The sequence below is a fragment of the Microvirga sp. 3-52 genome, assembly GCF_018383585.1.
In the GTDB taxonomy this organism is placed as follows: domain Bacteria; phylum Pseudomonadota; class Alphaproteobacteria; order Rhizobiales; family Beijerinckiaceae; genus Microvirga.
In genome coordinates, this window is the sequence record NZ_JAHAMK010000003.1 from 112,435 (window position 1) to 170,105 (window position 57,671).

Annotated in this window: 50 protein-coding genes and 3 pseudogenes (1 of these 53 running past the window's edge); 29 read left to right on the plus strand and 24 right to left on the minus strand. The window is 58.6% G+C overall.

What is annotated here, in order from left to right:
- The first annotated feature begins 16 nt into the window (after window positions 1–16).
- Both KHP60_RS03965 and KHP60_RS03970 read left to right on the plus strand, forming a co-directional pair.
- Window positions 17–370: a DUF1236 domain-containing protein gene (locus KHP60_RS03965; RefSeq protein WP_213562276.1), complete on the plus strand. Its 354-nt coding sequence runs from the start codon at window positions 17–19 to the stop codon at window positions 368–370.
- A gap of 60 nt (window positions 371–430) precedes the next feature.
- Complete coding sequence (locus KHP60_RS03970) at window positions 431–1,162, plus strand: response regulator transcription factor (RefSeq protein WP_213562277.1); 732 nt, start codon at window positions 431–433, stop codon at window positions 1,160–1,162.
- A gap of 66 nt (window positions 1,163–1,228) precedes the next feature.
- On the opposite strand, the gene KHP60_RS03975 is transcribed toward KHP60_RS03970, so the two are convergent.
- Window positions 1,229–1,951: a GntR family transcriptional regulator gene (locus KHP60_RS03975; protein ID WP_213562278.1), complete on the minus strand. Its 723-nt coding sequence runs from the start codon at window positions 1,949–1,951 to the stop codon at window positions 1,229–1,231.
- A 157-nt stretch (window positions 1,952–2,108) separates the two neighbouring features.
- Here KHP60_RS03975 and KHP60_RS03980 point away from each other — a divergent pair.
- The 4 genes and pseudogenes from KHP60_RS03980 to KHP60_RS03995 all read left to right on the plus strand — a co-directional run.
- Window positions 2,109–2,390, plus strand: a pseudogene (locus tag KHP60_RS03980) (ABC transporter substrate-binding protein); the annotation flags it as partial.
- Window positions 2,388–2,807: pseudogene (locus KHP60_RS03985) on the plus strand (dihydroxy-acid dehydratase); the annotation flags it as partial. The pseudogenes KHP60_RS03980 and KHP60_RS03985, both read left to right, overlap by 3 nt.
- Window positions 2,808–2,822: 15 nt before the next feature.
- On the plus strand, window positions 2,823–3,542 hold the full coding sequence (locus KHP60_RS03990; protein WP_213562279.1) for a ribonuclease activity regulator RraA: 720 nt from the start codon (window positions 2,823–2,825) through the stop codon (window positions 3,540–3,542).
- 103 nt (window positions 3,543–3,645) lie between these two features.
- The gene (locus tag KHP60_RS03995; protein WP_213562280.1) at window positions 3,646–4,425 is read left to right on the plus strand and encodes an HpcH/HpaI aldolase/citrate lyase family protein; all 780 of its coding nucleotides are present in this window, start codon (window positions 3,646–3,648) and stop codon (window positions 4,423–4,425) included.
- A gap of 35 nt (window positions 4,426–4,460) precedes the next feature.
- Here the strand turns inward: KHP60_RS03995 and KHP60_RS04000 are convergent, their stop codons facing one another.
- The 3 genes from KHP60_RS04000 to KHP60_RS04010 form a co-directional block, all read right to left on the minus strand.
- Window positions 4,461–6,347: a bifunctional sugar phosphate isomerase/epimerase/4-hydroxyphenylpyruvate dioxygenase family protein gene (locus tag KHP60_RS04000; RefSeq protein WP_213562281.1), complete on the minus strand. Its 1,887-nt coding sequence runs from the start codon at window positions 6,345–6,347 to the stop codon at window positions 4,461–4,463.
- A gap of 67 nt (window positions 6,348–6,414) precedes the next feature.
- Entirely contained in the window at window positions 6,415–7,077 is a 663-nt protein-coding gene (locus KHP60_RS04005; protein ID WP_311924607.1) for a GntR family transcriptional regulator, read from the minus strand.
- Window positions 7,078–7,091: 14 nt separating this feature from the next.
- On the minus strand, window positions 7,092–7,760 hold the full coding sequence (locus KHP60_RS04010; RefSeq protein ID WP_213562283.1) for a GntR family transcriptional regulator: 669 nt from the start codon (window positions 7,758–7,760) through the stop codon (window positions 7,092–7,094).
- 195 nt (window positions 7,761–7,955) lie between these two features.
- Between KHP60_RS04010 and dctP the strand changes: the two genes are divergently transcribed.
- The 5 genes from dctP (at window position 7,956) to KHP60_RS04035 (ending at window position 12,237) form a co-directional block, all read left to right on the plus strand.
- Window positions 7,956–8,948, plus strand: a complete 993-nt coding sequence (dctP, locus tag KHP60_RS04015) for a TRAP transporter substrate-binding protein DctP (RefSeq protein WP_213562284.1) — start codon at window positions 7,956–7,958, stop codon at window positions 8,946–8,948.
- Window positions 8,949–9,112: 164 nt separating this feature from the next.
- On the plus strand, window positions 9,113–9,553 hold the full coding sequence (locus KHP60_RS04020) for a TRAP transporter small permease subunit (protein ID WP_311924637.1): 441 nt from the start codon (window positions 9,113–9,115) through the stop codon (window positions 9,551–9,553).
- On the plus strand, window positions 9,550–10,851 hold the full coding sequence (locus tag KHP60_RS04025) for a TRAP transporter large permease (RefSeq protein WP_213562364.1): 1,302 nt from the start codon (window positions 9,550–9,552) through the stop codon (window positions 10,849–10,851). The genes KHP60_RS04020 and KHP60_RS04025 overlap by 4 nt, the downstream gene beginning before the upstream one ends.
- A gap of 28 nt (window positions 10,852–10,879) precedes the next feature.
- A complete protein-coding gene (locus KHP60_RS04030) occupies window positions 10,880–11,329 on the plus strand; it encodes a type II 3-dehydroquinate dehydratase (RefSeq protein ID WP_213562286.1) in 450 nt (149 codons plus the stop codon).
- A 5-nt stretch (window positions 11,330–11,334) separates the two neighbouring features.
- Window positions 11,335–12,237: a shikimate dehydrogenase gene (locus KHP60_RS04035; protein WP_213562287.1), complete on the plus strand. Its 903-nt coding sequence runs from the start codon at window positions 11,335–11,337 to the stop codon at window positions 12,235–12,237.
- A 63-nt stretch (window positions 12,238–12,300) separates the two neighbouring features.
- Here the strand turns inward: KHP60_RS04035 and KHP60_RS04040 are convergent, their stop codons facing one another.
- The 3 genes from KHP60_RS04040 to KHP60_RS04050 form a co-directional block, all read right to left on the minus strand.
- A complete protein-coding gene (locus KHP60_RS04040) occupies window positions 12,301–12,966 on the minus strand; it encodes a response regulator transcription factor (protein ID WP_213562288.1) in 666 nt (221 codons plus the stop codon).
- Window positions 12,967–13,332: 366 nt separating this feature from the next.
- Window positions 13,333–14,001 (minus strand): response regulator transcription factor, encoded by a 669-nt coding sequence (locus KHP60_RS04045; RefSeq protein WP_213562289.1) that lies wholly within the window; start codon window positions 13,999–14,001, stop codon window positions 13,333–13,335.
- Window positions 13,991–15,436 carry a sensor histidine kinase gene (locus tag KHP60_RS04050; RefSeq protein ID WP_213562290.1) on the minus strand — a complete coding sequence of 482 codons (1,446 nt, stop codon included), beginning with the start codon at window positions 15,434–15,436 and terminating at the stop codon, window positions 13,991–13,993. The genes KHP60_RS04045 and KHP60_RS04050 overlap by 11 nt, the downstream gene beginning before the upstream one ends.
- Window positions 15,437–15,517: 81 nt before the next feature.
- Here KHP60_RS04050 and KHP60_RS04055 point away from each other — a divergent pair.
- A pseudogene (locus KHP60_RS04055) lies at window positions 15,518–15,991 on the plus strand (HlyD family efflux transporter periplasmic adaptor subunit); the annotation flags it as partial.
- Between the two features lie 137 nt (window positions 15,992–16,128).
- On the opposite strand, the gene KHP60_RS04060 reads toward KHP60_RS04055, so the two are convergent.
- On the minus strand, window positions 16,129–16,839 hold the full coding sequence (locus tag KHP60_RS04060) for a GntR family transcriptional regulator (protein ID WP_213562291.1): 711 nt from the start codon (window positions 16,837–16,839) through the stop codon (window positions 16,129–16,131).
- Between the two features lie 127 nt (window positions 16,840–16,966).
- Here KHP60_RS04060 and KHP60_RS04065 point away from each other — a divergent pair, with 127 nt between their 5' ends.
- The 3 genes from KHP60_RS04065 (at window position 16,967) to KHP60_RS04075 (ending at window position 20,280) form a co-directional block, all read left to right on the plus strand.
- The gene (locus KHP60_RS04065) at window positions 16,967–17,893 is read left to right on the plus strand and encodes a dihydrodipicolinate synthase family protein (RefSeq protein WP_213562365.1); all 927 of its coding nucleotides are present in this window, start codon (window positions 16,967–16,969) and stop codon (window positions 17,891–17,893) included.
- Window positions 17,894–17,971: 78 nt separating this feature from the next.
- On the plus strand, window positions 17,972–18,994 hold the full coding sequence (locus tag KHP60_RS04070) for a 4-hydroxyproline epimerase (protein WP_213562292.1): 1,023 nt from the start codon (window positions 17,972–17,974) through the stop codon (window positions 18,992–18,994).
- Between the two features lie 50 nt (window positions 18,995–19,044).
- Window positions 19,045–20,280: an FAD-binding oxidoreductase gene (locus KHP60_RS04075; protein WP_213562293.1), complete on the plus strand. Its 1,236-nt coding sequence runs from the start codon at window positions 19,045–19,047 to the stop codon at window positions 20,278–20,280.
- 711 nt (window positions 20,281–20,991) lie between these two features.
- Here the strand turns inward: KHP60_RS04075 and KHP60_RS04080 are convergent.
- Both KHP60_RS04080 and KHP60_RS04085 read right to left on the minus strand, forming a co-directional pair.
- On the minus strand, window positions 20,992–21,876 hold the full coding sequence (locus tag KHP60_RS04080; protein WP_213562294.1) for a 2-dehydro-3-deoxygalactonokinase: 885 nt from the start codon (window positions 21,874–21,876) through the stop codon (window positions 20,992–20,994).
- Window positions 21,877–21,888: 12 nt separating this feature from the next.
- Window positions 21,889–23,040, minus strand: coding sequence for a mandelate racemase/muconate lactonizing enzyme family protein (locus KHP60_RS04085; protein WP_213562295.1), 1,152 nt, complete (start codon window positions 23,038–23,040; stop codon window positions 21,889–21,891).
- 113 nt (window positions 23,041–23,153) lie between these two features.
- Between KHP60_RS04085 and KHP60_RS04090 the strand changes: the two genes are divergently transcribed.
- The 8 genes from KHP60_RS04090 (at window position 23,154) to KHP60_RS04125 (ending at window position 32,134) form a co-directional block, all read left to right on the plus strand.
- On the plus strand, window positions 23,154–24,884 hold the full coding sequence (locus tag KHP60_RS04090; RefSeq protein ID WP_213562296.1) for an SMP-30/gluconolactonase/LRE family protein: 1,731 nt from the start codon (window positions 23,154–23,156) through the stop codon (window positions 24,882–24,884).
- A gap of 27 nt (window positions 24,885–24,911) precedes the next feature.
- On the plus strand, window positions 24,912–26,009 hold the full coding sequence (locus KHP60_RS04095) for an ABC transporter ATP-binding protein (RefSeq protein WP_213562297.1): 1,098 nt from the start codon (window positions 24,912–24,914) through the stop codon (window positions 26,007–26,009).
- On the plus strand, window positions 26,006–26,812 hold the full coding sequence (locus tag KHP60_RS04100; RefSeq protein WP_213562298.1) for an SDR family NAD(P)-dependent oxidoreductase: 807 nt from the start codon (window positions 26,006–26,008) through the stop codon (window positions 26,810–26,812). The genes KHP60_RS04095 and KHP60_RS04100 overlap by 4 nt, the downstream gene beginning before the upstream one ends.
- Before the next feature lie 72 nt (window positions 26,813–26,884).
- Window positions 26,885–28,171 (plus strand): ABC transporter substrate-binding protein, encoded by a 1,287-nt coding sequence (locus KHP60_RS04105; RefSeq protein ID WP_213562299.1) that lies wholly within the window; start codon window positions 26,885–26,887, stop codon window positions 28,169–28,171.
- 72 nt (window positions 28,172–28,243) lie between these two features.
- Window positions 28,244–29,185 (plus strand): carbohydrate ABC transporter permease, encoded by a 942-nt coding sequence (locus tag KHP60_RS04110; protein WP_213562300.1) that lies wholly within the window; start codon window positions 28,244–28,246, stop codon window positions 29,183–29,185.
- 1 nt (window position 29,186) lies between these two features.
- Window positions 29,187–30,023 (plus strand): carbohydrate ABC transporter permease, encoded by an 837-nt coding sequence (locus KHP60_RS04115; protein WP_213562301.1) that lies wholly within the window; start codon window positions 29,187–29,189, stop codon window positions 30,021–30,023.
- Window positions 30,020–30,931 carry a dihydrodipicolinate synthase family protein gene (locus tag KHP60_RS04120; RefSeq protein ID WP_213562302.1) on the plus strand — a complete coding sequence of 304 codons (912 nt, stop codon included), beginning with the start codon at window positions 30,020–30,022 and terminating at the stop codon, window positions 30,929–30,931. Before KHP60_RS04115 ends, KHP60_RS04120 begins: the two co-directional genes overlap by 4 nt.
- Window positions 30,932–30,937: 6 nt before the next feature.
- Window positions 30,938–32,134: a mandelate racemase/muconate lactonizing enzyme family protein gene (locus KHP60_RS04125; RefSeq protein ID WP_213562303.1), complete on the plus strand. Its 1,197-nt coding sequence runs from the start codon at window positions 30,938–30,940 to the stop codon at window positions 32,132–32,134.
- A 78-nt stretch (window positions 32,135–32,212) separates the two neighbouring features.
- Here KHP60_RS04125 and KHP60_RS04130 read toward each other — a convergent pair whose 3' ends face one another.
- The 13 genes from KHP60_RS04130 to KHP60_RS04190 form a co-directional block, all read right to left on the minus strand.
- Window positions 32,213–33,397 carry a hypothetical protein gene (locus KHP60_RS04130; protein ID WP_213562304.1) on the minus strand — a complete coding sequence of 395 codons (1,185 nt, stop codon included), beginning with the start codon at window positions 33,395–33,397 and terminating at the stop codon, window positions 32,213–32,215.
- Window positions 33,398–33,498: 101 nt separating this feature from the next.
- Window positions 33,499–34,725 carry a polysaccharide pyruvyl transferase family protein gene (locus KHP60_RS04135; protein WP_213562305.1) on the minus strand — a complete coding sequence of 409 codons (1,227 nt, stop codon included), beginning with the start codon at window positions 34,723–34,725 and terminating at the stop codon, window positions 33,499–33,501.
- Between the two features lie 151 nt (window positions 34,726–34,876).
- Window positions 34,877–35,872, minus strand: coding sequence for a UDP-glucose 4-epimerase GalE (galE, locus tag KHP60_RS04140; RefSeq protein WP_213562366.1), 996 nt, complete (start codon window positions 35,870–35,872; stop codon window positions 34,877–34,879).
- Between the two features lie 79 nt (window positions 35,873–35,951).
- Entirely contained in the window at window positions 35,952–37,139 is a 1,188-nt protein-coding gene (locus KHP60_RS04145; protein WP_213562306.1) for a polysaccharide pyruvyl transferase family protein, read from the minus strand.
- Between the two features lie 34 nt (window positions 37,140–37,173).
- Entirely contained in the window at window positions 37,174–38,481 is a 1,308-nt protein-coding gene (locus KHP60_RS04150; RefSeq protein ID WP_213562307.1) for a glycosyltransferase family 4 protein, read from the minus strand.
- Window positions 38,482–38,488: 7 nt separating this feature from the next.
- A complete protein-coding gene (locus tag KHP60_RS04155; RefSeq protein ID WP_213562308.1) occupies window positions 38,489–40,678 on the minus strand; it encodes a hypothetical protein in 2,190 nt (729 codons plus the stop codon).
- Between the two features lie 53 nt (window positions 40,679–40,731).
- Window positions 40,732–41,502 carry a hypothetical protein gene (locus KHP60_RS04160; protein WP_213562309.1) on the minus strand — a complete coding sequence of 257 codons (771 nt, stop codon included), beginning with the start codon at window positions 41,500–41,502 and terminating at the stop codon, window positions 40,732–40,734.
- Window positions 41,499–42,785, minus strand: coding sequence for a glycosyltransferase family 4 protein (locus tag KHP60_RS04165; protein ID WP_213562310.1), 1,287 nt, complete (start codon window positions 42,783–42,785; stop codon window positions 41,499–41,501). Before KHP60_RS04165 ends, KHP60_RS04160 begins: the two co-directional genes overlap by 4 nt.
- Before the next feature lie 5 nt (window positions 42,786–42,790).
- Complete coding sequence (locus KHP60_RS04170) at window positions 42,791–43,618, minus strand: class I SAM-dependent methyltransferase (protein WP_213562311.1); 828 nt, start codon at window positions 43,616–43,618, stop codon at window positions 42,791–42,793.
- On the minus strand, window positions 43,615–45,849 hold the full coding sequence (locus KHP60_RS04175; RefSeq protein WP_213562312.1) for a glycosyltransferase family 2 protein: 2,235 nt from the start codon (window positions 45,847–45,849) through the stop codon (window positions 43,615–43,617). The genes KHP60_RS04170 and KHP60_RS04175 overlap by 4 nt, the downstream gene beginning before the upstream one ends.
- 76 nt (window positions 45,850–45,925) lie before the next feature.
- Window positions 45,926–46,666 carry a calcium-binding protein gene (locus KHP60_RS04180; protein ID WP_213562313.1) on the minus strand — a complete coding sequence of 247 codons (741 nt, stop codon included), beginning with the start codon at window positions 46,664–46,666 and terminating at the stop codon, window positions 45,926–45,928.
- A 346-nt stretch (window positions 46,667–47,012) separates the two neighbouring features.
- On the minus strand, window positions 47,013–48,401 hold the full coding sequence (locus tag KHP60_RS04185) for an HlyD family type I secretion periplasmic adaptor subunit (protein WP_213562314.1): 1,389 nt from the start codon (window positions 48,399–48,401) through the stop codon (window positions 47,013–47,015).
- A complete protein-coding gene (locus tag KHP60_RS04190; protein WP_213562315.1) occupies window positions 48,398–50,119 on the minus strand; it encodes a type I secretion system permease/ATPase in 1,722 nt (573 codons plus the stop codon). Before KHP60_RS04190 ends, KHP60_RS04185 begins: the two co-directional genes overlap by 4 nt.
- A 372-nt stretch (window positions 50,120–50,491) precedes the next feature.
- On the opposite strand from KHP60_RS04190, the gene KHP60_RS25425 reads away from it, so the two are divergent.
- Both KHP60_RS25425 and KHP60_RS04200 read left to right on the plus strand, forming a co-directional pair.
- A complete protein-coding gene (locus KHP60_RS25425) occupies window positions 50,492–51,001 on the plus strand; it encodes a winged helix DNA-binding protein (RefSeq protein ID WP_311924622.1) in 510 nt (169 codons plus the stop codon).
- Window positions 51,002–51,247: 246 nt separating this feature from the next.
- The gene (locus tag KHP60_RS04200) at window positions 51,248–51,937 is read left to right on the plus strand and encodes a hypothetical protein (RefSeq protein ID WP_213562317.1); all 690 of its coding nucleotides are present in this window, start codon (window positions 51,248–51,250) and stop codon (window positions 51,935–51,937) included.
- 188 nt (window positions 51,938–52,125) lie between these two features.
- On the opposite strand, the gene KHP60_RS04205 is transcribed toward KHP60_RS04200, so the two are convergent.
- Window positions 52,126–52,560: a MarR family winged helix-turn-helix transcriptional regulator gene (locus tag KHP60_RS04205; RefSeq protein WP_213562318.1), complete on the minus strand. Its 435-nt coding sequence runs from the start codon at window positions 52,558–52,560 to the stop codon at window positions 52,126–52,128.
- Window positions 52,561–52,619: 59 nt separating this feature from the next.
- Here KHP60_RS04205 and hmgA point away from each other — a divergent pair, with 59 nt between their 5' ends.
- The 4 genes from hmgA to KHP60_RS04225 form a co-directional block, all read left to right on the plus strand.
- Complete coding sequence (gene hmgA, locus KHP60_RS04210; RefSeq protein WP_213562319.1) at window positions 52,620–53,978, plus strand: homogentisate 1,2-dioxygenase; 1,359 nt, start codon at window positions 52,620–52,622, stop codon at window positions 53,976–53,978.
- Window positions 53,979–53,993: 15 nt separating this feature from the next.
- A complete protein-coding gene (gene fahA, locus KHP60_RS04215; RefSeq protein WP_213562320.1) occupies window positions 53,994–55,295 on the plus strand; it encodes a fumarylacetoacetase in 1,302 nt (433 codons plus the stop codon).
- 100 nt (window positions 55,296–55,395) lie between these two features.
- Complete coding sequence (locus tag KHP60_RS24980) at window positions 55,396–55,677, plus strand: glutathione S-transferase N-terminal domain-containing protein (RefSeq protein ID WP_311924638.1); 282 nt, start codon at window positions 55,396–55,398, stop codon at window positions 55,675–55,677.
- 798 nt (window positions 55,678–56,475) lie between these two features.
- Window positions 56,476–57,671, plus strand: the 5' portion of a protein-coding gene (locus tag KHP60_RS04225; protein ID WP_213562321.1) for an ABC transporter substrate-binding protein. The gene runs 1 nt beyond the window's last position; only the first 1,196 of its 1,197 coding nucleotides appear in the window; it begins with the start codon at window positions 56,476–56,478; its stop codon straddles the right edge of the window (only 2 of its three bases are visible, at window positions 57,670–57,671).

The window sequence follows — 57,671 nt, forward strand, 5'->3', positions numbered from 1 at the left end:
GTGATAGAGGATGAGCATGAGAGCCGCGTATCATCTGGCTTTTGCCGTGTTCTCTGTAGGCACTGTTGCGACGCCCACATCGGCGCCGAATGCGACTGATCCGATCGCGACGACATCGACAATCCAACCGCATGTGATTCCCGATACTGTTCGTAACATCGCTGCGGATCTTTCTGCGAGGCTGAATGGGAAGCAGGAGAGTTTCCCGGCGACCCACCTCAACCAAGAGATTTCTGTTGGAGAGAGCCTCTCCGAGATGGTCGAACTGCACCCGATCCCGAAGCATGAAACCTATCGCTATGCCATCATGGACGGTCATCGTGTGATCGTCGATGCGGGGTCGCGGAAGATTGTCTACGTCATACAATGAGAGCCTGGAGCCTGCGTAATAAGGAAGAATAATTCTGCTCGAAGGAAAGGCGGAAAAATCATGTCATTGCATAGCGCAAATGGGTCACATCCAGAGTTTGACAGCAGAGGCGGCTCCTCGGCCGTCGTCTTTCCCGTCTGCACCAATCCGTTGCTTCGCCTTGGACTGGAAAGTATCCTTTCCGAGACAGTTTTTGTCGTGTGGCACGACATCATTGATGGATTCTCAAGCCCACCGGCTATCGAAAACGGATTGTCCGCTCTCTTCATTATTGATGCAAGCAGCTTCCCCAGCGGAGCCATCGATCTGGTCCGACGGTTGAAAAATCATGCTCCTGCTGCAAGGATCGTCATGTTGGCAGATGCCTTCGATCCAGACATTGTGCCTTCCGCCTGGGATGCAGGAGTTCACGGTTTCTGTCTATCGACGCAGAAACAGGATGTGCTCGTCAAATCACTCGAATTGGTGATGTTGGGGGAGATTATTCTTCCCGCAACAATTGTCCTTCCGATTGCAGGGGCGGGTGCACACAGCGCTCGCCATAGGCCCGAAGAGGGCCTGTTTGACCAGAAAATCAATGGCCATCAAAGCCGAAAGCTATCCAGCCGGGAAGCGCAAATCTTGACCTGTCTGAGGGATGGGGCACCCAACAAGGTCATTGCACGCAAGCTCAATTTGTCCGAGGCCACAGTGAAGGTCCACGTCAAAGCCATTCTGAAGAAGATCGGGGCTAGCAACCGCACCCAGGCTGCGCTCTGGGCGACGCGATACGTCTCGACAGCCGCAACGTGATTGTAGTCTGGAGGGCCTGTATTCGTCGACTTCCGCTGATGGGCTGAAGAAGCGGCTCTCCACACTCTAGCCTCTCACATAGCCAGGATACTTCGCTTTGATCTCATCCACATGAGACAAGGTGCCGGAGAGGTGCTGCCGCAGGTGCTTCTGCGCTTCTTCCGGATCCCCATCCGCAATCGCCTGCACGATCAGCCTGTGATGCTTCACGATGTCCTGAGCCTTGCCCGGGGTCGGAAGGTGAAGACGGCGGAGGCGGTCGATATGTCCGCTGCGGCTGCGCACGAGAATCCAGAGGTCGTTCATTCGGGCGGCTTCGTAGAGGTGCTGATGGAAGGCCTGATCGGCTGCGGCAAATGCTTCGAAGTCTTCCGCTTCCATGAGGGCCTGCTGCTGCGCGAGAAATCCCTGAAGCCTGGCGATCAGCCGAGGGTCTGGAGTGAGCGCCAGGCTCCGGACGATCTCGAGCTCCAGGGAACGCCGTAGGAAATGCGCCTGATGCGCAAGCGTAAGATCGATGGGGCTCACGACAGTCGCATGCTGCGGGAAAATATCGACCAGTCCATCTTCCTGAAGCCTTAGGAGGGCATCACGGATCGGGGTCGAGCTGAGACCGAATTCCTGCTGGAGGGTGAGCCGGTTCAGGACGGTTCCGGGGGCCAAGCTGAGGGAAATGATCATTTCCCTCAGCCGCTCGAATACTTGAGGCGCGGCTTGGCGACCGCGCTCGAGACGGTCTGTCGCTATGGTTGATATATGTTGGCTGAGGGCAGGGCGAGGGGGTGCCATTCGGAAGAACCTGAACTTTCGTCGACCTTTTCTATACCACACTTGTGCCGAATGCACTAATGCATTAGTGTATAAGGCGTCGACCGGACGGCCGATCCTTGGCCATGAAGGCTCCCGTCAAGAGGAGCCATTTCGAGGAAGCACCATGAAGAAGCAGATGAGGCGCCTCTGCGCCGGCGTGGCGGCTGCCGTCGGGTTATTTGACATCGCAAGCAATGCCTCGGCGCAGCAGAAGAACGAAGTTTCCATCACCCGCCAGCCCGGCATTATCTATTTGCCGACCCACATCATCGAAAAGCAGCAGCTTATCGAGAAGCATGCTGCCTGGCTCGGCTTGCCCGAGGTGGAGATCAAATGGGTCACTTTCAGTGGCGGCGGAGCACAGACGAATGCGCTCCTTTCCGGTGGTGTCGACATGGTGAATACCGGCGTCGGCAATGCGGGGCCTCAGGGTGGTCCCAGCATGCCGGAATGGGGCATGCTGCCGATCCCGAAGAAGTTGGTGAAATAGGGTGTGCGTGACATGCTGCGCCTGTCGGATGCCCGTATGAGCGGCACGAGCTATGGCGCCTGCATCCTGCATGTTTCGCTGGAGGCCTATATCGGAGGGCCTCTTGCATTGGTGAGGACCGGCGACATGATCTCGGTGGATGTGGCGGAGCGCACCATCAGCCTCCATGTCTCCGACGAGGAGCCCGAGCGCCGCCGCGCCGCCTGGGCCAGTCCCGAGCCCCGATTCGAGCGCGGTTATGGCTGGATGTTTACGCGGCACATCAAGCAGGCTCACGAGGGCTGCGACTTCGACTTTTTGGAAACGAGCTTCGGTGCGCCCACCGGCGAGCCCGCCATCTACTGACATCTGGAGAGGATCATGACCACACTGAAACCGGAAACCCGCGAGAAGCTCAAGACCGTCAGCACGGCGACGTTGTGCACCGCTCTTTATAAGCGCGGCCTGCGCAACCAGTTCATCCAGGATGTTCGCCCGCTCAATCCCAGCCTTGGTAATATGGTGGGAGAGGCTTTCACCCTCCGTTATATTCCGGCGCGTGAGGATCTAAACCCGATCAGCGTGTTCCAGGATCGTGCCCATCCCCAGCGCAAGGCCGTCGAAGAATGCCCGCCGGGCGCCGTCATGGTGATCGACAGCCGCAAGGATGCCCGCTCGGCCTCGGCCGGCGGCATTCTGGTGTCTCGCCTGATGAAGCGCGGCGTCGCCGGCGTCGTGACCGACGGCGGCTTTCGGGATTCGCCCGAGATCGCGCTGCTCGATATGCCCGCCTATCACAACCGCCCGTCGGCGCCGACCAACCTCACACATCACCAGGCGCTCGACATCAATGTTCCCATCGGCTGTGGCGACGTGCCGGTATGGCCTGGTGACGTTGTCGTCGGCGATGGCGAAGGTGTGGTGGTCATTCCGGCGCATCTGGCGGATGAGATCGCCAGCGAGGCCGTCGAGATGACTGCGTTCGAGGATTTCGTCCAGGAGGAGGTGCTGAAGGGCCGCTCCATCCTGGGCCTCTACCCGCCGACGGATGAGCAGAGCAACATCGACTTCGCTGCCTGGCGTAAAGCAAAAGGCCGCTGATATGTGAGGAGAGCCGGCGCGCCGCACGTTGTGCCGTTTCCCTTTTGACGAAAACCGGTCCTGCAAGCTACAACATCAAGCCAGTGATTTCCCAGGAGGCGAGATGAAGCCGAACAAGATCAAGTCGCTCTGGGCGGACGGCAAGCCTGTTCTGAATGGCTGGCTGTCGATCGCAAATGCCTTCACGGCCGAAATCCTGGCGGAGCAGGGTTATGATTCCATCACAATCGACCTGCAGCATGGGGTCATCGACTACCAGGCTGCGGTCGGCATGCTGCAGGCCATGCGTGCCAGTGATGTCATGCCCCTCGTGCGTGTCCCCTGGCTCGATCCTGCCGCCATCATGAAGGTTCTCGATGCCGGAGCCTATGGCGTGATCTGTCCCATGATCAACAATCGCGCCGAAGCCGCAGAACTCGTCTCGTATGTCCGCTATCCGCCAAGCGGAACCCGCAGTCTCGGACCGACCCGCGCCAATTTCTCGGCAGGATCGAACTATGCGGCCGAAGCCGACGACAACATCCTGTGCTTTGCGATGATCGAGACGGCGGAAGCATTTCGGAACGTCGAGGAAATCGTTTCGACGCCGGGATTGGATGGGGTCTATATCGGCCCCGCTGATTTGACCCTCGGACTGACGGGCAGGCGCTACCCCGTTGGTTTCGACCGGGAAGAGCCGGAGATGGTCGATGCCATTCAGAGCATTCTGGCCAAGGCCCACAAAGCCGGTATCCGTGCCGCACTTCACTGCGGAACGCCGAGCTATGCGGCAAAGGCGGCAGGGTGGGGCTTCGACCTTGTGACGCTGCCTAACGACGTCCGCCTCCTCGCCAGCGCGGCCAGCGCAAGCGTCGCGGAAGCCCGAAAACTCATCAAGAGCTAGAGGGCTTGGGGCCAACTCTCAGTCGATGGTCGGCGTTAAAGCTCCGGCGGTGCAGTCACGGATGTGAGGTGTGTCTGCGAGGCGAGCCGGATAGGTGCGTTTACCGCGCCATAGCCCTGGTAGCTGCGTCTTTCCACGATCTCGAAGAAGAACCCGCCTTCCATGGTTCTGGTGTAGGCCTGGAAGTACTCGGCGGCGCCTTCCTTGTCATATAGAATGTTGCTCGCCCGTAGCCGTTCTACATCCTCCACGGACAAATCCGTTCTCACCTCGAGGTCATCGTAATAGTTCTCTGGGATCGGCAGGAGATCGACTCCATTCGCCCTGAGGCGTTCGACCGTCGCAAGAATGCTGCCGGTCGCGAGTGCGATATGCTGGACTCCCGACCCGAAGAGATCGCTGAGGAACCGGGACGACAATGTGCGCTGGCTCTGGGATGCATTGAGGATCAGCCGCAGCGAGCCGTCCTGTGTTTCGATGGCTTGGCTCTGAACCACGCCGCCTGGATCGATCACTGTTTGAACCGGCGTCTTCCGGACGTCGAGGAGAGACGTGTAGAACAAAAGCCATGTCAGCATTTCCTCATAATGCATCGATTGGGAAACGTGATCGACCGAACTCAGCCCCGCTCCGGTGAAGTCATCGACCTCGGTGGACTGAAAATCCACATCCCAAAGTCGGTCCAGGCCGCTCTTGTGATCAACGAAATACAGGAGACTTCCGCCAAGCCCGCGAACTGCCGGGATGTTCATCTCGCCCGGCCCCACCGGCTGCTGGAAGGGCTGATCCAGCAGCGTGACCGCCCGCTCCACGGTTCCCGGAGCATCGTCGACACGCAGAGCGAGGGCACAGACGGATGTGCCATGTGTGATGTTGAAGGAATGGGCGAAGCCCTCCTTGTCCGCATTGACAACGATGTTGATGTCGCCCTGCCGCCAATGGGTTACAGCCTTGGAACGGTGAATGCCTGCCTTCCGGAAACCGAGCCCGCTCAACGTCCGCTCCAAGTCCACGACGCCCCGCTCGTCGACGGCGAACTCGACGAACTCGACGCCGGAACAAGCAGCCTTGGGCCGCAGGGCTGGAAGATCGGGAGAAGCCGCTCCTGTCCGCCGACGCAACTCATCGAGCGTGACGATCAAGGACCGGTGTCCATCAACGGCGACGCTGCGCGCCGAGCCCGCCCGGAAACGGTCGTTGAAGATCTCCAGAGACAGGAGCCCATCGAATCCGGTCGCGTTCAGCGCAAGCATGAAATCGTCGATAGGAAGATCGCCTTGCCCCGGGAAACAGCGATAGTGCCGACTCCAGGACAGGTAATCCATGTCAAGCTTCGGGGCATCGGCCATCTGCACGAGAAAGATCCGGTCCGGTGGGATAGAGCGGATTGCCGACAGATCCGTTCCGCGTGCAAGCACATGGAAGGAATCGAGCACCAGGCCGATCGCCGGATGATTCGCGCGCCGCACGACCTCCCAGGCGTCACGGTAATCGTGGATGTGCCATCCCCACGAGAGAGCTTCGAAGGCGACGCGCATGCCTCGTTTTGCGGCACGCTCGCCGAGTTCATGAAAATCGGCCGCCGCCCGCTCGATGCCGCCGAGGGAATCCGGAGAGACGTTGCTGCATACCATCAGGAGATCGCAGCCGAGTTCTTCCATGACGTCGAACTTGCGTTCGGCGCGGGCGAACACCTTGGAACGCTGCGGTTCGGGCATGCCTTCGAAGTCGCGGAACGGCTGGAACGTGATGGTCTCGAGCCCGAGGCCCTCGATCATGCGCCGTGCTTCAGCGGGTGTGCCGTTGAAGGACAGGAGATCGTTCTCGAAGATCTCCACGCCCTTGAATTGCGCTGCCGCGATGGCCTCGATCTTTTCGCTGAGGGTCCCGCTCAGGCAAACGGTGGCAATAGCTGTGCGCATGCTCCTCACTCATTTCCTCTCGAGGTCTTGGGAGTAGTGCTCATCCAGCCTGCTCCTTCCATCATCATCAGCTGATGGTCCCGGTGGCGAGCGCATGTTCGACGCCACCGGCAACGTGGCTGCTCAGCACTTCGCAGGCGCGCTTCGCGTCTCGCTCCAGAGCACACTCCATCAGAAGGGCGTGCTCCTGTGCCGCGATCTCGCCGCGGTAGCTCAAGGCGATCATCTGGTAGCGGAGATACTTGTCGAAGACGGCAGCATGGTTGTCGATCAGCATCTTCGATCCGCAGGCCGAGATCAGTGCCTGATGGAACTGCCAGTCGTATCGCTTCCATTCCTCGGAATGTGCCCTGTCGCCTCGGGCCATCCGCTCCTCCATCCGGGCGAGCCGGTGGTGGGCGGCGACGACCCGCCCCTCCCATTCCATGTCACCGGCCCGGAACGACTGTTCCAGCGCCCTGCATTCGAGGAGTTGGCGCAGAGCTGCGATTTCCCTCAGATTCGCAATCGACACGGGAGCGACCTCGAACCCTTTTTGACCCTCCGCGACCACCAGTCGTTCAGACTGGAGGCGGTTCAGGATTTCACGCAGCGTACTGACGCTGGCTCCGTAATCGGCTTTCAACCGGTCGAGCTTCAGCTTCTTTCCGGGCGGCAGGCGACCGAACACGATATCGGACCTGATCTTTTGATAGGCGCTTTCCCGGACTGTCGTTGGCTGTGGAACCACCTGCCCATCATCTATCATTTCAACGCTCCGCCCCTGAGGGTATAGGTGACGCATCCGTTTACATGCTGGGTCAGCACCTCGCAGGCTTTGTCGGCATTGCGCGCGAGGGCGCAGTCCAGCAGGGTTTCGTGCTCCTTGGCGGCAATCTCGCCCCGGAACACGACTGCCACCATCTGATATCGCAGATACTGGTCGAAGACGCCGCCATAGAGATCGAGCAGGGTCTGAGAGCCGCAGGCCTCAATGAGGGACTGGTGAAACTCCCGGTCATAGCGCTTCCAGAGTTCCGCCCCCTCCTGGCCGCCAGCCAGCATCCGGCGCTCCATGAAGGCGAGCTTGTGATGGGCCGCGACGACGCGGCTCTCCCATTCCAGATCACCGGCAGCAAAGGATAAAGGCAGCGCATAGGTTTCCAGGAGCAGCCGCATCGCCGCGACATCCTCGAAGCCGGCAGGCGAGACCGGGGCAACGCGGAAGCCGCGTTGCCCTTCTGCGATAACCAGCCCTTCCGAGGAGAGGCGGCTCAGGATTTCTCGCAGGGTACTGACGCCGGCTCCATACTCGGCCGCGAGCCGATCCAGCCGTAGCCTTGCTCCAGGGGGGAGGCGGCCGAAGACGATATCGGCCCGAATCCGGCCATAAGCTCGGTCGGCGATGGAGGTCGCCAGCAGTTCAACACTCATTTGCCGCCACTAACCCACGCTTAAGCACGAACAATCTCCCAGGTCGCAATTCTAGGTGAAGCAGGGCCATAAAATACCTGTCGAAATGGAAAATACCATATATTTAACTAAATACCTATTGATTGTAGAATTATCAGAGTTGATAGTGCCAACCAAGACGCAGATCAATGCGCGGCAATTTAAGGAGAGGAAATCATGGCATTTGGTATCAACCGTCGCTTCCTGGTGACTGCGGGCGCAGCTCTTCTGGCGTGGAGCGTGGGTGGGTCAGCCAGCGCTCAGGCACCCACAAATTTGCGATTCTCAGCCGTCTTCTCGGAGCAGGACATCCGGGCCGAGATGATGAAACGATTCGGAGAAGAGGTTAAGGCTCAAGGCTTTGCTCTCCAGCCCTATTACGGCGGCACCCTGTTCAAGCAGGGGACTGAACTCGTCGCGATGCAACGCGGCAATCTCGAGATGGGCAATATCGCGCCGCAGGATATCTCCAACCAGATCCCGGCTTGGTCCATCGTCACGTCCGCCTATCTCTTCCGCGATGCCGATCATCTGAAAAAGGTGTTTGCGAGCGATGTTGGCCAGCAGCTCAGGAAGATGGCCTCGGACCAGCTCGGCATTCATATTCTCGGGCCGACCTATTTCGGCGCTCGGCATGTGGGCCTGAAGCCTAACAAGAAGATCAACAAGCCGGAGGATCTCGCCGGCATCAAGTTGCGCATGCCCGGCGGCGATGCCTGGCAGTTTCTGGGCCAATCCCTCGGCGCGAATCCTACGCCCATGGCCTATGCGGAGGTTTATACCGGGCTGCAGACCGGCGCCATCGACGGCCAGGACAACCCATTGCCAAACGTTCAAAACATGAAGTTCTATGAGGTCATGTCGCAGGTAGCCCTGACCTCGCATCTCGTGGGCTTCGACGTTCTGGCAGTATCCAACAAGGTCTGGAACACCATGTCGCCGGAGAAGCAGGCGGCATTCCTGGCTGCGGCTGACAAAGCCATCGAATGGAGCACCCAGGAGCATCTGAAGAAAGAGACGGAACTCGCGGCCTTCTTCAAGGAGAAAGGCTTGGATGTTTATACGCCTGACCTGAAAGCCTTCCGCGAATTCGCTCAGAAGAAGTACTTGGCCTCCGATCTGGCCAAGGGCTGGCAGCCTGGCATGCTCGACAAGATCAACGCGATGTAAGGTGAACCTGCAGTCGCCCGAATGCGATGATCCGGCGACTGCCCTTCAGTTGCACTCAGCGCCTTCTCAAGAAGGGAATGGCTCTCATGACTTCATCCTTGCGGGCGATTGGCTCCTGGCTCGCGCGTCGGGCCGAGAATGTGGCTTCCGCTATGTTGGGCGCGATGTTCCTGGCATTTCTTTTGCAAATCGCCTTCCGATACTTGCTGGACCTTCCCATCGGATGGACTCATGAACTGAGCGTGATGCTTTGGATCTGGCTGGTTCTGTGGGGCGCCTCGTTCGTCATCACCGAACGGGAGGAGATCCGGTTCGATATCATCTACGGTGCCGTCGGCCCCGGTGCCCGCCGAGTCATGTGCATCATCACCGCGCTGGCGCTCATCGCGCTATACCTCATCTCCCTCCCGGCGGTTCTGGATTACGTTACCTTCATGAAGGTGGAAAAGACCGGCTATCTCAAGATCCGGTTTGATTGGCTGTTCTCGATCTACATCGTCTTCGTCATTGCAACGGTCATTCGCTACATCTGGCTTGCATGGCAGGCGATGCGCGGCGTTGCACCCGTCGACTTCGATCCTACCAAGGCGAGCTCCGGCGTATGAACCTGACTAGTCCCTTCTCGCTCTCACTCGTCGCGATCACAGCGCTTGCCTTTCTCGGGCTGCCTATCGGCCATTCGATGATTGCAGGATCAATCCTGTATCTGCTCCTGGCCGGGCAGGACATGGGAACTGCTGCCGAACAGCTCCTCAACGGGATGTACTCCAACTACGTCATCCTGTCGGTGCCGCTGTTCATTCTGGCGGCCGAGTTCATGAACATCGGCAGCATGACCGACCGCCTCATGTCATTCTGCAATGCACTGGTGGGCCGGTTTCGCGGAGGGCTCGCACAGGTTAACATTCTGCAGAGCATCATCTTCGCCGGGATGTCCGGTTCGGCCATTGCGGACGCCGCCGGAACCGGACGCATGATGCAGGTCATGATGACCCGTGACGGACGCTACACGCCAAGTTATGCAGCTGCCGTGACCGCAGTTTCCTCCGTCATCGGGCCGATTATCCCGCCATCGATCCCAATGGTGCTCTATGCCTTGGTCTCGGATGCGTCCATCGGGTTCCTGTTCCTCGGCGGAGTCATTCCTGGGTTGCTCATGGCGTTGAGCCAGATGATCATCGTCGCCATCACGGCCCGTCGCAAGAACTTCCCGGTCGAGAAGCCTGTTCCCCTGCGCAAGATCCCGCGCATCACCTGGGATGCACTTCCGTCACTGATGATGCCGATCGTTCTGCTCGGCGGCATTTACAGCGGGGTAATGACGCCGACCGAAGCGGCGGCGGTCGCGGCGGCCTATGCTCTTCTTATCTCAGCGGGGCTTTACCGAAGCGTAAGCTGGCGCGACTTCTACCATTCGCTCGCGGTGAGTGCTCGGACGACATCATCCATTGGCATGCTGATCGCAGGCGCACTCGTGTTCAACTATGTCATTACCGTCGAGAACATCCCGGAGGGAGTGAAGGCGCTGCTGGCCGGGTGGGATCTCTCCCCTGTCGGATTTCTGATCTTCGTCAACGTGCTTCTACTATTGCTGGGCTGTGTGCTGGAAGGAACGGCAATCCTGCTCATCGTAGTTCCTGTCTTCATCCCAACCGCTCAGGCACTGGGCATCGATTTGGTGCACTTTGGGGTGGTAGTCGTTGTCAACATCATGATCGGATTAATTACACCCCCTTACGGGTTGCTGTTGTTCATCATGGCGAACATCTCGGGTGAGCCCCTGCGAGACATCGTACGGGACACGCTGCCTTTCCTCCTCGCCATGATCGTTGCCCTTGCAATTCTGACCTTCGTGCCCGAAGCCGTGCTCTGGCTGCCGCGCCTGTTCGGCTACCAGGGATGAGCCTGCTCCAATTCAGAGAAGCGTGCCAATGAGCAAACCGATCTACATTCTCAATGGACCTAATCTCAACCGTCTGGGAACCCGCGAGCCGGAGATCTACGGCCGTACTACGCTGGCGGAGGTCGAGAACCTGTGCCAGGAGGCCGCAATCGGCCATACCATCGTGTTCCGACAGTCGAACCGGGAGTACGAGATCATCGAGTGGGTCCACGAGGCGATCGACGAAGGTAGCGGGATCATCATCAACCCGGCGGCCTTCACCTTCACGTCCATGGCAATCATGGATGCCCTGAAGATGTTTTCGGGCCCGATCATCGAGCTTCATATCTCGAACATTCATCGACGCGAGCCGATCTATCACAGGTCCTATGTTTCTCCGGTTGCGACGGCTGTCATTGCAGGATTAGGCACCAACGGCTACCCGGTTGCCGTTCGTTCAATGCTCGACATGGTCTCAAAATCGTCGACCGGTATCTGAAACCTATGACGAACGAAGGTTCATCGAGCGCCAAGCCTCAGGTCGGTGATGCTTCAGGCCTGTGGACCTATCCTTCCGTCCTTGTCGGGCTGGTAGGTTCCGGCATCAAGGCATCCAGAACGCCCAGTCTTCACGAGCGGGAAGGTGCTCGGCAGGGTTTGCGTTACATTTATAAACTCATTGACCTTGAACTGCTCGGACTTGATCCACACTCTCTTCCGGATATCCTGACAGCCGCCGAACGGTTCGGCTTTTCCGGCCTCAACATCACTCATCCCTGCAAGCAGGCGGTAATCCCTCTGCTTGATGAACTCTCGTCCGACGCGGCTGCACTCGGCGCTGTTAACACCATCGTTCTGAAGGACGGCCGCCGCATCGGGCACAACACCGATTGGTGGGGCTTCGCAGAGAGCTTCCAACGAGAGTTGCCCGATGTACGCCGCGATTGCGTGGTTCAGTTCGGGGCCGGCGGAGCCGGCGCCGCGGTGGCTCACGCCATTCTGACTTTGGGAGCTCGCGAAGTCATCGTTATTGATATTGATGGAGCTCGCGCCGAGAATCTCGCCGGTGCCTTGTGTACCCGGTTCGGCCAAGGCCGCGCTTCCTCAAATTCCTCGCCTGCAGATGCACTGGCTGCAGCCGATGGGATGGTTAACACCACCCCACTGGGAATGGAAAAATATCCCGGCATGGCAGTTCCCGTCGAACTGCTGCGTCGTGACTTATGGGTCGCCGACATCGTCTACTTCCCCCTGGAGACGGAGCTACTGCGCCAAGCCCGCTTGCGCGGCTGCCGCACAATGTCTGGTGGCGGAATGGCAGTCTTTCAGGCTGTAGGGGCCTTCCGCCTATTCACTGGCCTGGAGCCAGATGCGGCTCGCATGCTTCGTCATTTCAGCCAGATGTAAGCCCGCAATCTCGCTGATCTCCTCATTCTCGTCGCAGCTGGTTGACCGGCCTGTGTGCTTTCGTCAGGAAGCCATCAGACTCTGCGGAAGATGATTGGATGCCAGGAGAGCAGCTTCAACCCGATTTCGGACGCGCAATTTCTGCAGGATGTTGGTCAAGTGATGCTTGATCGTCTTCTCACTCAGATCGAGCTTGTTGCCAATCTCTTTATTGCTACGGCCTTGAGCCAGGATTGACAGGATCTGCTGCTCACGCGGAGTGAGATGTGGGAGACGACCTGGACTCCTCACTTCGGTGAGGTTGCCTGGGCTAGTCCTCATGAGCAGTTTTGCCGCAAGGTTGGGCGCGACGAAGCTCTGTCCCTGGTTTAACGCTCGCACCGTCTGAATTAATTCGATGTCGCTGGTGCCCTTCAGCAAGTAGCCGCGGACGCCACGCTTCAAAGCGGTATAGACGTGCTCTTCGGCCGCTGTAGCGGCAAGTATGAGGATACGGATCGTGGGGTGTTGCAGGAGGATCGATTCCACGGCCCCCATGCTGAAATCCATGGTGCTGGAGTCGAGCACAATCATATCTGGCTGGCTCTTTTGAGCAACCTCGATTGCATCCCAGACCGATGCGCCCTGGCCAACAACGTCGATGTCCGGTTGAGAACTCAGGGCTCGGATCACGCCGCCCCGAAAGAGCGGATGTTTGTCGATCACGCCGACGCGAATCTTCCCTATCATTGGAGCCCCCCAGTTCCAATCTCGACAGCCGCTTGTAAACTCGACGGTTGTTCATGCACTCAACAATACTCTTACTGAGCATCATCATAGCTTAAGATACCGAATTCAGTTTATATTCAGCAATGTCTATGAAGTGAGAGATTGGTATCTTGGCAGTCCCTTGTGTATTATCACCAAATGAGTAGGGAATAATTGCCTCGTACGCATCATAAGGAAAGCCCGAGGTATAGCGTGGCTCTGATAAGACATATGAACTGGGAGAACAAATCTCGCAGATCATCGAGGGTTCGGGATCAAGCCTTCACAGTCACAGGCTATTGAACCGGAAAGTGCGTCTAATTCAGGCTGTAAGAGTCTGCCAAGACATCACCTCAGGGATGGCTTCTTCCCGGACATGCGCTCTGCAGCGATCATCGCGGCTTCCACGCGATTGCGAACCTGAAGTTTATCCATCACAGATGTCAGGTAACCTTTAACGGTCTTCTCGGTCAGTCCGAGTTCGCCGCCTATCAATTTGTTGCTGAGCCCTTGAAGAATCAGCATCAAGATTTGCTCCTCTCGATCAGACAACTCGGGAAACCGCTTCGGTGTCTCGGAGGGAGTGCTTTCCTCAGATCCTCTCGACATGATGAGGTGTGCAGCAAACCCGGGAGACACGTAGTTCTGACCCTTGTTAACCAAGCGTATGGCGTTCACGAGCTCTGAACTGCCTGTTCCTTTTAGAAGATAGCCCCTGGCACCTTTTCTCAAGGCGCTGCGCACTTCATCTTCGTCATCGGCGACCGTCAGCATAAGAGCTTTCGTGGAAGGGTAACGCTGAGCAATCTTGGCCACGGCGTTAATACCACCCCCCGGCATATTCATATCCAGGAGGATGACGTCTGGGGTATGTTCATGAGCGATTTGAAGAGCCTCGGGGGCTGTTTCTCCTTGGCCAACAACCTCGATGTCAGGTTCCGACCCCAACGCGAACACAACCCCGTCCCTATAGAGTGGGTGGTCGTCGACGACAGCGACCCGGATCTTATGCTGCATCCGCTCCTCCTGCGCCTATCAGAGGCAGAGAGGCTTTGATGCGTGTTCCATTGCCCGGCGTACTCTTGATGCTCAATGCTCCTCCGATGCTTTCAATTCGATCCCGAAGGCCGGCCAGTCCCATACGGGGTTCGCCGATCGATCCACTTTCCTCACTCATTCCCGGACCGTTATCTGCCACTTCGACGGTCACAGTCGACCCGTCCCAGCTGACTTCGACGTGCTGTTCCCGACCATCCGCGTGCTTGAAAGCATTGTTGAGGCTCTCTTGGATATACCGGCACAAGGCAATTTTGACGAATTGAGGTGCTTCCTCCGGGAGATCTGCAATTTTGCAGGTGATTTCTGTCCCTGTCCTGCGCTCGTGCTGGCGCATCATGAACAGTAGTGCTTCCTTAAGTGTCAGTGTCTGCACCTCCGGAAGAAGGAGGCCTTTGCAGATGTTGCGGGTATCGTTGAGTGCGTCCGACAGCGCTTTCTGAATCTTCTGTAGATTGTCTTGGTCATTCCTTGAGCCTTGAATCCGGTCCAGCCGCAGAAGGGCTAGGCTGACCAGCTGAGCGACCCCATCGTGAAGATCATACCCCATGCGCCGCAGGGTACGCTCATTGTCTTCTGTCGCATTCTGCGCGGCACGCTCGATGCGTCCCTGAAGGATGCGATTCTGACGCAACAGTTCTGAAAGTTGAGAAACGCGCTCCGTCAATGCCGCCCGTTGTCGATCGATCGTTTTGCTTCCATTGGCGACGATGACGAATAAGCATCCCATCATGTTCAAAGTGATCAATGCGGTCGAGAGCCAAGTTTTCCATTCTGAAGCGATGAGTTCCGAGTTCAATGCTTCTGCACGCTCATGAAATTCAACGACAGCGATGACATTGCCCGACTCGAAGCTCCGAATGGGAGCAAAGACCTTGAGCAGGGGAAGCCCAGCAAAGCGTTCAACTATCTCTTCGTCCCCTGGAATATCGTCGAACTCCGCCGCAATCGCTCCGGTCCAGGCCTTCCGGGAAGAAGGGGGGAGGGTGAATTTCTTACCTATCAGAGCCTGATCGTCACTGTGAACGATTACTCCGTCATGATTCCAGATTCTGACCGAGGTGATACTTGGCTGGAGATCGGGCCTCTCCATCGCCTGCTTCAGACCATGGACGCTGTCTGGTGAAAGAGCGCCGTCTGCTGTGATCTCCTGAAGGTGAGGGGCGATGAAGGTGTTGATATACAGTGCTGTGGACGCGGCCTTTAGCTCTGCAACACTCTTCTCAATCTGCCATGAGACCAGAGTACCCATGGCGAACATGCCGACCAGCATGACGGCGAAGGCCACCAGCAGAAATTGACCTGCAAGACTTCTCTTTTTTCGAGGTTTCGTTTCTGACGATGCATCAAACCTTACATCAACACACACAGCGGCGGTCCCCCACCCCTGGACCATAGCCTTCCTATATGAGGTCAGGATCTAGAGGCCTTCTAAAGTAAATCCGGGCCTCTCAGTGGGTAAAGCCTATACCGAAGAGGTAGTGCTTCGAAGCGCATCGACATCCGTGCCCCGCAGGATGGGGTCGTGCACCAGTCGATCGTCCACACGGTCGGCGGGGTGATCACGGCCGGCGAGCCCTTGATGCTGATTGTGCCCGAGAGCGACGAGCTCTCGATCGAGGTGAAGGTGTCGCCCCAGGACATCGACCAGCTCCGGCCCGGGCTTGATGCGGTGCTGCGGCTTTCGGCCTTCAATCAGCGGACCACGCCGGAACTCAAGGGGCGGGTGAGCCTGATCGCGGCCGATCTGGTGACGGACCAGCGCTCGGGGGAGCAGTACTACCCGGTGCGGGTGGTGTTCGTGGACGGGGAGCGCGAGCGCCTCGGCGCGCTCAAGCTGGTGCCCGGCATGCCCGTGGAGGGCCTAATCCAGACCGGCTACCGCACCGTCTTCTCCTACCTGACCAAACCCGTGGCCGACAACATGGCAAAAGCCTTCCGCGAAGAATAACCAGACCAAGAACCACTCCAGCAATGCTCCGGCTCGTCTTCATCAGACACTAAGGAGCAGATCCAGCTTCTGTTCTGCATGTCCTTATGGAGATGAATATTCGCTGTGAAGAGAGTCTGCGCTGCAATGAGCGACACTTACTGGCTCACATCAGCTTTCTGATGGCTTCCGAGATATGCCTGCAAGGAGTTTCCAGCGCTCTCAATATGCTTCTTTAAAAGCGAACAGGCGGCTGCAATCTGTCCGCTCTCGCAGAGGCGCAAAAGCTCAGCGTGCTCTGTCTCAGCGCGCCTCATGCCATCCGTGAGAGAGAGTTGAAGCCGGGTATGCCTATCACATTCCTGAAGGAGGTTAGCTACAATTGCCAGTGTGCGAGGTTGCCCGGCGTGGCGGTACAGCAGCATATGAAGTTCGGTATTCAGCTCGCCCCAGCGTCTGACGTGGTTCGCCCGGAGCTCCGCACTGTATTCCCGAAGGATCTGATTGATCGTCTCATAGTCGTTACGAGTCAGATGGCGGGCGGAGGCTTTCAGAAGGCGCGGCTCAAGCAGCGATCGTAGTTCAAAAAGCTCCTGGACCTCTCCGGTCGAAAGCTCGGAGACGATGGCGCCTCGGTGAGGGTGAATCTTGACAAGCCCCTCTGCTTCCAGCTGCATCAAGGCTTCTCGGATGGGGATGCGGCTCACCCCAAACTCGTTCGCCAGAGCGTCTTGCCGTAGCGGTAATCCTGCCTTGAAGTCACCGTCCAGAATGCGATGCCGCAGGTTTTCCGCTACCGCAGCAGCAATTGTTCGATGCTGGAGAGATTTTTGAGCTGGTCTGGGGGCCGGCTTACGTTCGGATGTCATGGCTCGGAAAATCACTGAACCTGGAAGGCCCGCTTCTTATGGCAGTGTCCAGGAGTTGGCTTGACAAGGTAGATTTTATACAATCTACAATAATGTGCATCGATGTCCAGTGTGGGAGAAGGGCAGAATGGCTAGAATCGGATGGGAAGGTGTCTTTCCTGCGGTAACCACCCAGTTCAAATCGAATTACGGCTTGGATATCGAGGCCACGGCCAAGGTGATTGATGGGTTGATCAAGGATGGCGTCTCTGGACTGATCGTCTGCGGGACGGTTGGGGAAAACACGTCTCTTAGCCGTTCCGAAAAGGTGGCGGTCATGGAAGCGGCAAAGGATGTCTCCCGGGGTCGAGTGCCGGTGATTGCGGGTGTCGCCGAATTCACGACGGCCTTCGCGTCAGAAGTTGCCAAGGAGGCAGAGCGGGTGGGGCTCGACGGTGTTATGGTCATGCCCGCGCTGGTCTATTCCTCGAAGCCGCATGAGACCGCGGCGCATTTTCGGGGCGTTGCTAAAGCCACTGACCTGCCGGTAATGGTCTATAACAATCCTCCCATCTACAAGAATGATGTGACGCCCGACATTCTGGCCTCTCTTTCGGATTGCGAAACGATCGTCTGCTTCAAGGACTCATCGGGCGATACCCGCCGTTTCACCGATACGAAGAACATGGTCGGGGACCGCTTCGTCCTTTTCTCGGGTCTTGACGATGTCGTCGTGGAAAGTGTGATGCTGGGCGCCGTCGGCTGGGTCTCCGGCATGTCAAATGCCTTTCCTCAGGAAGGCGAAACCCTGTTCCGTCTGGCAAAGGCGGGGCGCTATGAGGAGGCGAGGGCGCTTTACGAGTGGTTCATGCCTTTGCTTCACCTCGATGCCCGTCCCGACCTTGTGCAATGCATTAAACTCTGTGAGGCCATTATGGGCCGGGGTTCGGAATTGACACGCCCTCCGCGTCTTCCTCTGAGTGCTCAGGAGCGGGCTGAGGTGGAGGGGATCATGGACAAGGCTCTGAGGAACCGTCCTGCCCTTCCTGACGTCGGCTTGAAATCTGCCGCCTGACACGTGCACGGCGAAGGGATCGATATCCTTCGCCTTTTCTATACTAGTTAGCAATATCTCTGATCAGTGAGTGAAGCGATGGCGCGTCACACCTTTTTTTGCATCGACGGGCACACCTGCGGGAATCCAGTTCGCGTGGTTTCTGGTGGCAGCATTCCCCAGTTGCGCGGAGAGACGATGTTCGACCGCCGCCAGCACTTTTTGGCGGAATACGACTGGATTCGAACCGGCTTGATGTTCGAGCCTCGTGGACATGACATGATGTCCGGTTCAATTCTTTACCCGCCAACGCGCCCCGATTGCGATGTCGGAATTCTGTTCATCGAGACATCCGGCTGCCTCCCCATGTGCGGGCATGGAACGATCGGTACCGTCACTATTGCTCTCGAGAGCGGTTTGATCCACCCCAAAACACCAGGCCTCCTGCGCCTCGATACGCCGGCCGGTGTCGTAGAAGCCCGCTACGAACAGAATGGACCATTCATCGAGCGGGTTCGCATCACCAACATTCCATCCTTCCTCTATGGAACGGGCTACGAGGTCGAAGTGGAAGGGCTCGGACATCTGACCGTGGATGTCGCCTATGGGGGCAATTTCTATGCCATCGTCGAGTCGCAGAAACTGTACTCCGATTTGGCAGACATCAATCCGTCGGACGTCCTGCGTTGGAGCCCCAAGCTGCGGGAAGCGTTCAATGCGCGTTACCGGATCGCTCATCCCGAGAATCCTGAAATCAACCGCCTCACGCACGTTCTGTGGACGGGGCGTGCGCAGACCGAGGACGGTACGGCCCGTAATGCCGTGTTCTATGGCGACAAGGCCATCGATCGTTCACCCTGCGGGACGGGAACATCGGCCCGCATGGCCCACCTCGCAGCGCGCGGCGAATTGAAGGAAGGCGATGCGTTCGTCCATGAGAGCATCATCGGGTCCACCTTCATCGGACGCATCGAGGGGCGGGCAACAGTCGGAGACCGCGACGCCATCATTCCCTCGATCGAGGGGTGGGCGCGGGTGACAGGCTTCAACACGATCATCATCGACGATCGCGATCCCTTCGCGAAAGGGTTCCAGGTCGTGGACCGAGCCGCAAGAGCATGACGCCCAGGGTGTCAGCGACAGCCTAATCATCACCCTGAACAGGATGCACGATGCGGATCGCGATTGTCGGTGCTGGAATCGTCGGCCTCGCGGCCGCTCATGCCCTTCTCGAGAGAGGACATCAGGTTACTCTCATTGATCCGGGCGATCAGACGGCGCGGCCAACAGACGGGAATGCTGGCTGGATCGCTCATACCGACATCATGCCGCTGGCGTCTCCCAAAATCTGGAGAAACCTTCCAGCTTGGCTGATGGACCCGCTGGGTCCTCTCACTATCAGGCCTGCTTATCTGCCCTCTCTGACGCCCTGGCTGATCCGATTCATGCTGGCGTCCTCTCCTGTGCGGATCAAAGCGAGCATGGCTGCCATACGAGTCATCAACGCAGAGGCCTTGCCCTCTTGGAGAAAGCTGCTTTCCTCGGTGGATTTGAGCGCTCATCTGCGAGAGAATGGCATTCTGTCCGTGTGGAAGCATCATGGCCCCCTTCTGCGGGCCAAAGATACTCTCGACCGCCAGCGTGACCTGGGCATCGGGATAGATATTCTCAATCGGAACGATCTCACGCAACTGGAGCCGGCGCTTCATAACGTCGAAGCTGGTGTGCTCTATCCGGAAGCATGCCACATCTCCGATCCCGCCCATTTGGCGTCGGATCTTATGAGACTTGCCCTCAAGCGGAACGCACAGCACATCGCGGCTCGCGCCCTGAAGGTGGAGCCGACGAATAATGCGGTCCAAGTCCAGACTGACGGTTCAGTGAAAGCCATCCTTGCCGACAAGGTGGTTATTGCAGCGGGCATATGGTCGCGGTCGCTTGCGAAGACGTTGGGGGATCGGATTCCTCTCGATACTGAGCGCGGCTACAACGCGACCTATCCCAAAGGTTCATTCGGTCTCCATCGGCCCATCATGTTCGAAGGTGAGGGATTCGTCACGACGCCTCTCGATACAGGTGATAGGGTAGGAGGTGCCGTTGAGTTCGCAGGGCTGGACGCCAAGCCCAATCATGATCGCACATCCGCGATGGTCGCGCGGCTCAACCGTTTTCTTCCCGACTTTGATCCCGATCAGGATGCAAGACGGTGGATGGGCTTTCGCCCATCCATTCCAGATTCCCTGCCGGTAATAGGGTCGTCCAGACAGGATAACCGTGTGATCTACGCATTCGGTCATGGTCATCATGGCCTGACACAGGCTGCAGTCACATCGCTGCTAGTCGCCGACTTGATCGACGGGAGAACCAGCGGGATCGATCTAAAGCCATACTCGGCACAGCGCTTCTAAAGAAGCATCTTCATTCAGAGCCCATGAAGAGTAATTCCTGATCAAGTCTTCGCCAGCTTAATCGCCCTGACACGGATCAGGCGGTGGGCTGAGGCGTTGTAGGCGTGACTGGGATCTCCGGCGGTGATGTGGGGGGCACCCCGATCGGTTCACTCGGCGGCGGGATGTCGCCGGGCGTCGTTGGAGGCACGCCAATTGGCTCGGGCTGAGGTGTCTCAGGAGGCGTGGGTGGGCTCACTGGCGCCGGATTGGGATCCGCTGGTGTCGGCTCCGGGTAGGGCTGGTTCGGGAGAGGAATGGGCATTCAGGCGGCGCTCCGCTGTTGAGGTGTGTACTGGTGTCCGTAAAGGGCAATCACCAGCGGAGCACTAGGTTCCTATGACAATGGAGGCCTTTGTCCAGGGCATATGCCTGATATTCAAGGCTCACCCGTGTCGACTAAAGGAATCCCTTCCAAATCTGGAGCACGCCGGATGGAACCTTATCGGTGTGCCTCAGAGCTTAGCAAAGCCTTATGGCCCCCTTTCGGTCAACGGCGCTCTGGCATAGTAAAAACCGGCAAGGCATAGGAGTGCGTTAGTTGGGAGATTGATGCCATGCTTCGTCGATGCTACCGACCTGTTCGAACCTGACGGTTCCGCATCGAGAGTGATGCCAGGCGCCATCAGAACGCAGTGATGTTTCGTAAAACAATCCTAATAAACGCATGGCTCAGGAATAGCTCAAGCCAAGAGTTTGAAAGGCCGCAATGCCGCCATCCACGGACACTGTCGATGTCATCCCAGCTTCGAGAAGTGCCAGACTGTAACGCTGACACAAGGCCGGAGGGCCGATCAACGTGACGTGCCTATCCGGTGAGCTGTACTCCTCGATCACTTCATTGATCTCGGCGCCGATCATCAGGCCTGACAGATAATCGCTGATATCGGCAGGAGAGAGTTCGTCGAACAAAACCAAGCTGCGTGCCGAGAAGATGCGACGCAGGATACTGCCTCCGATGCGGCGATCCCAGGCGAGCCTGGCGCCGCGCAGGAAAGCTTCCGTATTGTCGGCCGATTGTGCAGGAATCAGCTTGCTGACGAGTGAGGTCGACTTGATCAGAGCGGCGATCTCGCTCGACATATACGTGGCAAATCGCTCAATCCGCCCGTCCCTGACGGCCACCCATTTGGTGTGGGGCCCAGGCAGTGCGACAAGACCGCCGTTTGGGCCCATTGCTCCAAAGACCTTAAGCTCTTCTCCTCGCATCACGTCGGGCAGAGGATCGCGCACCGAGATGCCTGGAAGAAAGACGAGAGGCGGCAGGCCATCGATATGCTTGACGATTGCCCGCGCAGTGATGTCGTTCAGTGAAGCAGGCGCGTGTGTATAAGGGGTCTCAATCCAACCATTGCGGCTGGTGATCATACCGGACAGATAGATGCGGTCTGCCTCAGCCGCCCAATCCCCGACAATCTCGTGCAGCGCGGTTTCAAATGCACCATCGGTGATATGATTGACGCCTCTCGCCTCCTGTCTCTGCCCCAGAAGCGCTCCGTCAGCGGCGAATAGGAAAGCATGGAAGGCTGCCGAAGTCCATTCAATGGCAAGGAACACGCGAACCTCCCTCTAGTAGGCTGGCTTGACGGGAAACCAATCCTGCCGCTCGCTGTCGAGATAGGCGCCGACAATGCCATCGACAGCATAGCGTCGCACGGCATCCTCATCGATCTCGACTCCAAGGCCGGGTGCATCCGGAATCTGAAAATGTCCGGAAATCATGGCAGGGGGGGCGGGAGAGATGTCCCCGCCAAGGTAGGCCCGTTCCGTATCGATGGCGAGGCTCATGTTGGGGATCGACGCTGCGAGATGAATATAGGCCGCCTGGGACAGGGCAAGTTCGCCGCCGGAATGCAGGGTCACGGGGATTCCGACCGCCTCGCAGATGGCAGCGGCTTTGATCGTCTGCCACAGGCCGCCTTCCTCGTGCGGATCGAGCAGCACCACATCAGCCGCGTTGGCGCGCACGATATTGCCGATGTCGGACAACGTATAAGCACTCTCGTCGAGAGCGATCGGGACCGACGTGGATTGGCGCAGGAGCGCGTGGCCCGCCAGATCGTCGAGTTCCAGGGGCTGTTCCACATAGGACGGATCGATGCCGCGCAGCTTTTCCAGTTGCCGTTTGGCGCTGCCCGGCGTCCAGGCGCCGTTCACGTCGAGCCGCAGGGCCCGTGCGCCGAGAGCCTCGCGAGAGGCCTCTGCCAGCAGGATATCGCTTCGTTCGTCGAACCCGATCTTGACCTTGAAGGTCTCATAACCGGCATCAAGGAATTGTCCGATCCGCTCCTTCAGCTGCTTCGTGTCTCTGGTGAAGAGATAGGCGGCGGCTTCCACATCCTTGCGCCAGCGCCCACCCCAGAGGCTCGACAGGGGGAGATTGGCTTGCTTACCCAAAGCATCCCACATGGCCATCTCAAGCGCCGCGACCGTCATCACGGCCGCTCTCTTGTGGTGGTAGTAGCCGGCACCCAGGACATGCCGGTGCAACCGCTCCACGTCGGCCACGGGATAGCCCAGCCCCACCTTGGCGACGATGTCGGAGAACACCGCCGGCACGGCCGCGATCAGCGAGATCGTCTCGCCCCACCCGACAATCCCGGCATCCGTCTCGATCCGGCAGATGAGCCGTGTCGTTCCGATCCTCCGGCCCGATCCCCATAGGATGTTTTCCGTGAAAGGGACCCGCACGAGGGTGTGGTGGATGGCCGTGATCTTCATCGGGAAAGCCTCTTCAACGAAAGGCGGGTTGACTTGGAACTCAGTTCCAACATAATCGGAAGCATCCTGAAGGGTCAATTGGGCAGCCGGCTCATCCTTTCGATGGAGCTTTGATGGGACGCATGCAGGCCGACCTGAAAACCGATGATGAGGTCGAGGTTGGCGCTTCCGGGCCGGTTCCCGGCGTGCAGGCGCTTACGCGGGGCGTTCAGCTTCTTGAGCTTGTCGCATCGGCTGCTGCGCCGCCCCGGTTTACGGATCTGCTTGAGCGTTCCGGCATGCCTAAGGGCACGCTGCATCGCATCCTCCAGGCGCTCGTCGATGAGCGGCTCCTGAAGCTCGACAGCCGAGATCAGACCTACCGTCTGGGCTCGCGTCTGTTTCAATGGGCGCACAGGGTCTGGGACGATTTCGATCTACGCGGCGCGGCCGAGCCCGAGCTGGAGCGTCTGAGAGACCTCACGGGTGAGACGGTGCGCCTCGGTATTCTCGATGGCGACGAGATCCTCTACATCGATCAGCGCGAAGCGCCGCAACCGGTGCGCCTGAGCAATGGCGTTGGTAGCCGAGCGAAACCTTATGCCAGTGGCTTGGGTAAGGCGATCCTGGCTCATCTTTCACTTGAGATGCGGCGACGGCTCCTGGGTGAGGCGGAGTTGGAGCGCCTGACGCCTCACACCATCGCCGATTTCAACGAGCTGTTCAGCCAGCTCGATCTCATCAAGGCCCGCGGCTATGCGGTTTCCACCGACGAGCAGAATGTCGGCATCAGCTCCGTTGCAGCGCCCATTCTCGACCACGAGGCCAAGCCCCTTGGCGCCATCGGCGTGATCGGCCCGTCCTTTCGGCTGCCGCCCGAGCGTCTCCATGCTCTCGGACGCGACGTCATCGAGGCGGCCCGGCGGATTTCCGGCAATATTGGCGAGGTGGCGATGTCGCTGACGATCAACCCGCGACCTCTCGGCGCCGATCGAAGCGATGTGCGCTGTGCCATCCCTGCCAGCCTCTTCCTGGGTGAGGGGCCGCATTGGTCGGTCGACGATCAGCAGCTCTATTTCGTCGATATTCTTGCGCCATCCGTCTGCGTAGGCGATCCGGTCAAGGGATCCTATCGCTCCTGGGCAATGCCCGAACTCACGAGCTTCCTCATCCCGCGTCAAGGTGGTGGCTTCATCGCCGGGATGCAGTGCGAGGTGCGGGCAATCGATCCTGTGAAGAACGAGAGCGTGACGCTCGCCCGGCCGGAAATCAACCGCCCCGGGAACCGGTTCAACGACGGGAAATGCGATAGCCGCGGCCGTCTCTGGGCCGGCACGCTCGCCATCGATACGACACCGGGACAGGGTTCGCTCTGGCGACTCGATCCGGATGGAAAGGTTCACGAGATGGACCGCGGCTTCCATGTCTCAAACGGCCTCGGCTGGAGTCCCGACCACCGCCGCTTCTATTTCACCGATACCGCCAAGCAGACGATCTACGTCTATGACTTCGACAGCGAGACGGGGGGCATCGAGAACCGGCGTGTCTTCGTGACCGTGCCGGAGAGCGAAGGAAAGCCGGACGGTCTGACCATCGACGCCGAGGGCTTCGTGTGGAGCGCGCATTGGGATGGCTGGTGCATCACGCGCTATGACCCGGACGGGCATGTGGAGCGCGTCATCAATCTGCCCGTACCCCGCCCGACGAGTTGCGTGTTCGGCGGCGCCGATATGCAGACGCTGTTCGTGACCTCTGCTCGCATCCGATTGTCCGCCGGACAGATTGCCGACGCTCCCCTGTCGGGCAGCGTCTTCGCGATTGAGACCGGCATCAAGGGACTGCCCGAGAATGTCTTCGGCAGATGACAGATATCGCAAGGGTGCGCAACCGACATGGCCAGACTAGAGCTCCATCAGATCCGCAAGTCGTTCGGCAATATCGATGTGCTGAAGGGAATCGACCTGACCGTCGAGGACGGTGAGTTCACGGCCTTCGTCGGCCCATCGGGATGCGGAAAGTCCACGCTGCTTCGCCTGATTTGCGGACTCGACGAGATCACTTCGGGCCAGATGATGATCGACGGACAGGTGGTGAACGACGTGCCACCCGCCAAGCGCGGTCTCGCCATGGTGTTCCAGTCCTACGCGCTGTACCCGCATATGTCCGTCGCCGACAACATGGGCTATGCCCTGAAGCTGGGAGGTACGCCGCGCGAGGAAATCCGCCGTCGGGTCGAGGCGGCGGCGAAGGTGCTGCGGATCTCCGATTACGTGGATCGCAAGCCGCGTCAGCTGTCGGGTGGTCAACGGCAGCGTGTCGCCATCGGCCGGGCCATCGTCCGCGAGCCGAAGATCTTCCTGTTCGACGAGCCGCTCTCCAATCTGGATGCCGCGCTCAGAGTCGAGATGCGCATCGAGATCGCCCGCATGAAGGAGCGGCTCGGCACAACGATGATTTACGTGACGCACGATCAGATCGAGGCCATGACGCTCGCCGACAAGATCGTGGTGCTCAATGCCGGTCGCGTCGAGCAGATCGGCTCCCCCCTCGATCTTTACAACGCTCCGGCCAATCGCTTCGTCGCAGGCTTCATTGGAAGCCCACGAATGAACTTCTTGTCTGTCCAGGAGCAGAGACTTGAAGGGGGCCGGGCGAGAGTGCACGGCGGGCTCGTATCGCTGAATACGCTGCCGCCCGAGGCGCCTAGCGAGATCGGTGTTCGCCCCGAGCATCTCGAACTTTGCGCGCCCGGGAGCAGCAATGCCCTGAATGGCACGATCGTCATGACCGAGCATCTCGGCAGTGACACATATGCGTATGTGGGGCTTGAAGGTACGGACGAGATGATCGTCGTGCGTCTCGACGGAGAGCGGTCCATTCGTCAGGGCGAGCATGTGGGTGTCTCGGTCAATCCGGATGCAGTCCACGTGTTCTCGGCTGACGGGCGGACGCTGGTTTCCGCGAAGCCGATGGCGAGGAACGCAGCATGAGCATTCATCCTGAACTTATCCCGCATGTGACGGTTGAGGGGGCCATCTATCCGAGCCTGAAAGGGAAGGGGGTCCTGATCACGGGAGGCGGGTCCGGCATCGGCGCATCTCTGGTCGAGCATTTCTGCGTGCAAGGCGCCCGTGTCGGGTTCATCGAACTGAACCCGGACACAGCGGACGAAACTGCCCGACGCATTGGAGCGGCGACCGGCAATCCGCCGTCCCACGAGGCGGTGGATCTGCGCGACATCGGGGCACTTCGCTCTGCAATCAGCTCCCTCTCGGAACGGATCGGACCGGTCCGGGTACTGGTCAACAATGCGGGCAATGACGATCGGATGCCTCTTGAGGACGTGACGCCGGAATATTGGGACGAGCGCTTTCAGACGAACCTGCGTCACCAGTTCTTTGCCGCGCAGGCGGTGATCGGCGATATGGTCCGAGCCGGGGGCGGATCCATCATCAACATGGGATCGATCTCCTGGATGCGCGGAGCTGCCGGGCTGATCTTCTACACGACGGCGAAATCGGCCGTCATGGGGATGACGAAGTCGCTCGCGCGCGAGGTCGGAGGGCGCAACATCCGCGTCAATTCCATCGCCCCTGGCTGGGTTCTGACGGAGCGCCAGGTGGAGCGGGCCAAGCGCATCTATCACGGCAAGTTCGCGGAATATCTCGAGGTGCAGTGCCTCAAGGAACATCTCCTGCCTCCGGATATCGCCCGGATGGCGCTCTGGCTTGCTGCCGACGACTCACGTCTGGTGACCGCGCAGACATTCATCGTCGACGCAGGGGTGGTCTAGCGCACAACCGCCCTTAAGGGAAAATGTGTGCGCGGGAATATGGACTTTTGCTCCATATCGGGAGGAAGAACGATGAAAAAGATCAAGTCGATCGCTTCAGTTGCGATGCTTGCAGCGGGGCTTGGCTTGTCGGGCCAAGCCGCGAACGCAGCCGACCTCAGCTTCATGAGCTTCAGTTATGCGGAGGAAGCCGCCAAGCCCTCCGTGGAAGCATTGCTCAAGGGATTCGAGGCGCAGACCAAGCTCACGGTCGAACCGCTGGGCTATGCCTGGGGCGATATGCAGAAAAACATTTTCCTGCGGTCTCGCTCCAAGACTCTGCCGAGCGTCGCACAGCTCTCGGAACGCTGGCTTCCGAGCTTCGCCAACGTCGCCGGTCTCGTCGACCTGAACGAGGTCTATGGCAAGGACAAGCTGGCTGCGGTATTCGCCCCGGATGCTCTTGCCATGGGGCAGATCGGATCCAAGCAATATGCCCTGCCACTTATCTCCGGATCCATCGGCCTCATCGCCAACAAGGCGGTGCTTGAGAAGGCCGGCGTCACGAAGACGCCGACGACGATCGAGGAGTTCCGGAACGCACTGGTCGCCGTTCGTGACAAGGTCCCGAACTCGGTCCCTTACACCATGGCGACCAAGAACAACGGTTCGATCCTTCTCGACTTCATGATCTGGACCTGGACCTTCGGCGGCGAGATCATCGACGAGCAGGGCAAGGTCAAGATCGGCAATGGCGAGGCCGGCAAGCAGGCGCTCGGCTTCATGGTCGGCCTGATGAAGGATCGCCTTGCCGCTCCCGAGATCGACCGTCCGGATGCCCGCCGCTTGGTGGCCCAGGGCGCTTCGGCCTTCTTCTTCGATGCCCCTCAGGCAAGGACGCACCTGCGCAGCTTCTCCGGCCAGGGTCCGGCTTTCGACGCCAATGTTCTGCCGCTGGCAACACCGGTGGCCATTGCAGGAAAGGAACCCGCGTCCATTCAGTGGGGGCATCTGCTGGTTCAGTTTTCGGCTGATGGCAAGGCGAAAGCGGATACGCCGGCTAGCCAGTTCATCACCTATCTGACCTCGGATGACGCGCAATCCAAATTTCCGCTCGAGCAGAGCGCTCTGCCGGTGACGAAGTCCGCGCGGGCCAATCCGAAGGTGACGGGAGACGCGTTCCTGACGGCCTGGGCCAAGGCCGCCGGCAACCCGCGCCGCAACGAGGTCGGCATCTGGCCGAATGCCGCCGAACTGACGCAGATCATCGGCGAAGAGGCGCAAGGTGCGCTGCTCGGTCAGAAGAGCGTCGACGACGCAATCCAGGCGATGCACAAGCGCCTCGAGACGTCCATGGCGAACGTCAACAAGCAGAACTGACCCTCCCGGCTGGCTGCACATCCCGGTGCAGCCAGCCGAACTCTCCTTCATTTCCTTGCATGTGATGAATCCATGAGTGTTGCCGCCGAGATCACATCTGCTCCTGCACCGGCCCAGGTATCCCCGCATGCCGTCCGCGGCGGGCTCAAGGCCGGCCAGCGCCGCATCGGTATGCTGCTCCTGCTTCCGGCGGCCATCGCCTTCGGTCTCGTCATTCTCTACCCATTCCTCCAGGCGCTCGCGCTGTCCCTGTTCGAGTACACGCTCGAGACGCCGGCGCCGCGGTTCTATGGCCTGGGAAATTTCGCCAAGATTGCCGCAACGCCGGACGTCTGGCAGGCTTTCGTCACCACGGCGATCTATGTGTTCTTCACGACCACAGGAACCCTCATCCTGGGACTCGGCTGGGCGTTGATCCTGAATCAGCCGTTTCGTGGCCGTGGATTGCTGCGCTCCATGTCGCTTCTCCCCTGGGTCCTGCCGAGCACCGTGAGCGCCTTCGTCTGGGGCTGGATCTTCAACAGCCGCTACGGTGTGCTGAATGCGTTCCTGCTGGAACTCGGCGTCATCGATATGCCGCAGGCCTGGCTTTCCACATCCACGGGGGCGATGATCGCGGTGATCATCACCAAAATCTGGCTATCGATCCCGCTCTTCATGGCGTTCTTCCTGGCCGGGCTGCAGAACATGGACCGTGAGCAGGTCGATGCGGCCAGGGTCGACGGTGCCAATAACTGGGCGATCCTGCGCGATCATGTTCTCCCACACCTTCGTCCGGTTCTGATCGTTGTGGTGGTGCTCGGTGTCATCGGCAATCTGCAGCAATTCGATACGATCTATGCCTTGACCGGGGGTGGTCCGGTTCGCGCAACCGCGGTTCTCTCGGTGGAGGTCTACCGTCGCGCCTTCGAGCAATGGGATGTCGGCTTTGCTTCCGCCATCGGCGTGCTCTGGGTGGCGACCCTGTTGCCGCCCGCCTTCCTGTACCTGCGCATGCTGGTGAAAGGCGCCTGACATGTTCGATCTGTCCAGCACCGTCTCCAAGGTGGTCTTCGGCCTGCTCTTAGGGCTGATAGGCCTCTTCCTGTTCTTCCCGCTCTATTGGCTGGCGATCTCGTCGGTGAAGTCGAATGCCGAGCTCTACAGCATCGTTCCGACACCGTTCCCGCTTGCGCCGACGCTGACGCATTTCGTGACCGCGCTGACGACGGGCAAGTTGCCGATGTATCTGTTCAACAGCCTGGTTGCCTCTGGGGCGAGCGCTGCCCTCAACACCCTCCTGGCGCTCTATGCCGGCTACAGCTTCGCAAAATACCGCTTCGCAGGCCGTCAGCCAGTGATGCTCTTCATGCTCTCCGCCCAGATGTTCCCGTTCGGGCTGCTTCTGATCAGTATCTATCCGCTCATGAGCGAGATCGGCCTATTGGACACCCGCACGGGCCTGATCCTGAGCTACATCGTGTTTGCCCTGCCGGTCTCCACCTATATGCTTTACAGCTACTTCTCGCAGGTGCCTGACGAGCTGATCGAGGCCGCGCGCGCGGATGGAGCAAGCGATCTGCGCATCTTCCATACGATCGTCATCCCGATCTCGATCCCGCCGATCGTCACGGTGTTCCTCTACTCTTTCATGTGGTCGTGGAACGATCTTCTCTATTCGATGACGCTCATCGTGTCGGACGAGAAGCGCACCATCGGCCCAGGCCTGCTCCTCACCTATCTGAACGAGGTCAACTCGGATTGGGGCGGGGCCATGGCGGCGTCCCTCCTGGCATCGGCACCCATCGTGGCCGCGTTCCTCTTCCTCCAGCGATATTTCATCCAAGGCGTTACGGCAGGAGCTGTCAAATGACGACACCGCTTTCCGGTGCATTTCCGGTACTTCCGACCCCCTTCCGCTCCAATGGAGCCATCGACGAGACCGACTTCAGGGCGATCATTCGGTTCGCACTCGAGAGCGCCGTCGACGGTGTCGTCTATCCCGGCGTTGCCAGCGAGGTGGATACCCTCAGCGAGGAGGAGCGACGACGTCAGGTTGATCTTCTGGCTCGCGAGATCGACAATCGCGTTCCCATCATCATCGGCGCGAGCGATCCCGATCCCGCTGTCGCCGCTCGTCACGTCGCCCATGGTGCCGAAATCGGCGCTGCCGCGGCAATGGTGATGGCGCCCGGGCATCTCGGCAACTCGGTTGAAGCCCAGATCGAGTATTTCCAGCAGGTGGCCGCCGATGCTGGTGTACCGATCATGCTGCAGAACCAACCGAAGCCCATCGGTGCCGGATTGACGCCGGAGGAGGTGGCGGCGGTCGCCTCCGCTGTCGACATGATCCGCTACGTCAAGGAGGAAACGCCGCCTTGCGGGCAGCACCTCACGCGCATCAGTAACGCAGCGAACGGCTCAGTGGATGCGATCTTTGGCGGCGCCGGGGGGCGCTATGTGATGGACGAGATGGCCCGAGGTGCCGCCGGCACCATGCCGGCCTGCGAACTGGCCGACATTCACGCCATGATGATGAAGTCCTGGCGTGAGGGAGACATCGCGACCGCGCGGAAACTGTATTCCGCCTCTCTGCCTCTTCTGAATTTCCAGGCTATCTTCCGGATGCACATGACCAAGGAAGTCCTGCGTCGACGCGGCGTGATCCGGAACACGTTCGTCCGCGGCAAGGGGCCCAAGTTTGACGAGGGAGACCGTGCCGAACTGACGCTTCTCCTTCAGGAGGCCGTGCTTCCCTACAAGCACCACCGCCCGGTCTGATCGATCATGAGCAACTCGGTCGATTCTATCGTCAAGGTCGAAACCTTCATCATCTCGATTCCGCGCGAGGTGCCCTATCTCGGCCCGCTGAAAGAGGGAGAGCATATCAACGAGCGTGGTTATCTCGTGCGCAAGGGCAACCGCACGATCTATCCCTCCACGGACATGACCTTGCTCATCAAGGCGATCGGTGAGAGTGGGCGGGTTGGCTGGGGCGAGTGCTACGGCATCGTGGCACCCGAAGCGACGAAGGCCATCGTCGACGATGTCTTAGGCCCCGTGATCATCGGGCGCGATCCCGGAGACGCCGTCGTGATCCACGAGGATCTCTACGATCTGATGCGGGTGCGAGGGTTCTTCGGCGGGTATTACGTGGATGCTCTGGCGGGCGTCGACATTGCGCTCTGGGATCTGGCCGGCAAGAACCTCGGCGTTTCCGTCTCCACGCTGCTTGGCGGGCGGCGGCATTCCACGATCCCGGCCTATGTGTCGGGACTGCCGCGCGCCACATTGCAGGAGCGTTGCGATCTCGCCGTCGAATGGGTAGCAAAGGGCTATCGTGGCATCAAGTTTGCGGCCGTCGTGTCCGATGAGGGTATCGTGCAGGAGATGCTCGCCCTGCGTGAAGCGGTCGGACCCGATATCGACCTGATGGTCGACCTGCACTGGAAGTTCGAAGCGTCCGAAGCCGTGCGCCTCATTCGACGGCTCGAGGTTTCGAACCTCTACTTCGCCGAGGCCCCATGCCAGCCGGAAGACCTGGAAGGACAGGTTCGGGTCGCGCGGAGCATCGGCGTGCCCCTGGCGCTTGGGGAAGAGTGGCGAACCGTCTACGAATATCGCCCAAGGCTGGAAGCCCGCTGCATGGGTGTGATCCAGCCTGAGATTGGCCACACCGGTATCACCGAGTTCATGCAGATCGGCCGGATGGCGCAGACCTTCCACATCAATACCATTCCGCACGCGTCCATCAGCGTCGGTATCTTCATGGCAGCCAGCCTAGTAACATCCTCGGCTCTTCAGCGTGTCCCCTATCACGAGTACCAGCACTCCGTTTTCGATCGCAATCTCGCTTTTACGGATGGCGATATGAGTTGCGCGCAGGGCCACTACACTGTGCCGACTGGTGTAGGCCTCGGGGCCAATCCCAGGGACGAGCTGTTCAACTTCGTTGTTGCAGAAGGGCGCAGTTCAAACCGATAACGAGGCTTCCCACGACAGGTCGTCGTCTGATCATTCCGCAGTCGATGTGGCGTGCATCATTGTAACAGGTTCAGAGCTCTAGCGGTCCAAGACCACTTTGAAGCGCACCAAATCCCTGTTCATGGTAGGGCGCTTTGACTGCCAGTTGAAGCGCGTCATATACAAATGGAATGTGTTTCCAGCAGACTGGAAGACAGGAGATTGGCTGTCGTGATCGATGATCGAGGGATAGTCGTAATAGATCCTTCTCTCGGTGGTCCCCCACGGCGGATCGAATGGGGCAAGCAGGGTTGCTGACGACCAGTTCCTCAAATCTGGCGAGGTCGCATAATAGACACCGCCAGTATCGTTCGCCCGTGTCGACCAGACGACCAGCCAAACGTTCTTGGCCTCCAGCCAAACCAGAGATCGTATCTTGCCGGTAATGTCACCGCTGCCGAGACGATCGCATTTTGCCTGAATAGGTTCTTGTCCGCTTGGCGGATAAGGATCCGGCGGTAAAACGAAGCGGCCATCGCTCATCATCCGCCAGCCTGCCACGAGATCGGATCGGGGAGCACGGAACAGGCAGTTCCCACGTTTGCCCGGTTCTGCGGCATCCTCTGTCCAGGCGATGAAATAGGCATAGTCTCCATCGAGAACGGTATTCGAGAGCGTGAGAAAGCCTGCAGCGTTGATGCCTGTGTCGAACGGCTTGTTCGACCCGGCAATAAGGCGCCGATTGCGGGGCAGCAACTTGAAAGCAAAATCCCGCTCGTTCGCCTCCAGTCCGACGATCGAAAGATACCAGCACTTCGGATTGTTGGGCCCTTTGGCGCAAAGCTCATCGTGACGGAGCCCGGAGAACTCCTGGCTCGCCAGTCCAAGAACCCGATCGTCACCAAGAGGGATGAGGCTCTGAACCCAGAAGCGGTCGTCATAGGCCGAGGGATCGGCAGATTCCTCGCCTTGGGAAACGATCGAGCAATCGGGACGAAGCTCGGCAAAGTTGGGCCCTTCGAGGACCCTATTCCGGAAGTGAGCCGCAATTAGAGCCACAGAACCGTCACGCCGGCGATAGGCTCTGGCAGGTGAGTCGGGAATTGAGCGCCAGTCGCATCGCTGCCGCTCATAGCTGTAGACCTCTTCAGCCTCGGGAGAGATCGAAAAGTGAAGGGGAGCTCCCGAGGTCGCTGCCACGCTCATCATAAGCACCAGAACCACCAGCCCTGCGAAGGCGTTCCAGCGCGCGGCCGCATTCTTGAGATCCTTGAAGTCGGCCATGATGAGGCACCTCCTATTGCGCGGTCCGGTGGCCGTGAAAGACATTTCTCAAGAGGTCGACGACCGGGACGGGATCTACCGAAACTTGATGCTTCATCTCCTCACTTGCCGGCGGCGATTCGATGTAAGAAGGACGCCGGTTCGAGCCTGTTTGCCGTAAGAAAGTCGAGATATCGCGACGCTGCTGCGCTTCGATGATCGTCATAGGCGTCCGGATCGAAATTGATCATCCTCTTCAAGCTGAAGCGGGTGAGTGGTGCAGCCAAGTCGGATGCGGCAACGTATGGAACGCCCGTATTCTCGCAGAGCTCCCGAGTTCGGGAATCGATCGTGACCGTCAAGCCCATCCGCTCGGCCTGAAGAGCCAAGGCGACACCATGGTAACGGGATCCGATGGTGAGGTCATGCCGGCGCAATGTGTCCATCCAGGCCGGAACGTCATAGAAGGAGCGGACATAGTTCCGGCACCACGCCTTGAACTCCTCGAAGGAATAATGAGGAACGGTGTGGTTATGGATCTCCTTGAGAGCATGAGGATCGATGCCATCGAAAATACCTCGAGATACCCTGATCATCTCGCCCATCGACTGGACCACATACTGACCCGGATACATGGGGTCCATCATCAGGCCGATCAGTTGATGCTCGATCTCGCGGGTCTTCACCCATGCCTGATGACCTGCCGCGACTGAGACGGAGCGCGGTAAGGGGAGTTGCGACCACTGTTTGTGGATTTTCTTGCCTAGACCAGGCTCCTGGTTCGTAAAGTACGAAGGGCAGCCTCCGGCAACGGAGCCGTGGATGCCGAGCTTATCGAGCTGTGAACTTGTGAACGCGCCGCGGGTGTAGATGTTAGAGGTCGATGAGGACAGGCTGGATCGCGCAATGACCTGGGCCCACCGGTAAGTCCCATCCGTGAGTTGAACGTCTTGATCGTAGCTGTCGGCCTGGGCTCCGAGCCCAATGGCAATGATCGGCAATCCGGATCTCTCCAAATTGTCCGCCATGTTACCGTAATCCGTGTGGCGTCCCAATTGGTTGGCACATGGAATTACGATGATATCGGCGTTATCTCTCAGAGTTTCCGCCGACGCGCTCCAACCGAAGAATTTGACTGGATTGGAAATGTGACTGGCAATGGCATGAACGAAGGCCAGATTCCCATTATTGTGACCGATGCCATTGTAAAGATCTTCAAACGGGGAGTTCGAATAGAGACCCAGAGATGGATACTTCCATAGGATTGCAACCCGCAGAGGTTTAGAAGGCACCGCCATCTTGAGAGCGGGCTGATCAAGCATCTTATCTTTAGTGATTTCGTCTAGCATATGAATTCCATCCTGAAATCGAATATCTGTCGGGTCGCCCGCCCATCTGCAGGCTGGTTTCGGAGATAGTAAGTGCCGGGGCCAAAAAGAAATTATACGCCTACGGGGGTGGTCTTGTACGAGTGCGCAATACTCAGTGTTGTGATCCCCACTAGGCCGCTTCCGCTCCGCGAAGCTTCAGGCCGTTCTCCCATGCCAATGCGTGGCGGATGATCGCTTCCAGGTCGTCGAACTTCGGAGACCATTTCAAGACCTCATGAATCTGAGCCACGCTTGCAATCAGCGTCGCGGGATCTCCGGGGCGCCGCGCAGAAAGGTCCACGGCAAAGTCGACACCAGATACCCGCTTAACGGCCTCGACGACTTCAAGAACGGAGTATCCACGGCCATAACCGCAGTTGAGAACAATGCTGTCCGCGCCTGCGTCGAGATAATCGAGAGCGAGCGTATGGGCATGAGCCAAGTCGGAGACATGGATGTAGTCGCGCAGGCATGTGCCGTCGGGAGTCGGGTAATCGGTTCCGAATATGTCGAGATGAGACCTCTCGCCCAGAGCTGCTTGGGTCGCCACCTTGATGAGATGCGTCGCCTGCCGCGTACTTTGCCCGCTCCGACCTTGAGGGTCGGCACCGGCAACGTTGAAATACCGAAGGGCTACAAAGCGCAGGGGATGCGCACGTGCCACATCGCGCAGCATCATCTCCGTCATAAGCTTCGAGGTACCATAAGGTGAGACCGGATTGAGGCTTGTCGTTTCGGAGATCGGGCTCTGTTTGGCGTCGCCGTAGACCGCGGCCGTCGAAGAAAAGAGAAACTGTTCGACACCGTTCCGTACCGCCGCACTGATGAGAGATCGCGATCTGACGGTGTTGTTGAGATAGTAGCCCAATGGATCCGCGACGGATTCCGGAACTACGATCGAACCGGCAAAGTGTGCAATAGCCCTGATGTCATGCCCTTGTATGATATCTGTGACGAGAGCCTCGTCGCCCACATCCCCTTCAATGAAGGTTGCCGAAGGGTGGACCATCCACTCAAAGCCGGTGCTGAGGTCATCCAGGAGGACGATATCCTTTCCGGCGTCGACCAGCGCCAGAACCATGTGGCTTCCGATATAGCCAGCACCACCCGTTACCAACACAGTCATGACTGACCTCTTGTTCTCGGCTACGACTTCGGGAAAGCGGAAGGGATGCCGCAGATCGGCGGTCATCCCTGAGAGACAACTAAGCTGCTTCCAGTTGTCGGAACTCCGGCTGCCTCATTACGGGGAGCATCTTCGTGTCTGCCCCGTTCTCAACGAGAAACTGGTGCATCTCGCGGTAAGTGTGGTGGTATGCTCGATTGAACCTGTCGAAGAGTGACTGGTCCCAATACTCATCGAGATTGAACTCTTTGCCTGAGAACACATCGAAGCTTGGAATCTGGTAAGTTTCGGCGAATTCGACGGTCCGGCTGTCATAGGTGAAGTAGATTGACGGAATACCATTGGCCAGAGCCATCAGGTTGCCGTGAAGACGATATCCGAGGACGAGATCTTTCTGCTGAACAAGAGCCTCATAATCGGCGACTACGTCAGAGTAGAACAATCTTTCTCTGTGCAGCTTCTCCATGGTATCGTCGAGATACCACTCGTTGACTTGCTTGTCGGCCCGTAGGGCTGCGAATGCCTCCTCCCGTTGCTCCGCCGTGCCGAGGACTATTTTCTTTTCCTCAATCTCACCTTGTGCCATCAACACCACATCGAATCGCGTCGCCAAGCTCTTCACGAGATCTCGGTGGAACGTCAGGTACTGCTTGATGTCGCGAGCATAGGTGGATGATACCTCACGGCGAACAGTAATGCCTGCGGTCCGGATGCTCTCGAGAGGCGGCAGCTGAATGTTGAGGTCCGGATTGTTCCGGCGGAATGCAGTTGGACAACCCACGATGCGGATGTTCTTGATTCCGAGATCCCAGAGGACCTGCGCCGAATAGGCTCCCCGCACGCCAATGGATGTGGTGGAATCAGCCATCATGCGAAGGACCGTCTTGGTCTCTTCCGAGAGTTCGATCTTGCCCTTGACCGGCGCCTGAGCCCCAATGCCCCAGGCGACAACCGGGATCTTGAGCTTCTTCAAAACGTCAATCGCTTGGTTCCACACCATGTCCTTGTGTACATAGTTTGACCCCCGAAGAAACACGTAATCATACTCGGCGTTGATGCGATCGATCTGAGTGAGATCAGGATTGGCGATCTCCAATGCGTCGAGCTTGTCGTAATTCAGAAGCTTCAGCGAAGAGTCGAAGACGAACGCGTCGCCAATGTTGTGATAATGATTGATGCTGCGCTGGATCTCCTTATGCCTATACCAACGGACATTGTCGTGGTTGTAGACTTCGCCAGAAGGGCTGATGACGAGGATACGTTTCACTGAATTGTCTCCGAGTTTGTTTGCGCCAAGACCATTAGGCCGTGAGGGCGACAGCCGAGGAGGCCGTCGCCCTTTTCGTGGCAAGTTCCTGATAAAGGTCCAGATGCTGCCGTGCGCAATCTTCATAGTTGATTGGCGGTTGGATGCCCGCGCGCAGATTTTCCCAAAGTTTCGGCGCGGTTAGCGCTTGAGTCATGCAGTCAACGAGATCCTGAGATGAGCCGACCCGGAAGTGCAATCCGTTGACGCCGTCGGTTATCTTTTCTGCCATCCCGCCGATATTGCTGCAGATCATAGGGCGACCATGAAAGAAGGCTTCCTGGATCACGATCGGTGAGTTCTCCCACCAGATGGAGGGAATGATCGTCCAGTCGATCGAGCGCATCAGGCGCGGCATCTCGCTGTTCTGATAGGCGCCGTAGAAGCGGACCCGCGACCCTGCACGTTCCACCAGCTTCCTGATTTTCTCCTGGAACGGTTCAGGTTGCCGTTCTAGATTGCCTCCGAAGATCATCAGCTGGGCGTCATCGCCCCAGACCGCGTCCGGAATGCAGGTAACCGCGTCGAGAAGAATATCGACGCCCTTGAATTGCGTGATCTGACCGAAATAGCCGAACCGGGACCGCCGTCCTCCTTCTTGGGGAAGGCTCCTTGGAGGTGCTGGCTCGGCAATGTCGAGACCATTTTCGATGACGATGAAGCGTGAGCGATCCAGACCCCAATCGACGTAACGGTCGACAAGGAACTGACTGGGTGACACGAAAAAATCGGCAACATCCAGCAGTCCGCGTATGAAATGTTCACGACGCAGGAAACGTGCCGGAGAAATCTCGGGAAAGCAGGCATTGCAGTCTGACGGCGATGCCCTGTGGCATAGTTTGGTGCCGCCCGTCTTCACCATTTGCCCATGATGGCTGCATATCGAGAGGAACTCATGGAAGGTGATCACTATCACGCAATCCGGGAGAGCCCGGCGAACAGCATAGATCATCTCGAGACCAAGGCCGATAAAGTGATGAAAGTGAACGACCTCGGGCCTCAGGTCTCTCAGGACGCGGAGGAAATCGCGCTCGATTTCCTCCGTGTTGCGGTTGGAAAGGAGAAAGTGGTCGTACTCGTCAGCGTGGTAGAGGAATTCACCCTCTGTCTGTCGAAGGCTCATGAGAGCCGTTCCACTATGCCGGGCGACCGGGTGGCCTACGCGGGCGAAGAAGCGGGATTCGATATCACCTATGCGGTTAAGGCCCTTGTGGAGGTTATAGGCAGCAATCTCAGCTCCTCCGAGAGAGAAGCTCGGATGCCCGTGGGAGACGATGAGAACGCGGGGAGAATGCTTGGACATTATTCTACTACCTCATGTTGTTGATGAGGAGCGACCACTTTCGGTCGAAACTCCAGCGGTCGATCTTCTGCGCCAATCGATGTAGGGGAAGAGCCGACGTGCTGACGTCACTGTCGGCCGAGATCATCTCGACATCCGGCAGCCAAACGGCAGGCGTACCTCCAAGTCTCATCTTCAGGCAGAGATCGCGACCCTTTTCGCTGGCACTCAGATAGGACCGGGTAAACCCTCCGGCAGTCTCGATGGACTCACGCGAAACGATGCAGCACGCTAGGGAACCTGCGATGACCTCCGTTGGCTGCGACCCCTGCACCACATCACGCGGGTATCCAATATACCGATCGACAAGTTTCTGTGCTCCGGTATCGAGCCAAGTGCCTGCGAAGCGAATGGAATTGTCCTCGTAGAGGATCGTGGGACTCACTAATGCCTTGCCGCTACGATTGCGATAGGCGCGTTCCAACGATGAAATCCATCCTGGCTGGCGCGGCAGAACTCCTGCCGCGAGAAAGATCAACGTTTCTGCTTTCGTTACTCGAATCGCAGCCTCAAACGCGTCACAGGCATCCTGAACGCCCGTTGCCCCGATAACGCGAACCTTGATCCCATAGAAGCGAGACAGCCGTTCCGCCTCCGGTGCAATGCTGTCGAAGGCTTCGATGGGGACGGAGACGATGATCGGCATTTCCCTTGTCTCGGCATCCAGCGCGAGAAGAGACAATGTCACAGATGCTTCTTCGACATCCGCGCCTGCCCCCACAACCAGAGCCTTGCCGACCTCGATATCGCTGAAATCGAAGTCGCGGATCTCGATGACACTGGGTGCCGGCGAGGCCATCGCTTGCATCATCGGTCCGATATGACGCTCGATCGCAGCGCCGGCGGCTGCCGTCCGTGGGTCGAGAGGTGAGATCAATTTCTCCAGAGATCGGCGAGACATGCTTCGGAGGGGCGTGAGAGGATAGAAGGCGAAGGTTTCCCCTATAGCCATTTCGAAATAGACCGGCGTCTCGGCCAGGGAAGGGGGGGCAGGGACAAATGCCAGGAAACCGCAATCATTTCGGATCGGATCAAGGCGTCCGGCGAAAAGGTTGTTGTGCTGGAATGCCACTGATACGTCTGCGCGCGGAAGTCGGGTCCAGGTATCGTCGATGCGCTGCCTGTTAGAGCCGACACGCAAGGTGAGGGAATCCACATGACCATCCGGGTCGAGCATCCAACCTGCGACCAGAATTCCTCCACCTGGCACCTCGACGACCATATCCATACCGATGCGAACCGGGACTTTGAGATCCGACACAGTATCTCGTCCGTCGAAGCGCTCTCCCGCACGTCGCAGGGCCAATATCGTATCAGCATTCGCACGCGCATGGAGCAGACCATCGCGGATATGGGCGGGCACGTCGGTCGAAGACAAAAGAACGCGGCGGTCATAGACATCGAGCGTCCGCCATCCGTCCTTTCCACGGAAGAAGAGCTTCTTGAGCTCGCCAGGATTGACGGCGGACTTGCCGGTATCGAGCAGACCTACGAAGCCTTTGCCCTTCTCTCCCAAATCACTGCGCGGGACCGAAGCAGAGTTGAACTCACCGGCGAGAAGTTCCTCGTGCACTGCAAGAACGCGTACCGAGTCGCAAGGAAGATCGGACGCCCAACCCTGCAGAAAGGCCTGGCCCGTATCGACCGAGCCGATTACTTCAATCCAGCCGTCATTGGGGGCTGCCGCCGCTAGAACCGATAGGACCGCATCCAATCGCTTCTGATTGGCTTTCCCGCTGATCAAGGTTTGAACGATTCGGTCAACCACGTATGAGGATCGATCTCCAGCGTCAGCGGAGATGCTCTGGATCAATACGGGAAGGGGCACTGCTGGTCTGATCAAAGTGTAGCGAATCGGCTGCCTACTGCGGCGCATGACGATCGAACGCAGGCGAACCTTGCTTGCCAATCGGATCGGAACAATGGCCACAAAGCCAATGGCAGCATCTGGAGGCGCATCCTTGCGGACCCAATAGACAGTCTCGGCCTTCATGGACATGGAAGGATCGCCATTCAGCAAGGCCTCGACATTGTCCGTCATTGCATCGGCCACGCCGGCGATCAGCGCAAGGTCTCCCCCAATCGGAGTGACAAGCGCGCTCTCGCCGTCGAGAGGGAGATCGCGGAGCTCTTGCGCCGTCTGCGTATCAAATTGCATTGTATTCCTGGTGTATATTTCGATGATTGTGTCAGTACGTGCCAAGTTTCGAGTTACCAAGGAGAGTGACGCAGAAGGACGACGAGTGCTGCGATAGCGCTTGCGGCAGAGATCCCCCCGAAACCGATCAGAAGAGCGACCGCTCTTCGCATTGGACGATCGACAGAGGAGCCTAGATCTTCAATCTGCCTTTCGAAATCCGAAAGGATTCTGTCGAAGCGCATATGGAAGATCTCCATATCGGATACCTTAGTAGCGAGGTCGGACTGATTGACGCGCACGACATCAAGGGCTGCTATGATACCGGCATCCTTGCCAACAATGTCGTTGATCTGATCAGAAGAGCTGCGAAGAACCTCAACGACTTCGCGTTGCAAAACCTGCGACCGACGTTGTGCCTCTATGAGCAGTTCCAGTCGATCGAACACGCGGTTGAGCGGCGCATTGAGCGCGGCCTCGGCGATACGCTCATCCTGGCTAGGCGAGCGTAAAACAAGCTCCTCGCCGGTCGAAGGGGATACTGCGGTGACAGAGAAGTCAGCCGCTTCCTGATCGGTGGCGTCAGGGAGATCGATCTCGAAGGCGTAGCCGCCGTCGCCAATCCCGTTGCGGCGCAGGTCGATCCGAGGCATGTCGGCTGTGGCCGACGAAACGGTCTGCCCCTTCACAATGACACGCACCTGAAGTCGCTCTGTGGGGCGGGAGCGATCCCAGACCCATCCAAACAGGCGGCGACCCTCGATCGCGTCCACACGGCCTTGAAGCTGCGTGTTGCTTGGCGTTGTCGCTACGGCCGTCACATTGTTAGGCTGTGCTGTGCTCATGCCGCATCTGCCTTGAGTTCAATGATCTCGGCGCCTCTCAGAAGGTCGCGATAGAGAGCAAGGTGACGCTCTGCGACGACTGTCATATCGGCGGGCGGATTGATCCTCGCTGCGAGACTATCCCAGAGGCCGGGTGTCTCGATAGCTTTTCGCATGGCGCTGGCAAGAGACACCGGATCGTCCGGCCGTACGTGCAGACCGTCAATCCCGTCCCGAACAGCTTCCGCCATTCCGCCGATTCCGCTCACGAGAACAGGCCGCCGGTGAATGAATGCTTCTTGTATGACTAAGGGAGCATTTTCCCACCAGATCGACGGGACCACCACCCAATCGACTGCAGTCATCAGATTCAAGATATCCTCACGACTGTATGGTCCAAGCCTCACGACATGAGGCTCGGTCTTCGCGATAAGTTTGTCGATTTCCTCGACAAACGTGTTTGACTGAAATGGCGCACCACCGTGCAGACGGAGCTCGAAATCATCAAAGCCCTCCTCAACCAAGCGCTGGGTCGCCTTCAGCAGAGTCGGGATACCCTTCCAGGGATTTAGGTTGCCGAAGTAACCGAACACGGATCGTCTGCCCGAATCCGTGCGTCGATGGGCTGCCGGCACTGTGGCCGGGCGTCCGTTAGCAACAACCTCAATCGAGTCCGGCGAGAGCCCCCAGCTCACGAAGCGTTCCTTGATGAATCGGCTCGGAGCAATGAAACGGTGAACCTGACCGAAGTGAGTTTGGATGTATTTCTCACGTAGGAGAAATCTGTCTGCCGCGACGTCAGGAAAGCATCCGTTGCAGCGGTTCGGAGTCGCGCGGTCACACCTTTCCCTTCCCTTCGTCCGCATCATCAATCCATCATGAGCGCATATCGGGTAGTAGTCATGAAGCGTCATGACGATCCGAGCGTCTGGCAGAATGCGACGTACCAGCGCTATGAACTCCACTCCGATGAGCAAAACATGATGGATATGAACGATATCGGGCCGGAAGTCCTCGAGCAAACTGACGATATGAGGGACGACACCGTAACTGTCGATCTGGCTCAAGTTGAGTTGATCGAAGTGCCCGCACCACATGACGACTTCGTCGGCGGCATCTCCCGGTGATTGGAAGCTAGTCCCCGGTCGTTGCCCGCGATGAAGATTGTTCGTCGCTGCCAGAAACAGAGCCGTCACATCCGGACGCGATCGATACTCGCTGAAGAGATCATGGGCAAAGATTTCCGTCCCGCCGGGGTGGAAGTTCGGATGATTATGAGCAACGACAAGTACACGTGTAGTCAAATGATCTACTCCGGCTTAATCGCGATGATGACATCCTGGTAATGATTGCTCTCAATTCCCCGCCAGTGACCGAGACTGAGGCGCTGGATCTTGAGCCCCGCGCGTTTCAGGATGCCCTCGATAATACCAGCATCGAAGCCGATTGCGCCGAGAGGGGCCGAAGGGTCGCCGAACCATGTGCCAGGCTGTGTACCTGGGTTGAAGCGAGGGCGGGCCGCCGGTCTGTCCAAATCTCCTGGTGCCACAACAAACGCGGTCAGAAACAATCGTCCGCCAGGTGCCAACAATCTCATGACCTCGTGAGCGTAAGCGGAAATCTCCGCTTCCGGCAGGTGGGTTGCGACGGATACCATCGTCACGAAATCGAACTTCGCATCTGCAAATGGCAGGACAATGTCCTGGCCAGAGATTGTCCCGCCTGGATTATAGAGATCGTGAGCAACATCCACACGACAGAACCGGAAGTTCGGGTAGACTGAGGTGATGTTCTGCACACACCACTCAACGCCAGAGTTCACAGGGTCGATGCCCTCATAGAAGGCAGTTTTCGGGTCCAGATACTGCGTCAAGGGAACAGCCATCCTGCCGATGCCGCTTCCGATGTCGAGGACGGATTCGAACGGCGTGAGCCCGCCGATGCGGACGAAGTGGCCGAGATACTCTACGCCGATTGCGCGGTAGTCGCCATCACCGACGAAAACGTTCTCGGGTGGCGGAGCCGGCAGCGAATTATTCTGAGAGATTTCCTCCATCAATCGGCTGAGGCCGAATTCCGCATCGGCAGGGAGCTTCAGAGTACCCGAGGCGTCCGAAAATTCGATCTGCACATTCATATTGCGATACTCTTTCCTTTGCGAGGACGTCCAGCGTGCATCGCTGCAATCATGAGATCACGCCAGCGCTCCGTATGAAGGGCGCAGTTGTACTGCCAAGCAATTCCGCGCATGTACTCGGCATTGAGAGACATCGATCGACGCTCAAGATGATAGAGTTCGATGTCGGGGACATATGCGATCTTGCGTTCTGCCATGGTAATTTTAAGGCAAAGATCGCTGTCCTCGTAATCCCCGACCACATAGTCTTCTGTGAAACCGCCAACGCTTTCGAACACGGATCTCGACGTCACGAGGCAGGCCCCGGTCACTGCGGGAACGATGCGCTCCTCACAGGCTGGGGCGTAATCGCGAGGCATGCCCTTATGAAAGTGCTGATTGAGCCAGTATCCGCGATGATCTTGCGAGAAATACATGCCAGCATGCTGAATTGATCCGTCTTCAAATAGAAGCTTCGGACCGACGGCGCCAATACGACGGCGTCCACCCAAACGCCCGGCCAACCTCTCAAGCCAGCCGGGAATGACAGGGATGACGTCGGAGTTGACGAGCGCCAGAACCTCGCCTTGAGCAACTGACGCACCAACGTTGTTCGCGCGCGCGTAGCCACCGTTCCTTTCCATGACGACAAGGACAATAGGCATGCCATAGACAAGATTGAGACCACCCAGCAGGTGCTCGACTTCCTGGGCCTGCTCGGGTGAGTCGAGGACGTAGATCAATTCTGCGCTCGCACGGAACGATGAATCGGCAGCAAAGGCCGCAACTTGGAATCGGAGAAACTCCAGATTCTTATAGAGAGGAACGATCACCGACACCTTCGGCCGGTGCAGAGGTGTTCCGATAGTTCGGAGCGTAGGTCGGCCGATTCTTGCTTTGGATTGCTCGTGAAGGTTTGCAATCACGGGGCTTAGAATCTGCGTCAGAACGGATTGATCGACATGCTGTGCCGGGATTGCCCGCAATGCGGCCGCGCGAGCGGCAACCGGGTCGGCCGGCTGGAGTTTCGGCACGAGGACGTGTCGTGCACCCGACTTCAGGCGAAGATGAAAACGCGGCTGCAGGATATGTTCCGATCCAGGAGTCGAACGCGCACGTACGGCGAAGCCTGTTGCGGCAAGGCGTGATCCATCCCTAGGACCTGCGACTTCAACGGAAAAGGTACGAAGATCTGCTGTCAGATCCTGTACGCCGTTGTCCGGGCTGATGGACTCGATTCCCGCGAAGAGGCCGGCCGGGTCGCGGTACCACCCCGTTACCAGGGTTCCGGCAGATGTTGCTAGCGCAGATAGAATCTCGGCCGATGGTGTCGCGAGATCGCTCGCAATTCGTCGAGGTCGCACGGGTGAGCGCAGTTGCAGCTCGAGTGCGTAAGCCGGCCCTGCCGTGGATCGGTCGACGATTTCCAGCAGGATATGCTCGCGCAAGCCAGATGCTGCTTGGGCCTGCTCGCGGAACCAACGTTCGATCGACGGTGGACGTGCGTCATGTCTGAACATGCGCCGGACAGACAATCCTCCGGGACCGATCAAGATGAGGAACGATGCATCAGAGGGGATTCGGCTACGGTCTATAACAAAATGGATGATGTCTCGCCCGCCCCTTACATCGGGAGTCCTGTAGGGCAGGGCATGAATGCGGGTCGGTCCATGTCTTCCGAACGTGTAGATCGCGTCGACCTTTCCGAAGCCTGATATGAGCGATGTTCTTGCCAGAATGAAATCATCGGCAATCGTCGCTACTGCGACAACTTGGCCGGGCGCGGGCGCAATCTCTGAGAGTAGGCCTTCCAAAATCTCGATGAATATCCTGTCCCGTTGAAGACGGAACATGACGCCCCATACGTTGAACAGGGCTGATACGAGAGCGACGCAGCCATGCTTGTCGATTCCTTCGATCATCTGTTCGGGCTCTACCGAGGTAATGCTTGCTCCTGACCCAATGGTAACTTCCGTCCTGATTCCGATCCCTTCAAGGGAAAGGTCTACAGTGATCTGTCCTGCGGCGGGGCGTTGAAAAACCCAGAAGAGGCGAATGCCGCCACCAGTCGAGGGGAGGCGGAGAGATGCGAGAGGCCAAATGTCTTCGCCGTCGCTCGCCAACGTGGGTGAGGTGATTTTTGTGGTGTGAGGCACATCCCAGGTGAGCAGGACGACATTGTGTCCAAGGGATGAAACTTTCGGAGGAGCAAGATCATCCGCCGGTGATGTGAGCACTGCAAGCTCCGCCATCGCTTCTCTGTCTCCATATGAATCAGTGGGTGTCGCGGAGATTTCCGCGACACCCGTGCTTTGCTGAAATTGCAGGTTAGTGAACTGAGAAATAGTCGCTCGGATTGCTGTTGACGTCGTCGGCGTTCACATTCACGAGGGTGATCGTGTCGCCATTCCCAAGGTCGACAATCGTATTGTTGCCGACCTGTTGGACCCGGTCCGTGAGATCGTCGGCAGAGGCAATGTCGGTCCCGTTGATCCCCTTGGAGATCTGCAGAATATCTTGCCCCGCCTTGAAGTCGAGAACGACGTCGTTGCCGCCGCCGCCGCTGAAGACGAAGGTGTCGCCACCCGCGCCGCCATGAAGCACGTCGTCGCCTGCGCCGCCGTCCAGGATATCTGCACCGGAACCGCCGCGTAGGATATCGTCGCCTGCACCGCCCTGAAGAAGGTCATCGCCAGACCCCCCTTCGAGGATGTCGCTGCCGTCGCCGCCGCGTAGGATGTCATTGCCGTTGCCGCCGCGGAGATAGTCGTCCCCGACACCGCCGAGCAGAATGTCATCGCTGTTGCCGCCGAACAGAATGTCGTTTCCGCCATCGCCTTGTAGGACGTCAGCGCCGACGCCACCGAACAGAACGTCATCGTCGGCGCCGCCGGAGATCCAATCATCGCCAGAGCCGCCAAAGAGGACGTCGGATCCGGTTCCGCCGATGAGCGCATCGCTGTCGCCGCCGCCGAGGATGAGGTCGTCACCGCCGTTGCCGAAGATCACGTCGGCACCGGAGGTGCCATTCAAGGCATCGTTTGCGGCTCCACCACCAATAGTCGCCATATCTTTCATCCTTGTTGTGAGCACCGGATAATCCGCTACGGGCCCGGTTGCATGTTCGAGCCAAAATAAAGCGCCGTCGGCGCAAGGAGATTTCCGGGAGTATATTCTTGCTACGAGGGTCCCGGTGCTGAATCAAGTAGAGCAATAAGTATTAATTGTAAATCATAAAGTAGTATTTTGATTTTGGGATGTTGTAGTAAGATAAAAGGGTCGTTATTGTCCGGTTGTGCTTGTTTAATAATGCTTGTTTAGTTTGAAACTCGAAATGTCATGCGCGCGAGTAGAAGCTCGGCGCGCAGCGACGGCGTCGGCTTTGGTTCTCGCCAAAGAAATGGGCCCGACTGGCTTATTCCTCTCGGAAGGCCCGATCGAAGCTTTCGGTAATTGGGCTGAGGAGATAGTCGATCGCGCGTCTGGGCTTGTTGATGATCAGCACCTCTGCCGGCATCCCAGGATAGAGAACCGCTTTTGGGTTCGCCTTGAGGCTTTCCGGATGGATCTCGGCGCGAGCGACGAAATAGGCGTAGTTGTTGCGGTCGTCCATCTGTTGGTCGGCTGACAGGTAGGTCAGCTTTCCCGCAAGAGGCGGAGTGCTGCGGCTGTTATAGGCGGTCAGCCGAATCTGGACGGGCGCTCCGATACGAACGGAATCGACGTCGCGGAGGCCGATCTTCGCCTCGACGATCAATGGTTCATTCTCCGGCACGATGTCGAGGATCGGTTGGCCGGCGGCAATGACGCTGCCCAGGGTGTGTGAGCGGATGTTGGTCACAACACCTCTCTCCGGTGAGACGATCTCAACGCGGCGCAGGACATCCGTCGCAGCGTCTATCCGCCCAACCGTATCAGCCAGTTCGAGCTGTGCGGTTTGAATATCCGACGCTACCTGCTGCTGAAAGTCATTGCCAAGGGAAAGGATTTCGAGCTCCGCCGCTGCCTTGGCTTGTTCCGCCTTAGCCTTGCGGGAGATCAGCTCACCGGCATCGCCCTGGAGCTGACTTTCGCGCGTTTGCATTTCCGTCAGGCGCGGACGCGGCGCATAGCCTTTCTCGACAAGGCTCGCGATGGCCTTGAGCTCCCGGTCGAGCAGTTCCGATTGCCGCGTATTGGCATCGGTTTGGGATTTAACGGCCTGGAGTTCTGCCACCTGCTGTTCGATGGCCTTTCTATGAATATCGACGCGGCGATTGAACATCTCCCGCCTAGCCATGAAGAACTTTCTTTCGGCCTTCAAAATCTCCTCTGCCGTCGGACCTTCGGCCTGAAGAAGATTATCGGGAAAGCTAAGATCGGTCAGGCTCGCCTGCTCGGCCCGCAGGCGCACAAGCCGCGCCTCAAGGCCGATCCGTTTTGAGCGCAATTGCTCAAGTTCGGCCCTCGCCCTGGTGTCGTCGAGGCGCAGCAGCGGCTGCCCAGCCTTCACGATCTCGCCCTCATGAGCAAGCAGGGTTTTGAGGATGCCTCCTTCCAGGTGGCTGATGGTCTTGCGCTTGGAATCGACCACGACAGTCGCAGTTGCAATCGCAGCGCTGTCCAGATGTGCCGAGAAGGCCCATGTTGTGAGGCCGCCGAGGCCGAGAAAGACCGTTGCCAGGCCCGCAATCACCGGTCCGCGATAGGAGGGCTCACCACGATCTTGCTTTCGCAAGCGGTCTCTTGCAGCTTCGATGTCGACTGCCATGTATGTGGCAGGTGCGGGCGCGGTCCGCTCCACGAGGTCCGAACGCTTCTTCATGCGCTTCCTTTCACGGCGGCAATCGGCTTCTCGCCGGGGGTGATCGCGCTGACAACCGAGGTTCGCGGGCCGAACTGGCTGATCCTGCCCTCCTGCAGGACCATGAGCTTGTCGGCGGCTTGCATGATGGAAGGGCGGTGGGCGATCAGAATGATCATCGCCCCGTCGGCACGCAGGGTCTCGATGGTACGCATGAGTGCCCGCTCGCCATCTGTATCGAGATTCGAATTCGGCTCGTCGAGCACGATCAGGCGCGGCTTGCCATAGACTGCCCGGGCCAATCCGATCCGCTGGCGCTGGCCACCGGACAGGGCATGGCCGCCGTCTCCTAATGGCGTATCATATCCAAGTGGAAGGCGGCCGATCAATTCGTGAACATCGGCAAGCCGAGCCGCTTCCAGCACCAATCGCGGGTCGGAGTCTCGCATCCGGGCGATGTTGTCTCGGATCGTCCCGTCGAGGAGGGATACGCTTTGTGGTAAATACCCGACCATATCGCCGAACGAACTGCGCTCCCACAGATAAACGTTGTTGCCATCGAGATAGATGCCGCCGGATGTGGGCTTGATCACGCCAATCAGCGCACGTGCCAGAGTAGATTTGCCAGCCGCAGAGGGGCCGACAATGCCGAGCACTTCGCCTGGCGATAGGGTGAACGACAGACCCTTGAGAACAGGCACATCGGAACCCGGAGGAGCGTAGACCAGGCGGTCGACCGTGAGATCGCCCTGGGTCCGTGGTGTTGGCTTGGTCTCGCGCTTGGGCGCTTGGTTCTCGATGATATCGCTCACATTCTTCCACGCCGATATCGCGAGGACCCATTGTCGCCAACCGTCGACCATCGAGTCGAAGGGCAGGAGCATGCGGCCCATGATAATGCTCGAGGCAACCATTGAACCCGGGCTGGCCTCCTGTCGGATGACCAGGATGGCTCCGATCGACAGAACGGCAATCTGCATGGCATATCGACAGGTGCGGGTGACGGACGACATGGCACGGCTCCGGCGGGTCATGACATCCAGGAGATCCTGCGTGTGCAATTGGGATTGGCGCCACCGCTCCGAGAGCGCGGGGAGCATTCCCATGGCCTCGATGGCCTCGGCATGACGAAGAGTGCCGCTGATTTCGCCGATATTCTGCATGGAGGATTCGTTGGCGCGCTTCATGGCTCTGCGCGTCAGAAAATCAGAGAACAAGGAGAGAGAGATGATGATGATTGCCGAAATCAATGCCACCAGGCCATAAAGCCAGTGAAGGGCGAAAAGAACGGCCAGAAAGATGGGTGCCCAGAAGGCCTCCAACGGAACGCTGATAGCGCTTCCGACGATGAATGACCGGATGTCGTTGAGGTCGCGGATCACTTGACCGGACTTCGAGATGCCCTTTGTCGCGGAAGCAGATATCGCAGCTTCCAGGACCGGGAGGTTCAGCCTCCTGATCAGCTTGCTCGCCATGACCTGATAGGTGAGGGCGCGCACGTAGTCGAGGATGCAGTAGATCGTCAAGCCGATGGCGGATACGATGATCAGCATGATCAGCGTATCCGTGCTCTGGCTGTTCACAACACGGTCATGCACTTGCAGCATGAAGAGAGGAACCGTCAGCTGGAGCACATTGATGACGGCGCTCAGTGCGGCAGCATAGACGACTCCGGCTGCAAATGCCTTGCGTCCCTGGTGGATGAGATCGGCAGCTTCCGGATTGGCCGTTTTCTTCATGCAGGAGTGACTCCAAAAGAGGCAATGGTACGGCAGATCTAAATTTTGCCTAAAAGTTGTTCGAAGGGATTTATGAAACACAGATGGTAGAACGTCTACCCATAAAGTATGATTCGCTGAACAATAAAAAGTCTCTGGCTGAGGAAACAACAATAAGGGCCGTCCACTTAATCCAAACTACTCTTTGGATGGGCCTTAGACGCCAAGGGAACTGCTAAATTAGTTCGAATATTGAACTAATTTATTTGATAGATAACGGGGTATAACATGCAAAATATATCAAACTCCTTGCCGTGGGTTGTCACGCAGGATGAGCCGGAGCCCACTTTGCATGCTACATTACAGGCTCTCTATCGAAGGAGTGACGAGCACGTGAGCCGCGCGGAAGGCCCTGAAACGCCTCAGGCAGAGCCAGCAGGCATCACTCATATCGAGATTGTTCGTGTCATTGAGAGGCTGCATCGGCGCTCGCTTGATCTCGTACGGGCCGATTTGATCGAAGCGGGCATCGACGATCTAAGCCCATCTCAGGTGATGATGCTGTTCACGATCGGATCAAGCGAATTGTCGGTTCGTGACCTGATTGAGCGCGGTTATTATCTTGGGTCGAATGCCTCCTATAGTCTGAAGAGGCTTGTCGAAGCCGAGTATGTGATTCGCACGGCCTCGGAGCGGGATCGCAGATCCGCCCGCATCCGATTGTCGGATAAAGGACGTGAGTTGTGTGACATGATACGGCGAAACGATAAGACCTATCAGCAGCTTGTCGCCCGCAATGAGGCGGAGATCCGTGATCTTGAAACTACGTTTAGGACGCTCAAGCGCATTGAACAGGCATGGAGCAATGCTGTGCGCTATCGCGGGATCGCCTCCGACGAGTGATTCAATCGGTCGTCACGCACAGGGCCACCATGACTCACGGTGGAGACCTTTTGCAGTTCCTGGGTAAGACAGCCATTCATCGGGCTGAGAAGAATGGCGCTCCGTCTGACGATCGGCGGCATGTCTCGTCTCTCGTGGATTGCAGGAGAGACCAAGAGTGAGACTTATTGGGACGGTATCGCCGGTTTGCCGGGATAGAACGAGTGCCGGAACTGGCAATGATTGTTGCAGAGGATTGATCCTGCGATGTTGCAAGAGTTTATGAAAACTGAATCGATTTCCATCCGAAGTTCGGATCATGTCATTTTCGAGCCCGAGTCTGATTGTAAGAAGCTTCTGATCGTTTTTGCGTATATCAACCAGAAACTTGGAACGCGGTCGCATTCAAGCTTCCTGCGCGATGTCGATTGCAAAAAGCTGTTCCTGAATCCAGGCTCAAATGAGTGGTATCAGACCGGAGTTCCGGGGGCAGCGTCCTCGTATTCGAGCCTGTTTGCATTCCTGCAGGGCGTGAGATCGAGTTTCGCGGACCACGAAATTTTGTGTCTAGGTCATTCGATGGGCGGCTTCGCGGCGCTCGGCATGGGTGTAGGTATAGGAGCCGATCGCATCTTGGCCTCTGCTCCGGAATATGTCCTGAATACGCCGAACAGTCTGAGCATCCGGCACTTGAAGGATACCCGAATCGAGTGCGGGGACCTGACGCCTACACTGGCTACCAATCCCAAAAGTTCGATCACGGTCCTGGTCGGGAAGCAGAATCCGTTTGATATGGATGTAGCACGCCGGTTGAGTATGTTCCCCCAGACCGAAGTCGTCGCCTTGGAAACAGGGCACAACACATTTCCCTATCTGAAGGACATCGGACGGCTTGGTGCAACGCTGAGGGCCTTCGTTGAAGGCCGAGACATTCGGTCGGTTGTTGCCGGTGTATGATGTTCGGCACGATTCACTGGTTCTTCGGCCGGCGTGTATGCAGCGTCATGATGTCTTTGAGCTGTTGCCTACCGCGTGCGGCGAGGATCTTGATCAAGGCATGATGCTCTCGGCTCGATTGCTAGGCGCGAACCTGTGTGCACCATTGACAAGTGGGCGTCGGAGCCAACAGCGGTTCCGACACGACGTCAATGTACATTGAAGATATGCTCAAGCCGCTCTAGGACGCCTAAGAGCGGCATGGCCTCGGAGCCGAGTTCGTCCAGGATGCGGCGTTCGAAGGCTACGGCCTTTGGGACGATGTCCCGGTAGACCTTCTCGCCGAGCGCAGTCAGCGTCAGGATCTCCTCCCGTCGGTCTTCCTCACTTTCGCGGCGCTTGAGCCAGCGCCTCTCCTCCAGGGCCCGCACCGCCCGGCTGACCTTGGTCTTATGCATGGTCGAATGCCGCCCGATGTCCTTGGCGCTCATCGCCTCGAACTGCCCCAGCGTCGCCAGCACCCGCCATTCCGGGATCGTCAGGTCATGATGCGGGCCATAGACGGAGCGGAAGTCCTGGGAGACGGCCGCCGCGATCCGGTTCAGGCGATAAGGGAGGAATTGTTCGAGCTGGAGCTTGGACATGGCGTTGTTGGTTACAAAATTGACAGTTACACTCGTGACCAATTGTGGAGGTCACGACCATGAATGTCCAGAATCCATCTCTGAAGACTCGATCCGCCGATAGGTTGGAGAGTGCCATCCAGCCTGGCTACATGTCCGGCTTCGGCAATGGCTTCGAGACCGAGGCTTTGCCCGGCGCGCTCCCCATCGGCCGCAACTCGCCGCAGAAATGCTCCTATGGCCTCTATGCCGAGCAACTCTCCGGGTCGCCCTTCACCGCACCACGCACTACCAACGAGCGGTCCTGGCTTTACCGTATCCGTCCCACGGTGACCCATTGGGGCCAGTTCCAGAGGGCGGATATCGGCCAGTGGCGCACAGCGCCCGCCGCCGAGGTCGAGGTGCCGATCGCACCCATGCGCTGGAGCCCGATCCCGCTGCCCAACGAGAGCGTCTCCTTCCTCGAGGGCGTACGCACCATCACCACGGCGGGCGATGCCGGGAGCCAAGCCGGAATGGGTGCCCATGTCTACCTCATCACCCGTTCGATGGCGGACGAGTACTTCTACAATGCCGATGGCGAAATGCTTTTCGTGCCGCAACAGGGCTCTCTGCGCCTGTGGACCGAGTTCGGCATCATCGACGTCGAGCCGGGCGAGATCACGGTGATCCCCCGCGGGGTGAAGATCCGGGTCGAGCTTACGAACGGACCGGCCCGGGGGTATTTCTGCGAGAACTACGGCGGCGCCTTCACGCTGCCCGAACGCGGACCCATCGGGGCGAATTGCCTCGCCAATCCGCGCGACTTCCTCACGCCCGTGGCGGCCTACGAGGACAAGGACGCACCGTCCAAGATGTACGTGAAATGGGGCGGCTCGCTCTGGGTGGCGGACATGGATCACTCGCCGCTCGACGTGGTGGCCTGGCACGGCAACTACGCGCCCTACAAGTACGACCTGCGCCGCTACTCGCCCGTGGGGCCGGTTTTGTACGACCACGCCGACCCGTCGATCTTCACGGTGCTGACCGCGCCATCCGAGACGCCCGGCACCGCTAACATCGACTTCGTGATCTTCCCCGACCGCTGGCTCGTGGCGGAGAACACCTTCCGGCCGCCCTGGTATCACATGAACGTGATGAGCGAGTTCATGGGGCTCATCTACGGCGTCTACGACGCCAAGACCGGCGGCGGCTTCGTGCCGGGCGGCATGTCGCTGCACAACACCATGTTGCCGCACGGGCCCGACATGGACGCGTTCGAGAAGGCCAGTAACGTGGAGCTGAAACCCCACCGACTCGAGGGCACCTTGGCATTCATGTTCGAGACGCGTTTTCCGCAGAAGGTGACGGCCTTCGCGGCGAACAGCGAGTCGCTGCAGAGGGACTACGGTTCCTACGGGCACAAGCTGAAGAAGCACTTCAACCCGAACCAGCGTTGATGGGGTACGACGGATTTGCTCGATCACACGCATGATCCGAAGCTGAAAAGCTGGGTGGCCTCGGCCAACGGCCACCCAGACTTCCCGATCCAGAACCTGCCCCTGGGGGTCTTCGCCCCCGAGGGCGGGGAGCCGCGGGGCGGAGTGGCTATCGGTGATCGGATCCTCGATCTGCCGGCGGCCCTTGCCATCGGTCTTTTCGAGGGAAAGGCGCGCGAAGCCGCGCAAGCCGCATCCGGTGCAACGCTCAATGCCTTTCTGTCGCTTGGAGCCGGAATGCGGCAATCGTTGCGCAGTCGCCTCTCGGAGCTTCTGGCGCAGGACAGTCCCGAACAGGACAGGTTGAAGGCTTGCCTGCACGCTGCTGCGGAATGCACGCTGCGCCTGCCGGCCCGCATCGGCGATTACACCGATTTCTATGTCGGCATTCACCACGCTACCAACGTGGGAAAGCAGTTCCGCCCCGACAATCCGCTGCTGCCGAATTACAAATACGTTCCCATCGGCTATCACGGCAGGGCGTCGTCCATCCGCCCGTCGGGCGTGCCCGTGCGCCGGCCCCGCGGGCAGGCGAAGCCTGCGGAGGCCACGGTTCCGGATTTCGGTCCAAGCCAGCGGCTCGATTATGAGTTGGAGCTCGGCGTCTGGATCGGGCCCGGCAATGGTCTCGGCGAGCCGATCCGAATCGATGAGGCATCTGGCCGTGTCGGCGGCTATTGCCTGCTGAACGACTGGTCGGCACGCGACATCCAAGCCTGGGAATACCAGCCGCTGGGTCCATTCCTGGCCAAGAACTTTGCCAGCACCATCTCGGCCTGGATCGTGACGCCGGAGGCGCTGGCGCCGTTCCGCATCGCGCAGCCCGGGCGACCTGAGGGCGATCCCGCGCCGCTGCCATACCTGATGGACGAGGCGGACCAGCGCGAGGGTGCGCTGGATCTGGAGCTCGAAGTCCTGCTCCTGACGCCGGGCTTGCAGGCAAAGGGCCTGCCGCCGCATCGCCTCGCCCTGTCGAATGCACGGCATATGTACTGGACCGTGGCTCAGATGATCACGCACCATACCAGCAACGGCTGCAATCTTCAGCCCGGCGATCTGCTGGGCACCGGAACGATCTCCGGGCCTGATCAGGAGAGCTGCGGCAGCATTCTTGAAGCGACGCTTGGCGGCAAGAACCCGGTGGTGCTCGCTTCCGGCGAAGAGAGGCACTTCCTGGAGGATGGGGACGAGGTGATCCTGCGCGCCCGTGGCCGCCGCGAGGGTTACGTCCCAATCGGCTTCGGCGAGTGCCGGTCCACGATTCTACCTACCGTCTGAGGTGTCCTCCATGACGCTCTATACTTATTGAAGGTCTACCTCCTCCGACCGCGTGTGCATTGCGTTGGCGTTGAAGAACCTCGAGGCCGAGTAGGCCTTCATTCATCTCGTTCGCTATGGCGGCGAGCAGACCACGCCAAGCTATCGCGCCATAAACCCGCAAGGCCGTGTGCCTGCCCTCATTCTCGTCGAGGACGGTATCATCACCCAGTCATCGGCCATTCTGGAATATCTGGAGGAAGCTTATTCCGCTCAATCACCTGAGAAAAGTTTTCGGCTGCTCCGAACAGGACGTGGAGGCCTGGATTGCCACACGGGTGGGGCAGGGGCTTGCCTCTGTCGAGACTTTGATCGGCGACGACGGCTTCTGCTTTGGGCCTGAGCCCATGTTGGTCGATGTTTGTCGCCTGCCACAACTCTGCGCAGCACGTCGGTCGGCGTGCCGCTGGAGGCTTACCCACGCATTCTCCGCGTCGAGAAGGTCGCCGGTGAGCATCCAGCTTTCCTCAGGGCGCATCCTTCCAACCAGCCGGATGCGGGGTAATCCTCGAACCCGACGTCGATCGACCTGAGAGTGGACGAGGCGGTGGCTCAAGACTTTGGACCGCCGCCTTTTGCGTGACCGAATGGTCTGTGACCGCAAGCGACGACCGTTTGCGCATATCGCGTGCGATGTCGCCTTACTCAAGAAGCGACTCCTCAAGCACTAGCCATCCGCTCTGGTGTGCAGGCGCGTTCTCCCTCCAAATAAGGGAAGCTTAGATGGTGCTCTTCCTCTCGAGGCGAGTTTTGAGATCGGATCCAAGATCAAGACGAAGCTTTGCAGAGGAAATGAAAGAACGCCCGCCGTTCGGGGGCATGGCCTAGGCTTCAGCAACGCGACTAAAGTCGGGAATTCGTCTATTGCAAACGCGTTCGCTGTAAGGTACCAATATCGGAAGCTCTGGCAAAAGAGCGGCCAATGCAAAAATGCAGAAGGAGAGGAGCGTCCGTAAGCCGGGAACAGCAATGCTCAAGCTGTCGCGGCCGGCATGCGCAGGATGATCTCCGCGCAGTTCTTCCCTTCCGTTCGACTTTCGATAATCGGCAGGTTCTTGCCGTGCTGAAAAGCCCTGAGCGGGCGATGCGCGACAGGCGTTTCACCCGCAGCTGAAATCGGACCCTTGAGGGAAGGAACACCATGACGCCAAAATATGCAGCGCTGAAAGCGGCTCTCCTTGGAAGCGCGCTCACCATCTCCACCGTCGGTCATGCCCAGGAGATCAAGATCGGCTTCAATGGCGATCTGTCGGCTTCGCCGTCCGCGCAGAGCGGCCAGGCCGGCGTGCTCGGTATCCAGGCCGCCATCGAGGACATCAACGCAGCGGGTGGCGTTCTCGGCCGCAAGCTGGCTCTCGTTGTCCGCGACGACCTCTCGCAGCCGCCCAAGTCGATCCAGAACATGAGCGACCTGATCGACAATGAGAAGGTGGTTGCGGTTCTGGGCCCGACCAACTCGGGTAATGCTCTGGCCTGGAAGCATATCCCCAATCAGAAGAAGAACCCATCCATCGGCTGCATCGGTTCGGCGACCGACATCACGAAGCCCATGGGTTCGAGCACCGAGAACTACATGTACCGCGTGTCGATGGTCGACAGGGCACAGGTCGCCGGCCTCATCGCCTATGCGAAGAACAACGCTTCGACCAAGAATGTCGGCTATCTCGTGGAGACCACCGGCTATGGCCAGGGTGGGCTGAAGGATCTTCAGGAGCTCGGCGACGCCAAGGGTCTGAAGCCTGTCGCGATCGAGAAGTTCGGCGTCAACGATACCGACATGACATCGCAGCTCAACAAGATGAAGGCTGCTGGGGTCGACACGGTTCTGGTGTGGGCGCAAGGCACCCCCATCGGCCAGCTCGTGCGCAGTATGGAGAAGATCAATTACTTCCCCGTGACTCTGACCTCCTGGTCTTCCGACAATGCAAGCTTCTTCGATACGGCCGGCAAGACCCTTGCCGAGAAGCCGATCTTCATGCGGACGATCACTGAGGATCGTACGCCGAAGCAGCAGCAGCTCTACGACCGCCTGGCGCCGAAGATGGCATCCAAGAGCGCCTTCAGCTTTGCGGCGCATTGCTACGACGCGACGATGATCACGGCCGCGGCGATCAAGCAGGCCGGCGGCACGGAAGGACCGAAGATGCGCGAGGCGCTCGAAAATCTTCAGGCTCCCGTCGAAGGCATCATGAAGACCTACAGCAAGCCATTCTCCGCAACGGAGCACGAGGCGCTGACGGCTTCCGATTATCGCTGGACGCACTGGAAGGACGGAAAGCTCGTCTCCTACAGCGACGACGTGGTGAAAGCCCTGAAACCTTCCGACTTCACGCAATA

Bases quoted from the DNA above. Each gene is read 5' to 3' on its own strand.
- KHP60_RS04105 (WP_213562299.1), top strand. From the start codon at position 26,885: ATGAAAAAGATCAAGTCGATCGCTTCAGTTGCGATGCTTGCAGCGGGG.
- KHP60_RS04160 (WP_213562309.1), bottom strand. From the start codon at position 41,502: ATGAGCACAGCACAGCCTAACAATGTGACGGCCGTAGCGACAACGCCA.
- KHP60_RS04180 (WP_213562313.1), bottom strand. From the start codon at position 46,666: ATGGCGACTATTGGTGGTGGAGCCGCAAACGATGCCTTGAATGGCACC.
- KHP60_RS04155 (WP_213562308.1), bottom strand. From the start codon at position 40,678: ATGCAATTTGATACGCAGACGGCGCAAGAGCTCCGCGATCTCCCTCTC.
- KHP60_RS04020 (WP_311924637.1), top strand. From the start codon at position 9,113: ATGTTCCTGGCATTTCTTTTGCAAATCGCCTTCCGATACTTGCTGGAC.
- KHP60_RS03995 (WP_213562280.1), top strand. From the start codon at position 3,646: ATGAAGCCGAACAAGATCAAGTCGCTCTGGGCGGACGGCAAGCCTGTT.
- KHP60_RS04125 (WP_213562303.1), top strand. From the start codon at position 30,938: ATGAGCAACTCGGTCGATTCTATCGTCAAGGTCGAAACCTTCATCATC.
- KHP60_RS04130 (WP_213562304.1), bottom strand. From the start codon at position 33,397: ATGGCCGACTTCAAGGATCTCAAGAATGCGGCCGCGCGCTGGAACGCC.
- KHP60_RS04170 (WP_213562311.1), bottom strand. From the start codon at position 43,618: ATGAATGTGCAGATCGAATTTTCGGACGCCTCGGGTACTCTGAAGCTC.
- KHP60_RS04185 (WP_213562314.1), bottom strand. From the start codon at position 48,401: ATGAAGAAGCGTTCGGACCTCGTGGAGCGGACCGCGCCCGCACCTGCC.
- KHP60_RS04045 (WP_213562289.1), bottom strand. From the start codon at position 14,001: ATGCAGCATAAGATCCGGGTCGCTGTCGTCGACGACCACCCACTCTAT.
- KHP60_RS04200 (WP_213562317.1), top strand. From the start codon at position 51,248: ATGTTGCAAGAGTTTATGAAAACTGAATCGATTTCCATCCGAAGTTCG.
- KHP60_RS04135 (WP_213562305.1), bottom strand. From the start codon at position 34,725: ATGCTAGACGAAATCACTAAAGATAAGATGCTTGATCAGCCCGCTCTC.
- KHP60_RS03965 (WP_213562276.1), top strand. From the start codon at position 17: ATGAGAGCCGCGTATCATCTGGCTTTTGCCGTGTTCTCTGTAGGCACT.
- dctP (WP_213562284.1), top strand. From the start codon at position 7,956: ATGGCATTTGGTATCAACCGTCGCTTCCTGGTGACTGCGGGCGCAGCT.
- KHP60_RS04095 (WP_213562297.1), top strand. From the start codon at position 24,912: ATGGCCAGACTAGAGCTCCATCAGATCCGCAAGTCGTTCGGCAATATC.
- KHP60_RS04000 (WP_213562281.1), bottom strand. From the start codon at position 6,347: ATGCGCACAGCTATTGCCACCGTTTGCCTGAGCGGGACCCTCAGCGAA.
- KHP60_RS04150 (WP_213562307.1), bottom strand. From the start codon at position 38,481: ATGTCCAAGCATTCTCCCCGCGTTCTCATCGTCTCCCACGGGCATCCG.
- KHP60_RS04190 (WP_213562315.1), bottom strand. From the start codon at position 50,119: ATGAAGAAAACGGCCAATCCGGAAGCTGCCGATCTCATCCACCAGGGA.
- galE (WP_213562366.1), bottom strand. From the start codon at position 35,872: ATGACTGTGTTGGTAACGGGTGGTGCTGGCTATATCGGAAGCCACATG.
- KHP60_RS04035 (WP_213562287.1), top strand. From the start codon at position 11,335: ATGACGAACGAAGGTTCATCGAGCGCCAAGCCTCAGGTCGGTGATGCT.
- KHP60_RS04065 (WP_213562365.1), top strand. From the start codon at position 16,967: ATGGCTAGAATCGGATGGGAAGGTGTCTTTCCTGCGGTAACCACCCAG.
- KHP60_RS04175 (WP_213562312.1), bottom strand. From the start codon at position 45,849: ATGGCGGAGCTTGCAGTGCTCACATCACCGGCGGATGATCTTGCTCCT.
- hmgA (WP_213562319.1), top strand. From the start codon at position 52,620: ATGAATGTCCAGAATCCATCTCTGAAGACTCGATCCGCCGATAGGTTG.
- KHP60_RS04070 (WP_213562292.1), top strand. From the start codon at position 17,972: ATGGCGCGTCACACCTTTTTTTGCATCGACGGGCACACCTGCGGGAAT.
- KHP60_RS04115 (WP_213562301.1), top strand. From the start codon at position 29,187: ATGTTCGATCTGTCCAGCACCGTCTCCAAGGTGGTCTTCGGCCTGCTC.
- KHP60_RS04010 (WP_213562283.1), bottom strand. From the start codon at position 7,760: ATGAGTGTTGAACTGCTGGCGACCTCCATCGCCGACCGAGCTTATGGC.
- KHP60_RS03975 (WP_213562278.1), bottom strand. From the start codon at position 1,951: ATGGCACCCCCTCGCCCTGCCCTCAGCCAACATATATCAACCATAGCG.
- KHP60_RS04025 (WP_213562364.1), top strand. From the start codon at position 9,550: ATGAACCTGACTAGTCCCTTCTCGCTCTCACTCGTCGCGATCACAGCG.
- KHP60_RS04110 (WP_213562300.1), top strand. From the start codon at position 28,244: ATGAGTGTTGCCGCCGAGATCACATCTGCTCCTGCACCGGCCCAGGTA.
- KHP60_RS04090 (WP_213562296.1), top strand. From the start codon at position 23,154: ATGGGACGCATGCAGGCCGACCTGAAAACCGATGATGAGGTCGAGGTT.
- KHP60_RS04205 (WP_213562318.1), bottom strand. From the start codon at position 52,560: ATGTCCAAGCTCCAGCTCGAACAATTCCTCCCTTATCGCCTGAACCGG.
- KHP60_RS04050 (WP_213562290.1), bottom strand. From the start codon at position 15,436: ATGGTCCAGGGGTGGGGGACCGCCGCTGTGTGTGTTGATGTAAGGTTT.
- KHP60_RS03990 (WP_213562279.1), top strand. From the start codon at position 2,823: ATGACCACACTGAAACCGGAAACCCGCGAGAAGCTCAAGACCGTCAGC.
- KHP60_RS04075 (WP_213562293.1), top strand. From the start codon at position 19,045: ATGCGGATCGCGATTGTCGGTGCTGGAATCGTCGGCCTCGCGGCCGCT.
- KHP60_RS04100 (WP_213562298.1), top strand. From the start codon at position 26,006: ATGAGCATTCATCCTGAACTTATCCCGCATGTGACGGTTGAGGGGGCC.
- KHP60_RS03970 (WP_213562277.1), top strand. From the start codon at position 431: ATGTCATTGCATAGCGCAAATGGGTCACATCCAGAGTTTGACAGCAGA.
- KHP60_RS04040 (WP_213562288.1), bottom strand. From the start codon at position 12,966: ATGATAGGGAAGATTCGCGTCGGCGTGATCGACAAACATCCGCTCTTT.
- KHP60_RS04120 (WP_213562302.1), top strand. From the start codon at position 30,020: ATGACGACACCGCTTTCCGGTGCATTTCCGGTACTTCCGACCCCCTTC.
- KHP60_RS04030 (WP_213562286.1), top strand. From the start codon at position 10,880: ATGAGCAAACCGATCTACATTCTCAATGGACCTAATCTCAACCGTCTG.
- KHP60_RS04060 (WP_213562291.1), bottom strand. From the start codon at position 16,839: ATGACATCCGAACGTAAGCCGGCCCCCAGACCAGCTCAAAAATCTCTC.
- KHP60_RS04085 (WP_213562295.1), bottom strand. From the start codon at position 23,040: ATGAAGATCACGGCCATCCACCACACCCTCGTGCGGGTCCCTTTCACG.